At 44.8% G+C, this 57,671-nt stretch carries 41 protein-coding genes, 2 pseudogenes and 1 riboswitch (2 of these 44 cut by a window edge); of the genes and pseudogenes, 11 read left to right on the top strand and 32 right to left on the bottom strand.

The annotated features are described in order from the left end of the window. Positions 1–114, bottom strand: the start of a protein-coding gene (locus JGK22_RS08490; protein ID WP_293225006.1) for a D-hexose-6-phosphate mutarotase. Its footprint begins 792 nt before the window's first position; 114 of the gene's 906 nt are visible here — the first part of the coding sequence; the start codon lies at positions 112–114; its stop codon lies beyond the left edge, outside the window. A gap of 236 nt (positions 115–350) precedes the next feature. On the opposite strand from JGK22_RS08490, the gene JGK22_RS08495 reads away from it, so the two are divergent. Then, a complete protein-coding gene (locus JGK22_RS08495; RefSeq protein WP_293181295.1) occupies positions 351–728 on the top strand; it encodes a hypothetical protein in 378 nt (125 codons plus the stop codon). Between the two features lie 268 nt (positions 729–996). On the opposite strand, the gene obgE is transcribed toward JGK22_RS08495, so the two are convergent. From obgE to JGK22_RS08515, 4 genes are all read right to left on the bottom strand, one after another. Beyond that, a complete protein-coding gene (gene obgE, locus JGK22_RS08500) occupies positions 997–2,037 on the bottom strand; it encodes a GTPase ObgE (protein ID WP_293225010.1) in 1,041 nt (346 codons plus the stop codon). Between the two features lie 377 nt (positions 2,038–2,414). Beyond that, the gene (locus tag JGK22_RS08505) at positions 2,415–3,290 is read right to left on the bottom strand and encodes a Mo-dependent nitrogenase C-terminal domain-containing protein (protein ID WP_293204948.1); all 876 of its coding nucleotides are present in this window, start codon (positions 3,288–3,290) and stop codon (positions 2,415–2,417) included. A gap of 652 nt (positions 3,291–3,942) precedes the next feature. Continuing rightward, positions 3,943–5,016: a class I SAM-dependent methyltransferase gene (locus JGK22_RS08510; RefSeq protein WP_293181286.1), complete on the bottom strand. Its 1,074-nt coding sequence runs from the start codon at positions 5,014–5,016 to the stop codon at positions 3,943–3,945. 484 nt (positions 5,017–5,500) lie between these two features. Continuing rightward, the gene (locus tag JGK22_RS08515) at positions 5,501–5,812 is read right to left on the bottom strand and encodes a 30S ribosomal protein PSRP-3 (protein WP_293181450.1); all 312 of its coding nucleotides are present in this window, start codon (positions 5,810–5,812) and stop codon (positions 5,501–5,503) included. 177 nt (positions 5,813–5,989) lie between these two features. Between JGK22_RS08515 and JGK22_RS08520 the strand changes: the two genes are divergently transcribed. Then, complete coding sequence (locus JGK22_RS08520; protein WP_293211253.1) at positions 5,990–6,778, top strand: TIGR01548 family HAD-type hydrolase; 789 nt, start codon at positions 5,990–5,992, stop codon at positions 6,776–6,778. A 469-nt stretch (positions 6,779–7,247) separates the two neighbouring features. On the opposite strand, the gene JGK22_RS08525 is transcribed toward JGK22_RS08520, so the two are convergent. Further along, entirely contained in the window at positions 7,248–8,066 is an 819-nt protein-coding gene (locus JGK22_RS08525; RefSeq protein ID WP_293181280.1) for a tetratricopeptide repeat protein, read from the bottom strand. A 190-nt stretch (positions 8,067–8,256) separates the two neighbouring features. On the opposite strand from JGK22_RS08525, the gene JGK22_RS08530 reads away from it, so the two are divergent. Beyond that, complete coding sequence (locus tag JGK22_RS08530) at positions 8,257–9,006, top strand: cobalt-precorrin-6A reductase (protein ID WP_293181277.1); 750 nt, start codon at positions 8,257–8,259, stop codon at positions 9,004–9,006. A gap of 165 nt (positions 9,007–9,171) precedes the next feature. On the opposite strand, the gene JGK22_RS08535 is transcribed toward JGK22_RS08530, so the two are convergent. Then, on the bottom strand, positions 9,172–10,512 hold the full coding sequence (locus JGK22_RS08535; RefSeq protein WP_293216649.1) for a CapA family protein: 1,341 nt from the start codon (positions 10,510–10,512) through the stop codon (positions 9,172–9,174). A 100-nt stretch (positions 10,513–10,612) separates the two neighbouring features. On the opposite strand from JGK22_RS08535, the gene JGK22_RS08540 reads away from it, so the two are divergent. Both JGK22_RS08540 and JGK22_RS08545 read left to right on the top strand, forming a co-directional pair. Next, the gene (locus JGK22_RS08540; RefSeq protein WP_293216652.1) at positions 10,613–11,593 is read left to right on the top strand and encodes a metallophosphoesterase; all 981 of its coding nucleotides are present in this window, start codon (positions 10,613–10,615) and stop codon (positions 11,591–11,593) included. Between the two features lie 78 nt (positions 11,594–11,671). Continuing rightward, the gene (locus tag JGK22_RS08545) at positions 11,672–12,247 is read left to right on the top strand and encodes a Uma2 family endonuclease (protein ID WP_293216655.1); all 576 of its coding nucleotides are present in this window, start codon (positions 11,672–11,674) and stop codon (positions 12,245–12,247) included. 188 nt (positions 12,248–12,435) lie between these two features. Here JGK22_RS08545 and JGK22_RS08550 read toward each other — a convergent pair whose 3' ends face one another. From JGK22_RS08550 to cynS, 7 genes are all read right to left on the bottom strand, one after another. Next, the gene (locus JGK22_RS08550) at positions 12,436–12,852 is read right to left on the bottom strand and encodes a DUF1636 domain-containing protein (RefSeq protein WP_325314915.1); all 417 of its coding nucleotides are present in this window, start codon (positions 12,850–12,852) and stop codon (positions 12,436–12,438) included. A gap of 21 nt (positions 12,853–12,873) precedes the next feature. Next, positions 12,874–13,038: riboswitch (cobalamin riboswitch) on the bottom strand. A 259-nt stretch (positions 13,039–13,297) separates the two neighbouring features. After that, on the bottom strand, positions 13,298–14,800 hold the full coding sequence (locus tag JGK22_RS08555; RefSeq protein WP_293181264.1) for a hypothetical protein: 1,503 nt from the start codon (positions 14,798–14,800) through the stop codon (positions 13,298–13,300). Next, positions 14,800–15,588 carry a hypothetical protein gene (locus tag JGK22_RS08560; protein WP_293181261.1) on the bottom strand — a complete coding sequence of 263 codons (789 nt, stop codon included), beginning with the start codon at positions 15,586–15,588 and terminating at the stop codon, positions 14,800–14,802. Before JGK22_RS08560 ends, JGK22_RS08555 begins: the two co-directional genes overlap by 1 nt. A gap of 94 nt (positions 15,589–15,682) precedes the next feature. After that, positions 15,683–17,065, bottom strand: coding sequence for an ATP-dependent protease ATP-binding subunit ClpX (gene clpX / locus JGK22_RS08565; protein WP_293181258.1), 1,383 nt, complete (start codon positions 17,063–17,065; stop codon positions 15,683–15,685). Positions 17,066–17,238: 173 nt separating this feature from the next. Next, the gene (locus JGK22_RS08570; protein WP_293181255.1) at positions 17,239–18,471 is read right to left on the bottom strand and encodes a transposase; all 1,233 of its coding nucleotides are present in this window, start codon (positions 18,469–18,471) and stop codon (positions 17,239–17,241) included. A 15-nt stretch (positions 18,472–18,486) separates the two neighbouring features. Further along, on the bottom strand, positions 18,487–18,609 hold the full coding sequence (locus JGK22_RS08575; protein ID WP_293192285.1) for a hypothetical protein: 123 nt from the start codon (positions 18,607–18,609) through the stop codon (positions 18,487–18,489). Between the two features lie 120 nt (positions 18,610–18,729). Further along, entirely contained in the window at positions 18,730–19,173 is a 444-nt protein-coding gene (cynS, locus tag JGK22_RS08580; protein WP_293181252.1) for a cyanase, read from the bottom strand. Positions 19,174–19,205: 32 nt separating this feature from the next. Between cynS and JGK22_RS08585 the strand changes: the two genes are divergently transcribed. Beyond that, positions 19,206–19,418 (top strand): hypothetical protein, encoded by a 213-nt coding sequence (locus JGK22_RS08585; RefSeq protein ID WP_293312694.1) that lies wholly within the window; start codon positions 19,206–19,208, stop codon positions 19,416–19,418. Between the two features lie 380 nt (positions 19,419–19,798). On the opposite strand, the pseudogene JGK22_RS08590 reads toward JGK22_RS08585, so the two are convergent. Beyond that, positions 19,799–20,993 (bottom strand): annotated as a pseudogene (locus JGK22_RS08590) (transposase). Positions 20,994–21,216: 223 nt separating this feature from the next. Here JGK22_RS08590 and JGK22_RS08595 point away from each other — a divergent pair. Next, a complete protein-coding gene (locus JGK22_RS08595) occupies positions 21,217–21,564 on the top strand; it encodes a hypothetical protein (RefSeq protein ID WP_293181249.1) in 348 nt (115 codons plus the stop codon). Between the two features lie 32 nt (positions 21,565–21,596). On the opposite strand, the pseudogene JGK22_RS08600 reads toward JGK22_RS08595, so the two are convergent. Then, positions 21,597–22,810: pseudogene (locus JGK22_RS08600) on the bottom strand (transposase). A 391-nt stretch (positions 22,811–23,201) separates the two neighbouring features. On the opposite strand from JGK22_RS08600, the gene JGK22_RS08605 reads away from it, so the two are divergent. Beyond that, positions 23,202–25,337: an ATP-binding protein gene (locus JGK22_RS08605; protein WP_293192290.1), complete on the top strand. Its 2,136-nt coding sequence runs from the start codon at positions 23,202–23,204 to the stop codon at positions 25,335–25,337. Positions 25,338–25,559: 222 nt separating this feature from the next. Here JGK22_RS08605 and JGK22_RS08610 read toward each other — a convergent pair whose 3' ends face one another. Next, a complete protein-coding gene (locus tag JGK22_RS08610; RefSeq protein ID WP_293181243.1) occupies positions 25,560–26,165 on the bottom strand; it encodes a hypothetical protein in 606 nt (201 codons plus the stop codon). 78 nt (positions 26,166–26,243) lie between these two features. Here JGK22_RS08610 and JGK22_RS08615 point away from each other — a divergent pair, with 78 nt between their 5' ends. Together JGK22_RS08615 and JGK22_RS08620 are read left to right on the top strand one after the other, a co-directional pair. Continuing rightward, entirely contained in the window at positions 26,244–26,567 is a 324-nt protein-coding gene (locus JGK22_RS08615) for a hypothetical protein (protein WP_293181240.1), read from the top strand. An 85-nt stretch (positions 26,568–26,652) separates the two neighbouring features. Next, complete coding sequence (locus JGK22_RS08620; RefSeq protein WP_293312696.1) at positions 26,653–29,286, top strand: PAS domain S-box protein; 2,634 nt, start codon at positions 26,653–26,655, stop codon at positions 29,284–29,286. Positions 29,287–29,427: 141 nt separating this feature from the next. On the opposite strand, the gene JGK22_RS08625 is transcribed toward JGK22_RS08620, so the two are convergent. From JGK22_RS08625 to JGK22_RS08685, 13 genes are all read right to left on the bottom strand, one after another. After that, positions 29,428–29,889, bottom strand: a complete 462-nt coding sequence (locus tag JGK22_RS08625; RefSeq protein WP_293216661.1) for a VOC family protein — start codon at positions 29,887–29,889, stop codon at positions 29,428–29,430. A gap of 338 nt (positions 29,890–30,227) precedes the next feature. Beyond that, the gene (locus JGK22_RS08630) at positions 30,228–30,371 is read right to left on the bottom strand and encodes a hypothetical protein (protein ID WP_293181231.1); all 144 of its coding nucleotides are present in this window, start codon (positions 30,369–30,371) and stop codon (positions 30,228–30,230) included. Between the two features lie 336 nt (positions 30,372–30,707). Further along, entirely contained in the window at positions 30,708–31,193 is a 486-nt protein-coding gene (locus tag JGK22_RS08635) for a glutathione peroxidase (protein WP_293197127.1), read from the bottom strand. Between the two features lie 476 nt (positions 31,194–31,669). Next, positions 31,670–32,563 (bottom strand): DUF2382 domain-containing protein, encoded by an 894-nt coding sequence (locus tag JGK22_RS08640; protein ID WP_293312698.1) that lies wholly within the window; start codon positions 32,561–32,563, stop codon positions 31,670–31,672. A gap of 493 nt (positions 32,564–33,056) precedes the next feature. Further along, positions 33,057–33,911: a DUF2382 domain-containing protein gene (locus JGK22_RS08645; protein WP_293181222.1), complete on the bottom strand. Its 855-nt coding sequence runs from the start codon at positions 33,909–33,911 to the stop codon at positions 33,057–33,059. 338 nt (positions 33,912–34,249) lie between these two features. Beyond that, entirely contained in the window at positions 34,250–34,765 is a 516-nt protein-coding gene (locus JGK22_RS08650; protein WP_293312700.1) for a DUF1499 domain-containing protein, read from the bottom strand. A 68-nt stretch (positions 34,766–34,833) separates the two neighbouring features. Then, on the bottom strand, positions 34,834–36,492 hold the full coding sequence (locus JGK22_RS08655) for an adenylate/guanylate cyclase domain-containing protein (protein WP_293181216.1): 1,659 nt from the start codon (positions 36,490–36,492) through the stop codon (positions 34,834–34,836). Next, positions 36,467–39,154, bottom strand: a complete 2,688-nt coding sequence (locus JGK22_RS08660; protein ID WP_293216673.1) for a response regulator — start codon at positions 39,152–39,154, stop codon at positions 36,467–36,469. The genes JGK22_RS08655 and JGK22_RS08660 overlap by 26 nt, the downstream gene beginning before the upstream one ends. 555 nt (positions 39,155–39,709) lie before the next feature. Further along, on the bottom strand, positions 39,710–42,349 hold the full coding sequence (locus JGK22_RS08665; RefSeq protein ID WP_293181209.1) for a response regulator: 2,640 nt from the start codon (positions 42,347–42,349) through the stop codon (positions 39,710–39,712). A gap of 209 nt (positions 42,350–42,558) precedes the next feature. Further along, complete coding sequence (locus JGK22_RS08670; protein WP_293216679.1) at positions 42,559–45,045, bottom strand: response regulator; 2,487 nt, start codon at positions 45,043–45,045, stop codon at positions 42,559–42,561. Beyond that, positions 45,042–45,437, bottom strand: coding sequence for a response regulator (locus JGK22_RS08675; protein WP_293181203.1), 396 nt, complete (start codon positions 45,435–45,437; stop codon positions 45,042–45,044). The genes JGK22_RS08670 and JGK22_RS08675 overlap by 4 nt, the downstream gene beginning before the upstream one ends. Before the next feature lie 314 nt (positions 45,438–45,751). Beyond that, on the bottom strand, positions 45,752–47,176 hold the full coding sequence (locus JGK22_RS08680; RefSeq protein ID WP_293181200.1) for a response regulator: 1,425 nt from the start codon (positions 47,174–47,176) through the stop codon (positions 45,752–45,754). Positions 47,177–47,185: 9 nt separating this feature from the next. Next, positions 47,186–51,133: a PAS domain S-box protein gene (locus JGK22_RS08685; RefSeq protein ID WP_366025328.1), complete on the bottom strand. Its 3,948-nt coding sequence runs from the start codon at positions 51,131–51,133 to the stop codon at positions 47,186–47,188. A gap of 69 nt (positions 51,134–51,202) precedes the next feature. Between JGK22_RS08685 and JGK22_RS08690 the strand changes: the two genes are divergently transcribed. Continuing rightward, positions 51,203–51,403, top strand: coding sequence for a hypothetical protein (locus tag JGK22_RS08690; protein WP_293192305.1), 201 nt, complete (start codon positions 51,203–51,205; stop codon positions 51,401–51,403). Positions 51,404–51,716: 313 nt separating this feature from the next. Here the strand turns inward: JGK22_RS08690 and JGK22_RS08695 are convergent, their stop codons facing one another. Together JGK22_RS08695 and JGK22_RS08700 are read right to left on the bottom strand one after the other, a co-directional pair. Next, a complete protein-coding gene (locus JGK22_RS08695) occupies positions 51,717–54,482 on the bottom strand; it encodes a family 10 glycosylhydrolase (protein WP_293312702.1) in 2,766 nt (921 codons plus the stop codon). 480 nt (positions 54,483–54,962) lie between these two features. Then, positions 54,963–57,671, bottom strand: partial view of a DEAD/DEAH box helicase gene (locus JGK22_RS08700; protein WP_293197124.1) — the 3' portion only. 33 nt of this gene lie beyond the right edge of the window; 2,709 of the gene's 2,742 nt are visible here — the last part of the coding sequence; its start codon lies off the right edge, out of view — the gene reads right to left on this strand; the stop codon is at positions 54,963–54,965.

Consider the following 57,671-nt stretch of genomic DNA (forward strand, 5'->3'; position numbering starts at 1 on the left):
CAAGGCTTTGGCTTGGCCGTTGTCGATGTGAATCATCGGGAAACCGCCGTTTCCGCTGGCGAAGGTGAGGTGGCCGGCGATGCTGTAGTCTGTGTTTAGTTGGTCAATACTCATGCTGGTGGCGGAGGTTAATTGCTTCCCAATTATCCGATATTATGGTTGCTGCGATTGTTTGTATTGTTGAGTTTGAGTGGAATGTGCGATCGGCTAATGTTGGTTGTATTCTGGTGTTGGGAGGACATTAAGAAGATTTGAGAGTTAACAAGGTTTGTTGAATTTTTATCCTGGTTTCAATTTCACTGTCTGAATTTTGAACGAATACCGCATTTTTGTATCTGGAGCGCCCAACTATGAAACTTAAGTTATCTTTATTTTATAAAACATTTTTAGTGGCTAATTTGCTACTAGGTTCGACAATAGCTTTCAGTACCAATACTCAAGCCCAGACGAGAAATTCTGGTGAAAATTATAGCTCTAAATGCAGTTTTTACGGACAGAATCAAACGCAGGCTCAAACAATAGGCTGTTCGATCAAGCAGAGTCCCAACCAAATTATAATTGACTGGAATGATGGATTAAAAACTATTCTAGTTGCCTCTAATGGTGGTTGGAAATCAATGCCTTCTGAAGCGAAAGCCGAAGTCAGATTTTATTCTGGGACTGGGCGAGTCGCTCACGTTGAAATTTTCTCTGGCCCAGGTAAGGGAATTATTGTTGTCAAGCCATAATCGCCTTCATTTAGTTAAGAAACCCGGTTTCTGGGAATTATGCAAAGATTAAGAAACCGGGTTTCTCAGAAAATTTAGGTTTGGTGGCGAGAGATTTCGGAAGAAACCCGGTTTCTGGGAATTATGCAAAGATTAATCAACTGGTTTCTGATATCAATTGCCAAAAATAATGCAAAATCTCCGATCGGGAATTTTGGTTTTTTTGCTGTTTTTGATTGTGTCAATCTTCACAGATAACGGTTTCAATCCCTATGTCAGGAAATAAGGGCTACAAGACTCCCACTGCTAACAGCGCCTCCGCTTCAACCTCATTCATCTCATCGAGTTTCAGCCAAACTTGGTGCATCAATTCATCCAACCCAACTCGACTCACAGCCGAAATCATCAACACCGGAGCACCGCTGATTTCCTGCAATCGCGCGATCGCATTTCCAATTTCCTCATCCTCAAGATCGATCGCATCTACCTTATTAAAAGCCAAAATCTGCGGCCGATCGGCCAAACCTCGCCCGTAAGCTTTCAATTCTTCTTGAATTGTGACGTAATCGGCGATCGGATCTTCATCAGTAATATCCACCAAATGCAGCAACAACCGAGTCCGTTCAATGTGCCGCAAAAACTCATAACCCAAACCCGCGCCCTCGTGAGCCCCGGCAATTAATCCTGGAATATCAGCAAAAACAGTACCGTCGCCGGTTGGTTTTTTGACTACGCCCAAATTCGGGATTAAAGTTGTAAACGGATAATCTGCAATCTTCGGACGCGCCGCCGACAAAGCAGAAATTAGCGTCGATTTGCCAGCATTCGGCAAACCAATAATTCCAACTTCAGCTAACAGCTTCAATTCCAAGCGCAAAAACTTGTGTTCTCCTTCTTTTCCCGGTAGCGCATAATCTGGAGCGCGGTTAGAATTTGTCAGAAAACACTTATTTCCTAAACCGCCTTTACCACCTTTGGCTACACAAAAAGTCTGTCCGGGCGTCACCAAATCTGCTAAAATTGCCTGAGTTTCCGCATCGTAAACTACTGTACCGCAGGGAACCTCGATCGTGCGATCGGCTCCTGAAGCACCAGTCATATTCTTCGGCGCGCCCTTCTTCCCGTTTTCGCCTTTAAAAATCCGGTTGTACTGGAAATCCAGCAGCGTTTGCAGGCTTTCCACCGCCACCATAAACACAGAACCGCCCCGCCCGCCGGTGCCGCCGCTTGGCCCGCCCGCCGGTATATACTTTTCTCTGCGAAAAGCTACCATACCGTCGCCGCCTTTGCCGGCTGCGACTTGAACATCTGCGCGATCGATAAATTGCATAATTTAATCAATAATTATTGGTCAATAGTCAGTAGTCAGTAGTCATTAGTCAGTAGTCATTAGTTATGATACCAGATCCAAGTAAAATGTTTATCTTTTGGTGTGAATTACACATCCTACTCCCGAGTAGGGAGTAGGATGTGTTTTACTTTTGTATGTAGTGCTGTCCCCGTTCTAGTGCTTATATAATCACGCGAGCAGGGACAGCACTCAAAGAAAAAATGCTTTTTACAAAACAGAAATTCACCATCCTACTCAACTAATTAGGAGTCATTGGTTCATAGCATACAGTCATTAATCGAAAATCTCACAAAATTGACCAATTACCAATTACCAATTCCCCATTCCCCATTCCCAATGCCCAATGCCCAATTCCCCTAACAATATGACGATACATCTTCCTTGCAATCATCTGCCAAATAGCAGAGAGCTCGAAAGCGCATCCCCACCAATTGTTCGTACAGCGGGTTAAGCTTGCACATCGGTGGAATGTGGACGATTTTGCGGCCGAATAATACGACATCTCGCTCAAACGGACACTGCGGTGGAATCATTTTGCAGACAAAACGTGCCACTCTCGGATCGTGAACTTCCCAGCCGTCAAGCCAGTCTTTCACGGGTGTCAGGACATTTTTCTGCTGAGGTTGAGGCCGCCCAGAAAGCGGTGTTGCTGCATAATCAACGGCTGTTTGGCTGCTTGGCCCTTGGGGCTGAGAGTTGCTGTCTTCGATCGTGTGTCGCAGAGATTCGATCGCCTCCACGTTATGACCCAAAGCTGTGCAAAACTTGTAAAGTACCTCGTCTTCGCTCAGAGAGTAAGTACCGTCTGCTAAGGCTACCATGACTGCTGTTCTCAAAAAATTCTCCCCGTTGGCGGTACCTGTCCCGAATACAGCAGCTAGTTCCTCTGCGGTAATCGGTTCAAAACCGGTCTCAAAAGATACCGGATTTAGTTCATCCTGAGTCAGGCTAGCAATCATTTTTTGCTCGTTTTCGTCAAAGTTGCCGTCAGCCCAAGCAATTGTCAGCAATCCCCGCAGCCAAGCGGCAATCTCTCCATCGGTGCAGTTAGATTTTGCGTTACTCATCAGCGTTTCCAGTTGGATGATATACCAGTCTAGTTGTTGGTTTGGAGCGGGATAACTATTCCCCTCTAAATAATTTTTACTGGTTTTTTGCTCGATCGATCTTTTTGTGAAAGGTTTGTGCCCGAAGATTGCTCCAAACGCTTGTAGTGGACGTGTTAAAAGCATATTTGTGTCTCAGGAGCTTCGCCAATTAGCGAGCTAATCTATGGTTTAATCCTCTTCCCCTAAAGCGTCGTCTATCTGGAGGAATAGGTTTTGTTGATTCATTGTTAAGTATAGTTGCACCGATTTTAGATAGCGTATCGAATTTTACGTAATTTCAACGCCAGATCGACCCAATTTATCGCAAGCAATCACAGGTTTGCCAAGATAGGATCTAATCAGCAACCGGGTTTCTCACCCACGGGCGATTTTACTTCGCTATGTTTACATTTTAATATATATATTTGTAAATTTTTGTGTGTCGGCTCCGTAACATTTGACAATAAGTCGGCTTTATGCTGTGAAAATAAAAAGACTTGATGGAACTATCAGCCTATCTCAAAGGTTTTGATTGCTGGGGCAGCTTATAAATCAGTCCAAGACGGAACAATCACAATAAAAAAAGGTACGTAGTTGCGCTTCAGCGCTCTCTTTGGTACGTAGTTGCGCTTCAGCGCTCCGAAGGTATGTAGTTGCGCTTCAGCGCTCCGGGTGGATCTAGGTTTTACAGAAGAAATACCATTAAATCAAGGTACGTTGTTGCAATGAAAGCGCTCTTTCCTAAGATTATAAAGAGCGCTGAAGCGCAACAACGTACCTCAGATCGAAAATAGTATTAGCTGCGACGGCACAAAATCCAGCGCAATTCCATGGGCGGCCGTCCATTTGCCATCGGGAAGACATCTCTACCTGTGGCCCAACTCGGGAACCAAGGCGTTGGCGGCCAGGCTTCTTTTGGCAGGTGGTGGCGTTCGTATTCCCACACCAATTCGTCGGATATTTGGACTAAGGGTAAGCCTTCCATGGCGGCGGCGAGCTCTTGGGGCGTGAATAAAGTAGACCAGGAAAGTTGTGCAACTTGTCGCACGAGGGCGTCTGGCTGGTAGTCGCCGACGGTTAAGAATGTGCTGAAGAGCAACACGCCTCCGGGACAGAGGAAATCGCACATTTTGGCAAGGAAAAGCCGTACTTGATCGATGTCTCGAAAATGTGAGATGACTTCGGCGGCAACTGCAAGTTGGTAGCGGGCTGGTTTCATCCGCATTAAGGGATCGAGCACGTCGCCTTCTGTTACTGTGACGGGAAGGTTTTCGGCCGTGGCGGCTGTTTGCAATTGTTCTGCAAAAGCTGGGGTTAGCTCGATCGCATCTACAGAATAGCCCAATCTCGCCAGCGGTAAGGTATTGCGCCCGGTACCGGCCCCCACGTCTAAGATGCGGATGCGATCGGGATTTCCCAATTTAGCAGCCGTTGCCATCAATTTTGCATCGGGATGGGAACCAAATAGAGGCGGTTCTCTGGTGTCAACCCAGCTTTTATATTGTTCTCCTACTGTTGAAGTAGTGACAATTACTTTGCAAGCTAAACCGGTTTGTGGCGGCTGCACTGATTCGTATTGCAGAATCATCATCGATGCTGTTGAAGTGCGGTAGCCCTGTTCTAATTTAGTCGCTAAAAGCTTTCTGAGTTCCTCTTTACGGTCTTCTGGGAGGGGTCTGTCGAGGGTGCTAAATAGCTTTTCGATTGACTTGAGATAGTGGTTTACCATTCCCGGTACGCAGGGGAAAACTAATTCTCCGCGTGCGGTGACGCGAGTGTTAATTTTGTAGAGGATGGCTTGCTGGAGAATGTCGGGATTGACTACCAGCGGCATTTGTTCGGTTTGGTCGATCGTGCTTTCGGCGCCCATAAGTTCCGGGAAGAAGTCAGTTGACTGTTGACAGTTGACAGTTGACAGTTGACAGTTGCCAGTTGTCAGTTGTTAGTTGTCAGTTGTTAGTAAAAAACAATAGTATCTTGTAGATACGATGTTTTTGCCCTTATCTACTTTGAGCTTTGTTTTGGATAAATCTTAAATCTCTCATCTCAAATCTACCAGGCCCAGAACCCGATTATGTCTGAAAATTCGAGTTAATATAGCGCTTCTTAAGTTAGTGCACTCAAGTGATTACTAATTACCAATTACCCATTACCAATTACCCATTACCCATTACCCATTACCTGACATACCTCACCGCCCTTGAAAAGGGCAATACCTCGATCGGCTGTAGCGCATTTAAAGTGTATTTTTCAGGACGAGGTGGAAAAAGCAAATCCTCTCGCCTTCTCCCCCTCTCTCGTTCTCCTGTTAGCCATCACAGGCAATTTATCTGGGTAGCAACTGAAAGCTAGGCTTAGTTGCTGCCGGTAAAAGTCACTTCAGGGAACTTTGACTGAGCTTCAGTCATCGGGCGCCGTCTGCCTTCTTCTTGCCAGTAGTTGATTACTTCTGTAGCTTGGTTGAGGACTTCGACGCGATCGTTGTCAGCAATCCAGTGTTTGGCTTCGAGTTCGTTTTTGAGTTCTTCCCACGCATCCTTGCGCGGCCAGAAAAAATAAGCTGTCAGCGGGCTAGTTCCTTTACCGACAACTTGGTCAACGGCGAGGGCAACATTCTCTTCTAGCCAGAGAACTTTTAAGATGAACTTGGACAAGCAAACCTCCAGGGTTCCGATCGAACTTATTAAAAATTTCTACAATCGCTAAGCGTAGCACATTCTGTTCAATAATGGCTCATCGGCGATTAAAAGTTTTGTCGAAGGGCTGGGTTTCCCGCTGCTTAGGGGCCCGAAACCAATAAAATTTGTCCACTCACTCGCCCCAGGTACAGGGATAATTAAGTTATGAGCAGATTTATTTTAGTTTTTGACATTGATGGTGTGGTGCGGGATGTGTCCGGTTCCTATCGAAGGGCGATCGCAGATGCGGTAGAACATTTCACGGCTGGTGCTTTTCGCCCGAATTCGATCGATATCGACTCTCTGAAGTCTGAGGGTGTGTGGAATAATGACTGGGAAGCGTCTTTGGAGTTAGTTTGCCGTTATTTTGATGGAATTGGGCGATCGCGAAATCAACTCGATTTCAAATATGACGAATTAGTCGCTTTTTTCCAAAGTCGCTATCGCGGGAATGACGATAAAAATTGGACTGGTTACATTTGTGACGAACCGCTGCTGTTAAATCCAGCTTACCTGGAAAATCTAACAATTGGAGGCGTTGCTTGGGGATTTTTTAGTGGCGCGATGCACGATGAAGCAGCTTATGTTTTGGAAGGGAAACTCGGCTTAAATTCCCCCGTGTTAGTCGCGATGGAAGATGCACCGGGAAAACCAGATCCGACTGGACTTTTCTCGACAATTGAACAGTTGGAAAATCGGCACGGTTTAGAAAGCAATTTGCCCGTGATTTACGCCGGAGATACGGTTGCCGATATTTACACCGTGGTGAAGGCGCGGGAATTGCAACCGAATCGGATTTGGCTGGGTGCAGGAATTTTGCCACCTCACGTTTTGGATGATTCTGCTCGCTGTGAAGCCTATGCTGCGGCGCTGAAAAAAGCTGGTGCTGCGGCGATTTTTAGGAATATCGAGGAGTTGAATGCTGCACGAATTGGAGAATTATACGGCGGTTGAAACCGCGTCGGTACATTGGAGAATTAGACGGCGGTTGAAACCGCGTCTACACAAACAATGTCTGCCTCCGCAGACTTAAGAAAGAGGGCGGTTGAAACCGCGTCTACACCAACGATGTCCGCTCAGACGGCGGTTGAAACCGCGTCTACACAAACGATGTCCGCCTCCGCGGACTCAAGAAAATAACATAATTTTAACCGTTTTATCTTCAACCTGCGGAGGCAGGTTTGGTTTGTGTAGACGCGGTTTCAACCGCCGTTTTATCTTCAACCCGCGTCGGCGGGTTTGGTTTGTGTAGACGCGGTTTCAACCGCCGTTTTATCTTCAACCTGCGTCGGCAGGTTTGGTTTATGTAGACGCGGTTTCAACCGCCGTATAATCTTCAACCCGCGTCGGCGGGTTTGGTTTGTGTAGACGCGGTTTCAACCGCCGTCTAATCAACCGCCGTCTAATGAACCGCCGTCTAATCTTATTTCAAGTTCAAGAATTTGTCTAAAGCGCTAACTACAACTGGCGGCCAGCGGCGGGTTTTTGCCACCCAATCGAGGTCTTTGTAGCGGGAATCGAGACCGACTGCGGCCACCCAATTGCTCTCAGCTTCACCGCGCTGTCCAGCCTCCCAAAGACAGGCGCTGAGGGCTGCTCTCATATCCGCAAATTGGGGATATCTGCGGACAATGTTTTTCATGTTGCGAATTGCTTCTTTGGTTTGCCCGTTTTGATAAAGTGCGAGGGCGTGATTGGCACGAGCAAAGGCGTATTCGGGCGCTAATTCAAAGGCTTTGCTGTAGTCTTTAATTGCTATTTCCCATTTGCCTAAACCTGCTTCGGCGTTACCTCGGTTGTTGTAGGCGGCTGGATCTTTGGGGTCTAATTCTAGCACGTGGTTGTAGTCGGCGATCGCTTCTTCCCAGCGTCCTAAACCTTCTAAGGCTGTGCCGCGATTTAGGTAGGGATCGGGAGCATTCGGAGCTAGTTCGATCGCCTTTTCGTAGTCAGCAATTGCTAATTGTAGTTTGTTTTGGCTGACTCTCGAATTGCCTCGGTTACTCCAAGCGGCGGCTTGTGAGGGAAATTTGTCAATAATTTCTGTCCACAAAGTTTCTGCGGCGGGAAATTTGCCTTCGTTTGTAGCCTCAAAAGCTTTCTGAACAAGTTCTCCTAATTCCTGCTGCTGAGGGGTGAGCTCTGTTGCTTGTAGTTGTGCGGCGGCGGGCGCGATATTTCCCAACCAAACTAACCCGGTTACAATTAATACTGTAAAAAATGTGAAAAGTGAGCGAATCATCTTTGGTGGCAGTTGAAACTTTACTAAGCTGTTGCGTATTTAAATTGAGTATTTGGGACGGGCTAGAAGCCCATCCCACAAGACTTTGATTTGTTTTTGACACAGAACAATTTAAATACAGAACAGCTTAAATATATTATTAACCTAAATTGCGGTCGTTGGTTAAATCTTATCAGTTAAAAGTAATTTTATGAAAAAACGCTTATTAATTTTGGGCGGAACGGGTGATGCTATTGAAGTAGCTGCCAGAGCTGCTCAAATTGCTGATATCGAGGTGATATCTTCGCTTGCAGGGCGGACTAAACAGCCTTTGACCCCAAAAACGGGTACGGTGCGGATTGGGGGGTTTGGTGGGGCGGCTGGGCTGGCTGAGTTTTTGCGTTGTAGCCCGATCGACTTTTTAATTGATGCGACTCATCCGTTTGCAGCGCAGATTTCAGCCAATGCTGCGGTGGCTGCGGCTGAGTGTCATGTCCCTCATTTGATGCTGGTGCGCCCTGCGTGGGAGGCCGTGGAGGGCGATCGCTGGATTGAAGTCGCCAGCCACTCGGAGGCTGCAAGGGCTTTGTCAGGGCATTCTCGGCGGGTGTTTCTCACCATTGGGAGGCAGGAATTGGCGGAGTTTGCGGGTTTGGAGGATGTTTGGTGTTTGATGCGGGCGATCGATCCTCCGGCACCAAATACTCTTGTTCCTCATGGTGAATTATTATTAGCAAGGGGGCCTTTTTCATTGGGAGACGAGCGGCAATTGCTCTTGGAATATCAGATTGATACAATTGTTAGCAAAAACAGCGGTGGTGCAGCGACATATCCAAAAATTATCGCCGCTAGGGAGTTGGGTATTCGTGTTGTAATGGTGCAGCGGACTCCGATTCCTAATGTTGAGCGGGTTGCTGATGTGTCGGGGGCGATTGATTGGCTAATTCAGCAGTTGAAGTGAAAATCACAACTTACGCACTCCGACTAAAGAAACCGGGTTTTTTATAAATTTGCGGGTGACAACGAAATATTGTCGAAAAAAACCCGGTTTCTCGGCTACCGCAATCAAGAAACCAGGTTTTTCTGAATCTGCGGGTAACAACGAAATATTGTCGCGTTATTTTCTTCATTCCGCGGAGGCGGAATTTGTTTGTCTAGGCGCGGTTTCAACCGCCGTCTTATCTTTGTTATTCAATGAGTTAAGATGATTGTTCATTTCTTGTAGATATGCTTTTAAAACTGGATACTGCGAAGTTGCTAGCAGCGCATCTTTTTTCTGAGTGACGGTTGTTTCTAACGGCAAAATGCGATACTTAGATTTATTGTTCAAAGTATAGCGGTGTACCCAAGTCGGAATTGTTTTAATGCTGATAATTTCTGTGGTTTTTTCGGGAAATTTCTTGCGGATATTTATTTGCACAATTACGCCTAAGTCTGTATAATCTTTGGTCTGCCCCGAGATGAAGTTTCCCATTGAATAAATTGCTACGGCCTTTCTGGTTTTCCCATTCTTTCCTTTGAATTTAAATATTTTGTAAGGCTGGACGACGTGGGGATGACTGCCGAGAATGATGTCTGCACCGGCTTTTAAAATGTTTTCAACTAATTGTTTTTGTTGGGTGTTTGGCTGTCGCTGATATTCGTCGCCAAAATGCAGGGAAATTGCGATCGCATCTGCTCCTTTTTTTCGGGCTTTGGCGATGTCTTTGATTATCTGTTTTTCGTCGATTAGCGAAACTAGGTAATCTTTGCCTTTGGGTATGGGGATGCCGTTTGTGCCGTAGCTGTAGGCTAGCATGGCTAGAGAAATATTGTTTTTGGTGACGATTAAAGTCCTATCGCCCGCTGCTTTAGACTTGGCTGTCCCTGTTGATGCAATTTTGCGATCGCCCAAATTTGCGATCGTCCTAATTACCCCTATTTCTCCCCGATCCAAAGCATGATTATTCGCGGTTGTCAAGATATTAAATCCAGCTTTTTTCGCAGCATCCAGTAATTGCACTGGTGCGTTAAATAGCGGATATCCCGTATATCCGCCCGCATCTTCGCCCGCTAAAGGTGTTTCCAGGTTTCCCGTTACCCAATCGCCCTTTGACAGGATACTTTTAACTGGTGCGAAGAAGCTGTCAAAATTGTATGTTTGCTTTTTTGCATCGTAGCCCGAGATTGTTTGAGTAATGTGCATCATGATATCGCCGACAGCAATTAGTTGCGCTTCTTTAATCTCAGACTTGGGTTTAGCCGGTGCAGGTGTTGCAATTGGCGATGGCGTCCCGCCCCGCAAGCTACGGCTTTCTGTACGCTGTGTGTTGGTTTTTGGCGTTTGGATGTCGCAGCTTGCGATCGAAAACACGGCAATTACCGAAAGCAACCGACGAAAAGTCATAACTTTTAAGAGTGATTTATCGGCATCTATGATATCATCATTATGCCTTGCACACCGTTGGCTGGAAACTAAGTTTTTCAACAAAAATATTGGCTAAAAACTCTCAATCTTCCTTAAAAAGCCCGGGTTCTTTGTTCGGATTACGCAATTTATAATGACTCGATTAGTTACACCCAAATAAATGACAAAAAAATATCTCATTATTGCCTTTATTGTTTTCTTCTCAATTACGGGTTTTGGTATTTTGAGTTACGCTCAGAGTTCGAGCGATCGACCTTTTGAATTTGCCTTAATTGGCGATTTGCCTTACAGCGCAGAACAAGAAGCAAAATTTCCGAATTTGATTGCAGATATCAATCGATCGCCCGCAGCCTTTGTCATTCACGACGGCGATATCAAAAGCGGTGGATCTGTCTGCGATGATGCAACTTTTGTCAGCCGCCAGCAGTTATTTAATAAATTTGAAATGCCCTTCATTCTCGCCTATGGTGATAACGAATGGACTGACTGTCACCGTTCAAATAACGCCAGTTACAACAATCCCATAGAAAGACTTGCTAAACTGCGGGAAATCTTCAGCAAAGGCACTCAAAGTTTGGGGAAACGTACCTTAACTCTCACCCGCCAAAGCGAAAATTCGCAGTTTGCTAAATATCGTGAAAATGTCCGCTGGATTTATAACGGGATAACATTTTTGGCGATAAATATGCCGGGAAGCAACAACAATTTTGGCCGGACTCCCGAACAGGATAAAGAATATGCCGATCGCAATTTCGCTAATTTAGCCTGGATTAAAGAATCTTTTGCTTCAGCAAAACGCAGCAACAGCAAAGGAATCATATTAGTTGCACAAGCAAATCCGGGCTTTGAACTCGATCGAACCGACAAAAGAATAACCGGCTACAACGATTTTATCGCAACTCTGGAAACAGAAACCCGCAATTTTCCCGGACAAGTCGTATTCGTGCATGGCGATACTCACTATTTCCGCATCGACAAACCTTTACCTCGTTTTGACGATGAGACTCAACTCCCCAGACTGCTAAACTTTACCAGAGTTGAAACTTTTGGTTCTCCAAACGTGCATTGGTTGCGGGCTTTTTATGACCCCAAAAATCCTAACGTGTTTGAATTTAAACAGCAGATTGTTCCCAAAAATTAGGCAAATTAACACCAGTTGTATCCCAGATAAATATTGTTTCGCTTATACTGAAGATCGCTAGCATGGAGGAATTTATTTATGACGATCGCAACTGAGCGCATTACCCTTGAAGAATTTCTGAAACTGCCAGAAACTAAACCAGCCAGCGAATACATTGAGGGCGAAATCATCCAAAAACCTATGCCTAAAACAAAGCACAGCCTATTACAGTTAAGAAGCTGCAACGAAATTAATCAGGTGACGCAGACTCCCAAGATAGCTTACGCTTTTCCAGAGTTGCGGTGTACGTTTGGCGGGCGATCTATTGTTCCCGATGTTGCGGTACTATTGTGGGAACAGATTCAATTTGATGACAGCGGCGAACCGTTGGATGATGTGCTAATTGCACCCTATTGGGCGATCGAAATTCTATCGCCAGAACAAAGCTCAAACCGCGTAACTAAAAAAATTATTCACTGTCTCGAACATGGCTGTCAGTTGGGATGGCTAGTCGATCCAGGCGATCGATCGATTTTAGCATTTTTACCCAATCAACAACCGCAATTCTGCGAAGGTAGCGATGTCGTTCCCGTACCCGAAATCATTCCCTTGAATATCACCGCCGAACAAGTATTTAGCTGGTTGAGAATGCAAGCATCAACGACAGGTTCGTAGTGAGGACTTTAGTCCTCATCAAAACAGAGGACTCAAGTCCTCACTACGAACCTTTACCTAAGCACACAATCGCATTGCTGATTGACAGTATGAATTGAGTTATACCCAAAAAGTCTATGTTTTACTCAAGGGTAAAAAATGTGAATTCATACTCAAGTTCAGCAACGCCAAATTTTCGCTCCTTATCTCTAATTTCCCAGTGGTGGAATCTTAGCCAACACACCTTTTTTCAGAGCTTGAGGACGCTCAGACCAAGGCAACAAACCATCCGGCTTAGCATAGTATTGACTCGCGCATTCGAGTACAGCCTCGACACTTTCCGGTTCATTTGGAGGCAAATCACCAAACAGATAAGTATACTTTCCAGCAGCAGCAAAAGAGACCGCACAAGAGTGACTGCAAGCACTCATGCACTCAACTTCTTGAATCTCAAACTCATCAGACAACTCCCAATCTTTAGCGAGTTTAGATAAATCTTCCATGAATTGTTGGCCACCACTTTTACCTTCGCGCTTGCCATCTTTCCAAACACTAGCGCAAGCAGTGCAAACCAAAAGACAGTGTTTTGTGCGTACAACCGTGTTTCGTTTAGTTCCATTCATCATCCGTACCTCGCAGATGCGTTCAAAAGTGAGTTAGATATCGGCGGGCATTCTGACTTGAGAGGTAAAGGACTGAAGTCCTTACTACAAACCTCATTACAGTTGCGGGACAGCGCCGGACTTGCACCGAACTTTCCCCGTTTCCTCTGGCGGCTGCTCCCCGCTAGAACCGATCGCGAATTCAAATCCTATCACACTTGCCGCCCTTTCCCAAAAAAGTTATCTTGGTAACAGCAAGTTTTAATATCTAACCACATAAATTAACCCCGTTCGTAGTAAGGACTTTAGTCCTCTGATATTTCTGCGGACTGAAGTCCTCACTACAAACCTTATGAACAAAGCTTTTCCCGACTTTTCCACACAGGGCTATCAAGTAACCCGCGAACTCGGATACAACAGTTTGGGCGGCCGCGTTACCTATTTTTGGGGAACTGGTATTAGCTTTTAGTTACATCCAGATTGCTTGAGCAACGGTACTGCGGATTCGCTTTAAGTTTTCCATACCTATCTCTTTAAGATTTAACAAAGACTCGTCGCTGGCTTCTACCAATTCAGACACCGTGAGGTATCCAGCAGCTTTCAATATATCAATTTTGCGCTCTGTGAGTCCATAAGGATATGCGTGAGATTTTTTTAATTTGCTAATATCTTCATTTAATATTAGCATTTCACCATGCTCAGGTAATTCAGGCAATTGAATTTTAAACAATTTACTTGTTTTGTGTAATTCTAAGGGTTCATTTCTCTCATTTTGCTCATTTAACCACCTAGTATAAATTTCATTAGTGACCCGAGCTCCCGTAGTTTTTTCCAACAATGTGCATAGATTCAAGCTATATCTTGTTCCTCGTCCCCTGGATTTCATTGCCCGTGAAACATCTCGAATTGAAATAAATCCAGTATATTCAAGTAGTTCTAACGGCTTTGATAGACGTTGTGCAATTTCTCTTAAAATAAGTACATTCTGCTTATTTTGCTCACCAGCCTGCTGAAATATTGATTCTGCAATCTCCCTTGCAGGATCGAGCATTGGTGCATATATGCCAAGTTTGGGCTTAAGCTCTTCAATCAAGGGCCAATAGTAATTACTTGCAAGGTCTATCAGTGTCTTGGTTATATGGGCTAAACTAATCTTGTGTTCTCCACAGTTTTCCGACAGACTATTCCATGCAAATATAAATCCCCTCATGTTTCCAAGTACAGCCCGTCCCATAAACCCCGCAACATTTTCTAAACCAAATTGACCAGAGAAAGACTCTTCAGGAAGCTGCTGATAAAACCTTTTTCTAATTATCTCGGCAAAGTTAGTATTATAGTCTTTTAGTTCATCATTCCTTGAAACATCGATCACCGTAGCATCATTATATACATCAAACCTTGTTCCAAAATTAGTAACTCCCGGGTAAATAGCAGCTTTACATGATATTGTACTGCTCGATAAAGTCCGAAATATATCGAAAAATTCATGCAGCGGAGCTTCCCGACCAATGTGAGCCGCGTCATCAAATAAAATAACTATCCTTTTCCCAGATGCACTCGATAAACTAGATAATTCTCTCTGAAGTGATGTGATGTTTGGCAAAGCTTCAAAGTCAAAGAGATTACCTGCTTTAATAACTGTCTTATTTACGGCATCAATTATTAGCTGACATAACATTATTTCATACTTCTTACCGTCACTTCTGAGTAATTCAAGATGACGAAGACTGATGTATATGCCAAATGTAGAGCTTAAATTATTTTCAGGATACATTCTTCTTGATGCTTCTATCATAAGCGCACTTTTTCCACTACCACGCGCCCCTTTTAATAACACTGGGCCATGAGCAATCAAATTTGAAATAAAGCGCTGCTCTTGTTTTGAGAAATAATGCAGTTTCTCAAACTCTTCAGGCGAACAATCTTCTGCGGCTAAGATCAGTGATGAATTTTCAGAAATAGCATTAACCATTAGAAAACTCCCATTTCTTGAATTTCTTTATAAGCGGTGATCGCTACTTGAATATCGAGTTTATTCACTGCATGACTGACTACAGAAACAAATAACCCAAGGGTAGCGATATTACGAACTGTTTTCTCTATCAGTTGTTGAGTTGTGTCTCGATCCAAGGCTGAACTTAAAGGAATCACCAGTTCGTGATGTATTCCTTTTGAAAGTTCAGAGTAGAGACTTGAAAAATCATTTAAAGTTTCATTATAGAATCTTTCAAAAGATTTTGTTCTAAGATTGACTATCCATTCATCCCCGCTGACATCTCTGATTGCATCCAACAGCTTATCAAAGTTAGCAGACCATATTAGTGTCTTATAATAATCTCCAAGCAAAGCTCTAGTAGGGTTTTCCAGTGACTTATCCTCCCAAAGATTATTGACCTTTTTGGCTAAAACATCACCTTGCCAATGTATAGACGACTTATTAGGCTTATCTATTTGATAATGGGAGTGCCTTTGATATTCCCTAAGTAGGAGGACTCTAAAAGGATCGAGCCTCGCAATCAGTGCGGTACATCCCAATTCCAGTATACTTCTACCTAAAAATGGGGCAAATAATGAAATTTGGTTATCACTGAGGGATTCTAGTCTTACTAGCTCTTTAACAACATTATCAATTGACGCGGATAAATGACTTAGCACCTCATCAATTTCACCTCCATCAGGAACGACATTTCCACAGAGTAGTTTGGCTAATGCTGACTGATTAGTTACTGACTCATCGACACCTGATTCATTAGAACTCATTTTATTTTACTGTAACCCGATCGACAGCTCCCAAAATTTTCACACGCAATGCGCACCTTACGGCTTGTAGGGTGCGCACCTTACATACTACAAATTAAGCTGTTTCGTGCTGTTGCCGCCATGCGGGATGCCACAGCAACTCGGCAGTCGATCGCTTCTCGACCATTTCCTTCGTAATCGTACACTGAGCCACATCCTTGCGGGAAGGCAATTCGTACATCACATCGAGCATTAACTCCTCCAAAATGCTGCGGAGAGCTCTCGCGCCGGTTTTGCGTCGGTAGGCCTCCTGGGCGATCGCCCGCAGCGCATCCGGCTCAAATTCCAACTCCACGCTATCCATCTTCAACAGCTTCTGATACTGCTTCACCAGCGCATTCCGGGGCTCAGTCAAAATCTGCATCAAAGCCGCCTCATCCAGCGGCGAAATCACCGTCACCACCGGAATCCGCCCGACAAACTCAGGAATCAAACCAAACTTAACCAAATCATCCGGCTGTACCTGCTGCAAAATATCAGCCGCCCGCTTATCCTTTGCCGGCAAAGTCGAGTTGCTGTCGCTTTCTGTTGGCTGAATAAAGCCCAAAGATTTTTTACCCAAACGCTGTTCTACTATTTTTTCTAAACCGACAAAAGCACCGCCACAAATAAATAGAATCTTGCTCGTGTCAACTTGAATAAAATCTTGGTAAGGATGTTTGCGACCGCCTTGCGGAGGCACATTAACCACCGTTCCTTCCAACATTTTTAGTAGCGCTTGCTGCACTCCTTCTCCCGATACATCCCGCGTGATCGAAGTGTTTTCGCTTTTGCGAGCAATCTTGTCAATTTCATCAATATAAATAATCCCGCGCTGTGCAGATTCCACATCAAAATCTGACATTTGCAACAGCCGCAGCAAAATATTTTCTACATCGTCGCCGACATATCCAGCTTCTGTCAGCGTCGTCGCGTCAGCTACCGCAAAGGGAACTTCGAGCATTTGTGCCAAACTTTGCGCTAACAAGGTTTTGCCGCAACCTGTCGGCCCGACTAGCATGATGTTGGATTTTTGCAGTTCGACATCGCTGTCGGGGGAAGACTTGCCGCTGTCTTTGGCTTGGTCTACGCTCAAGCGCTTGTAATGGTTGTAAACTGCTACAGAAAGGACTTTTTTGGCTGAGTGCTGGCCGATGACGTGGTTGTCTAAATGCTGTTTAATTTCTGTGGGTTTGGGAATTTGAGCTAGAACAATTTTCGATTTGCTCGATCGACTCTGGCGTTTCGATCCTTGTCCCTGAGACTCTCGCACCTCTGACTGGGGAATCTGTTGACCAATTGTTTTGCTAGAGTCAAAGAACTCCTCCTCTAAAATTTCATTGCACAATTCCACGCATTCATCGCAAATGTAGACGCCGGGCCCAGCTATTAACTTGCGGACGTACTCCTGCGACTTACCGCAAAAGGAGCATCTGAGATGGGAGTCATATTTTGACATATTTAGCCTCTTACTTTACGGTTGCGGTTGTTTGTTTTGACTGGGGAAGTTGCAGCGGGCTCGATCGAGTGCTCAGCCCTAGAAAGGTTTCCCGATCTGACACCAAAACCAGTCAAGCTTCGCGGACTCTATTTCTAAGTTAACAGTTAGCAAAAACATGGACAAATATCCTGTCATGCTTTTTTAAATTCATTCGGTGTTATCCGAATCGGGCGAACTGCACACCCACTATCCCTATACACAAGTGCTGTTGGGAATACTTTCCTGAGTATGTTATAAGAACCATTTACGTCAGCATTGATTATTGTTCCGTCTGCTGACTTGTAGAGTCCTCTCTTTATCCTACGTCCACTGAACTTGAGTGCTGAGTCCTTCTTTCCATAAGTTGGGATTGGGTCATTATCTAAGAAACTTGATTTGCTAGTGTAGCTTTCTTCGGTGAGAATTACTTTAATTCCAACTAACTCAGCTTTGTAAGTCAGCATCTCCACAAACTTTGCATGAGGAATAGAAACAAATTGTTGATTGTTTCTTCTTCCCAGACTCGACTCCTGCTTCCATAAATCATTCTTACCGATAACCAGCGTTCCTATTTCATTCGGGAGCAGATAATTAATGATTAAGCGAGAAGCCTTATGCAAGTAACCATCAACTTGATTGTTTCTCTTAGCGGATAATTGCTGAATTCGCTTTGATGTTTGAGCTTTACCTTTGAGCAGAGATTGCAGCTTAGCTTTCTGCTTGTTGTAGTGCTGGTTGAGTGCTTTGAGTGGCTTGCCGTTAATCAATAAAGGATTAAACCCTTTCTGATTTGAAGTTACTGCCGCTAAGTTACTGACTCCAATATCAATTGCTGCAATATGCTGGAAGTTTAACTGGTTAAGCTTTGATGCTATTTCATAGACTACCTCGATGACATACTGACCTGATTGCGGGATGATTCTAATCTGTTGAACATTTTGACATTTAGTGGGAAATTCAATGCTTGTCTTGGAAAGCTTTACTAATCCCTTGACTAATGCAGGCTTGCTAATCGCTCCTTTCTCATAGACAACGCAGAAACGTCCTTTGAGCTTATCTTTGTACTTCGGCAATTTAGGTTTGCCCAAAAACTTGCCTGGATTTTGTTTCCATTCCTTCATAGCCTCAAAAAATGACTTCCAGTTTCGATGCAGACTAATCAGGACTTGATTGCTGACTTTGGCAGGAAGCGCCTTGTAGGATTCATGAGATTTAACTTCATGATAGATTTGGCAATTATCAAGATAAGTATTCTCTAAAACAAAAGACTGCCTCACTAAGTAATTACAATAGTTGTAGAGATTTTTGGAACGCCATGCTAAATCGTCGCACTCCTTAGAGAAACTGTGACTTTTATCAATAATGTGACGCTCTACCAATCTCATTCTTCTTCTCCTTTGCTAGCTGAACTCGACTGCAACTCTAAAATTCACTTCTCGGTTTTCCTTGCCGATCGCCCTCGCTCTGACCAGATTTCCACCATCTGCGAGCAGTATTATAGGAAACTCCTGCTTTCTTGGCATAGTCCGACCGCTTCATACCCCTATATTACCTTAGTCCTTGGGAATAATAAAAAATTCTGACGAAGGCAAGGCCTTCTACATAAGTCCCGAAAGCAAGCCTTCTGCCGAAACCAAACTGGCTTACCATTTTTTGTATTCCAAAAATTTTCCCGACATAATTATTTTCACTCGATCGCCTTTTGGGTCTATTTCTTTCTCGACATCCAAACTAAAGTCGATCGCGCTCATAATCCCGTCACCAAATTTTTCGTGGATCACTGCTTTGAGCGGCATCCCGTACACCTGCATAATTTCATAGAAGCGATAAATCAACGGGTCAACCGGAACTGCTGCATCCAAAGAACCTTTTAACGGAGGTTCGCACAGCACCGCAGCCGTCTCGCCATCCAATCCCAAAGCCGAGACAATTTTTTCGGCTTCATCCAACGATGCGGTAGCTTGACGGTAAAAAACCGCCGCAATCCAAACTTCGTCGCGACCCAAAACTTTTTCCAACTCGGCAAAACTAATTCCCTTAGCTTTTTTAGCAGCCAAAAGCTTTTCTGTAATTTCTGAAGTTGCCATTAAATATTCTCCAACTCACTGCTGTACCAGATATGAAATATCTCTCACATTTTGGTGATTTTGTCAATGGCAACTCGATCGAAAAAACAGAAGCGATCGATCGCAGAGCTTCAGCAAAACCAGGTCTCATCAACCTTGACAAGCGAATTTCGACCTGTGGTACCCGCCACGTGATTTATCCGTGGAATCAATCCCAAATCGAAAATCGAAAATCCTCTCTTCCCCCGAATTTATCTAAAATCTAAAATCGATTGACAACTTATACAAGTTTTGCATAGTAGTATAGAAGATTTGAGATTGGGAATAATTGATGACTACCAGGGTTTAGAGCTGGTCTACAGTTGGATGATTTATTTCAAATTGCCTCGCAACAGATCAATCCCCAAAAACACTCCTAACTGCCCTCTGACAATGATACAGTTGGCAGTATATCCAGTGCAAGTTACACAAACAAAGGCAAACGGCCCAGTTTGGATCGTGCCAGCGTGCCCCCCGCCCAAACACGGATAGAATTCCCCGACAGGAGTCGCCAGTCGCCCCAAATTTTAGAATCAGGTTCCTCTGCTCCCAGATTCATCTGTGGAGTATTGACACTCCCCGGCGTGAACGCACGGGGATTCTTGGATCAATCAGTCAACTTGCTCGTTGATGCCACCACCAACGAGTAGAGGTCGGTCTGTCCCCAAGCGTTAATTCCGGTGTGCCCCACCGTATTTAAAATAATTCCTGATTGCTTTAATCCCTTCGCTAGGATATTCAAAGCTGCATTATGGTCGCGGTCTAACACCGTGCCACACAGGCAAATATGAGTTCTGACGGATAGCGACTTCTGGACACGATTTCCACAACTTGAGCAATCTTGGGAAGTGTACCCAGGTGCTACAGCAACTACTGTTTTACCATACACTTTTCCAAAGTATTGCAAATAATGATCAAGTCTGTGACCACGCTGCATCGCTAATTCCCAACGCAAGTTTATGGTTTTTCACCATATTTCTCACCTGAAGGTCTTCGTAAGCTACGAAATCGCTAGATTTCACCACGTACAACGCCGTCTTAATGGCGAAGTCTTTGCGCTGCCTACTAACTTTCAAGTGTTTTCTACCTAGCTTATTGATTGCTTTCTTTCGATTACCAGAACCTTTCTTTTTCCGTGAAACTCGTTTCTGCAACCGCTTTAAAGCTTTTTCACTTTTACGAAGATGCCGAGGATTTGTCATGGTCTCCCCACTACTATCGGTATAGAAATGGTTTAATCCCACATCTATCCCAATAGCTTTACCAGTCGGAATCACTGATTCTGTCCGCTCTACATTTATACAAAACTGAGTGTAGTAACCATCGGCACGACGAATTACCCTAACTCGTTTGATTTCCTTGGGTGAGTAGAAATGCAAGTCTCGACTACCGAGCAACCTGAATGTTCCCGCAGCAAAACCGTCCGTAAAAGTCAGACATCTTTTATCGGTAGAAAGCTTCCAACCTGATGTCTTATACTCTACGGAACGAGTGTGCTTTTTGAATTGCGGATATCCCTTTTTTCCTGGCTTCTTAGCTTTACAATTAGAGAAGAAACGTTGAATAGCAAAAATGGCACGTTGGGCCATCGCTTGACGCGCCATTGAGTTAAGTTTTCCTGCCCATTCAAACTCTTTCGCCATGATGGCGCATTGTTTGTAGAGGTCAAGTAGTTTGACTCCCTGATTGTCGATCCAATATCTAAGAGCTTTGTTTCGGACAAACTGAGCTGTGCGGATCATCTCGTCGATGACTCGGTATTGCTGTGGGTTGCCTTTCAACCTAAACTCTAGTACAATCATGGAACTATTTTATCATGTTTATAAACTATTGTGAGTATAAATAAACTGATTTATGAATCTTTACACCCGCAATTAAAGCCGTCCTATAAGGACGGGGCTTTAGACCCAATCTTTTGGTAAATCTCTCATTCTTCAATTTTTAAATCTAACATAGACTGACTCTCCATCCTCGCTCCCGCAGCCAAAGCCCCTTTACCGTTCATAACCGACAAGTGACAAAAGTATGGATATTGAGACCAAAGATTACAGCATTGAGTACGATCGCGCTACCCAAACAGTTACCTGCTGCGGCTCGTTTCGCATCAGCCAGATGGAAGAATACGCGCCGATCGTCGATCTGCTCAACGAAGTGACGGACTCCTCGCCTAATATGATTACTCTAGACTTGCGAAAACTAGAATTTTTAAATAGTTCAGGAATTAACATTATATCAAAATTTGTGATCAAAGTGCGCCAGCTAAAAAATATTCAAATCAGCATACAAGGCTCAAAACAGATACCATGGCAGGGAAAATCGCTCAAGAACTTGCAGCGGCTGATGCCTTCCTTACACTTAGAATTGGATTATTGACACTCCCCGGCCGTACCGCGGGATTCTTTAATCTACGATGTAGCTTGCTCGAGCAGGATTTCTCCAACAAGAGTAGAGGCTTCATCTCCTAAAGCGTTGCTTGCATCAAGTGCAAAGGTTCCGGTATGCCCTACCGTACCTAATCCTCGACTCAGGATGATTCTAGCTGCGTTTTCGTCTCTATCCATTACACAACCGCACTTACAGACGTGCGTCCTAGTAGATAGCGTTTTCTTCACAATTACACCGCAAAGGGAGCATTCTTGGCTGGTATATTGCGGACTTACCGCCACCGTTACCCTCTCAAATACTTTGCCAAAGTATTCAAGCCAGACACGAAATTGATACCAAGATGCGTCGTTAATAGACTTAGCCAGACAGTGATTCTTCACCATGTTTTTGATTCTCAAATCTGCCTTCGGCACGGCGAAGCGCCTACGTAAGCTATCAAGTCGTTGGACTGAACTACGCACCGCGCTAACTTTACAGCGTGGTCTTTACGTTGCCTACTTATTTTGAGGTGTCGCTTACCTAGAATCTGTCTAGCCTTGCCTCTATTTTTTGAATTTTTTGCCTTTCTAGAGACACGTCGCCCTGAACGTTTAAGAACTTTTTCACTCCGGAGGAGGAACTTAGGATTTCCAACCATCAATCCGTTAGAGTCGGTGTAGTATTCCTTTAAACCAACGTCTAGACCTATGGTATTTCCGGTTGGTTTTGTATTCTCCGTTCGGTTAAAATCAATACAGAACTGAACGTATATACCATCCGCCCTTTTTACCAATCTCACCCGTTTAATCTGGCTAATTTGATAGAAGTTTAGATCCCGCGTCCCTTTCAGTTTTAACCTTCCAATTCCTTTTTTGTCACTAAAAGTTATGGATTTTCTGTCCGAAGCAAGTTGCCAACCAGATGTCTTGTATTCAACAGAACGACAATCTTTCTGAAATTGTGGAAACCCTTTTTTACCCGTAACTTTCCGTTTACAGTTATCGTAGAATCGGGAGATAGAAGACCATGCTCTCTCTGCGCTAGCTTGTCTAGCCATTGAGTTGAGTTCTGAAGCAAATGGGAATTCTTTAGCCAGTACAGCGCAGTATTTTTGTAGATCGTTCTGACCAACCTTTTGATTATCCATCCAATAGCGTATACAACTATTGCGAATGAATTTGGCAGTACGAATTGCTTCATCTACTGCCGCGAACTGACTGGATTTCCCATATGTTTTGAACTCAAAAACTAGCATTGTCTTACCTCCTATCTTATATTACACTTGCCTATATCAATACCCCGGACTGTTTTTTGAGCAGCGACCCAAAGCCTCATTCTACCGTTAATATTTCACAGATACTGGAACCCAGAACCCGCATTCTACCGTTGGTCATTGAAAACTGTCCGGACTATTGCTATATAAGATTTTCCGCAAGTTCACAAAACTTTGTAAAGCCGTCAAGCTTATGACGGGGCTTTAAACCCAGATTTTCGGTAAATCGCACAAGGTAAAGGTGTTCACCTATCCCGCCTTGGGGAACCAGGATGAGAGCACCTGAAGTTAATGCGAATAAGTCATAGTTAAGTTAGCACCAAACTGTAAAAAACTTCCCTCTCAGACTAAAAATTACCAATTTTCAATTGCTATGCAGGAAGAACCATCGAGAGAACAGCTACTTTTGGACGTTCAGCGACTGAGTGCGGAACTAGAAAACTTGAAACGCGAAAAGTCCGATCTAGAAATCTTGCTGGAGACTACCACCCAACATTCGGATACGATGGAAGCTCACTTGCTCTCTCAAGCTCAGTTGGCCGTGCGCGAAAGCGAACAGCAGTTTCGGGCGATCGCCTCGGCAACTCCCGTTCCGGTATTGGTTTCTCGTCTCTCGGACGGCTTAATTTTGTATGCAAACGCTCAATTGGCTTCTCTGCTAAACATACCCCTAGAAGAATTGATCGGCTGCTGTACCCCAGACTTTTACCTCAACCCCGCCGATCGCCCAAAGGTACTCGAAGCCCTCGCCCAAGACGGATACCTGCAAAACTACGAACTCCACTGCAAAAAATCAGACGGAACCCCTTTCTGGGCAATTCTCTCGGTTCAGTCCCTCCAGTTTAAGAGTCAGCCGACGGCATTGTGCGCCTTGTACGATCTCACTCAGCGCAAGCAAGCAGAAAACATTCTCCAAGAGAGCGAAAAGCGGCTCCGGCGGCAGAGTCTGGCCCTGTTGCAGCTAGGGCGGCAGAGGACTCTCAACAGCGGTGCGCTGACTGTGGGAATTCGCGAAATTACTGAGGCTGCTGCGCGCACTTTGGAGGTGGAAAAAGTCAGCGTCTGGCTTTACAACCACGACAGATTGGGAACTGGCTACCCGATCGATCCTCAGCTAAATTTTACCCACAGAGCGATCGCCCGCAACCAAAAAGAATCTCTCGATACAGAGGCGGCCCCCCGAAACGATAACGAGTCAGTCAATCATTCTCAATTTAAAATCCCCAACCTCAAATTAGTTTGTCTCGACTTGTACGATCGCACTCACGAGCATCATTTGAGCCGCCAGTGCATATCAGCAAGCGATTTAAAATTTTCAATTTTAGATATAGAAAACGACGCGCCGGGCGAAAATCTAGCTGAAGACAATGGTTTAGAACCGGCGCCGCACACTCAAAACTCGATCGAAACAAACTTGTGCCACTTATCATCGATCGCCGAACATTCCGGTGTGCTGCCGAATAAGAGCAAGCCAAATTCATCGATCTTAAATGTAGCAATTAGGCTCGGCGGCCAGATCGTGGGCATCCTCTCTCTAGAACATATCGGCGCGCCCCGCCAGTGGGCTCTGGAAGAGCGCACCTTCGCCGATTCTTTAGCAAATTTAGTCGCGCTGGCGATCGAAGGATTTGAACGCCAGCGAGCTCAGGAAGCACTCTCCAAAGCCAAAGCGCAGCTAGAAATGACCGTCGATCAGCGCACCGCTCAAATCACCGCCACCAATCAACTGCTCCGCAGCGAAATTGCCGATCGTAAAAGAGCCGAAATCGCCTTGCAAGAAGCCTTACACAAAGCAGAAGCAGCTTCCAGAGCTAAAAGCACTTTTTTAGCCAATATGAGCCACGAACTGCGAACGCCGCTCAACGCCATTATCGGTTACAGCGAAATGCTAGAAGAAGAAGCACTGGACTCCGGACTCGATGACTTCATCCCCGATACCCAAAAAATTCGTAACGCCGGCAAACACTTGCTGACTTTAATTAACGATATTCTCGACCTTTCTAAGATAGAAGCCGGTCGGATGGAGGTTTACTTAGAAGAATTTGACCTCGGCAATTTAATAGAAGAAGTTGTTGCAACTTTGCACCCTTTAGTTGAAAAAAATCACAATCAATTAGAAGTTTCTTGCTCTCCAAATTTGGGAGTAATGTATGCAGATTTAACTAAAGTCAGGCAAATTTTGTTTAATTTGCTCTCAAATGCCCTCAAGTTTACCGAAGGTGGAACGGTGCTGCTGGGCGCCACTCGCGAGCCAGCAGGCGATAGCGATTGGGTTTATTTGCAGGTATCTGATACGGGGATTGGAATGTCTGAACAACAGCAGCAGGGTTTGTTTCAACCTTTTATGCAAGGGGATGCTTCGACTACTCGCAAGTACGGAGGCACTGGTTTGGGATTGGCGATTAGCCGCTTGTTTTGCCAGATGATGGGCGGCGATATCACTCTTGAGAGTCAGTTAGGTGTTGGCTCTACTTTTATTGTTCAATTAAAGGTCAAAGTTGATAGTTGACAGTTGACAGTTGACAGTTGACAGTTGTCAGTTGACAGTTGACAGTTGACAGTTGTCAGTTGACAGTTGACAGTTGACAGTTGACAGTTGACAGTTGACAGTTGACAGTTGTCATTGGTCATAAGGAAGAAGAAAGAAGAAAGAAGGAAGGGAGAAGGGAGAAGGGAGAAGGGAGAAGGAAGAAGGCAACGAGCACGCGATGGAGAGCATCTCAGTTTTGCATTATTTATAGTGCGAGCGTCCCCGCTCGCGTGCGTGTATAAGCTTTGCTGTGCGGGGACAGCACGAAAGATAAAAAATGTTTCTTGCAAAACTGAGATGCTCCCCATGCGATGGGGATTTAACAGATTTAACGGATGGGTAAAAGATGCAATAATTCGCCATTACTAACAACCAATAACCAACAACCAATAACCAACAACCAATAACCAACAACCAATAACCAACAACCAATAACCAATAACCAACAACCAATAACCAATAACCAATAACCAACAACCAATAACCAACAACCAATAACCAACAACCAATAACCAATAACCAATAACCAATAACCAATTCCCTGTTAATTGTGATACCGATCGCGATCGACCTCTGTTGCCGATCACACAGTCGCATTTTTTCCCAGCCTAGAATACTTTTATTATCCCAAACTTGTGCCACAACCAGAATATAGCGCCTTCCTGCATTTAAAATCCGCACCTCAACCTGCCACAGGGGGGGGGTGGGGGTATTGCTTATACAAAGGCAATTTGGTAAAAGTAATGCTATCGTCGCTAACCAGTAGAAGGCAAAAGTTAACAGGAAATCAGGAATTATCAAAGGCATAAGAACCCAGAAACACAATTCGGCTTTTTGCCTTCTCCCTTGAACCTTCAAACTGCGGCCTCTACTGCCGAGATAGCAATGCCACCGACAGCAGTGCACAAGTTCTCAAAATTAAAGGAGTGCATCGAGATGATTAAACCTTGCAGTCAACCGCTAAAAATAAATCCTTTCACTTCTTATCGCGATCCCACTACAGGCAAATGGACTGTAGTTCCAGCAGTTCAGAATGTTTGCGAAACAGACTCTAGTTTGAAACCCAAAGCCGAAAGCGAACAGGAAAGTAAAGTAGAAACAAGTGTTTCTGCTGTGCCTGCTATCTCGCTGCCGAAAAAACGCTTTTCCTTCTCCTTGCTTGGGCTTAAAAACCTTGCTAAAAAATCTTCTGTCACTGTCAGTAGCTAGCCATCGCCGGGGCATAATCTAGTTTCTACGGTTACGCCCGGGCGATCGCCAAACATAAAAAAAACAAGCTGTTCCATAGCATAAATTGCCAAAAAGCGATATACTGGCAGCAAACTTTCTCCTCACAATATCCGTGAAGTATTTGCTCGATCGCTTCGTCCACTTTGTATGGACAGACCGACCAATTCGCCAGCGGGGAACAGTCATCGTTGCTATCCCCGTGATTTGTCTGTTTGCTTCGCTGATCGCAATTGCAGGACTCCGGGATAGTGCAATACAGATAAGAAAGCGAGCAGATACTCATAAGGAAATACTTCACGGAACCAACCGCTTGTTAACCACTGTGGTGGATGCGGAAACGGGCATTCGGGGTTACGGGTTGACGAAGCGCCGCGATTTTCTAGCACCATATTTAGAAGCAAAGAAGAGTTTGCCTCCGCTGCTGGCTCAACTCGAAATTGCGGTGGCAGAAAATCAACTGCCAGATCAGGGATTTGCAGAAATTCAAAAAAGTACCGAACAGCAAATAATTTTATTGCAAAACACTCTGAATAAGCTCGATAGTGCGGCAACAAAAGTGCAGTCGCCGGAAATAATTCAGGTGTTAGCTCGAGATAAATTGAAGATGGATAAGCTGCGCGAAAAAATTGATGCGTTTGCTGATGCCAGCCAAGCCTACCAGAAGGCTTTAGAGGAACGAGTACGTGAATTGGTAGATTTAATTAATTTCCTGCAATTTGCTGGTTTGCTTGTCGGCTGTCTGGGTGGAGCAGCTTCCTGGTATTTATTTCATAGTTTAGACCAGGAATTGAGGAAGCGGCAAGCAGGCTTGCAAGAAAGTAAAACTCGCATTCAAGCTGTGGTAGACAATGCGGCTGATGGGATTATTACTTTAGATGAATCGGGCAATATTGAGTCTTTTAATGCGGCAGCAGAACGGATTTTTGGCGAAAAAGCCGATCGCACAATTGGCTCGAACCTGCGCCAACTGATAGCTCAACCGCAGCCAGACAGCAGCGCGGGAGATTATGCGATCGAATATTTTGTCTTAAATCCCGATGCTAAACTGAAGACTTACCAGCAAGAAACTGTCGGAATTCGCAGCGACGGCATCAAGTTTCCGATGGAGTTGGCCATCAGCGAAATGCGTCTGGCAAATCAATGCTTGTTTGTTGCGATTTGCCGCGATGTGGGAGGACGGAAACAAGCTGAGGAGACTCTCCGCAAGCAAGCGCAAATGCTGGATTTTGCGAACGATACGATCGCGGTACTCGACTTGAACGGGGTGATTTCTTATTGGAATTTGGGGGCGAAGTGGCTCTACGGGTGGCGGAATTCGCAAGCAATAGGAAAAAATATTCACGAGCTTTTGCATACAGAATGGAGGCAGCGTTTTGACGAAATTCAAAAAGTGTTTTTCGAGCGGGGATATTGGCAAGGGGAACTGGTGCGTACCAAGGAAGACGGCACAAAAATTACGGTGGCGAGTCGGTGGACTTTGCAGCGCGACGATCGAGATCGACCCCAGGCTATTTTGGAAATTAGCAACGATATTAGCGATCGCAAGCGCTCAGAAAGAGCTTTAGCCGAAAGCGCGCAGCGGTTTCGCGATACTTTTGAACAAGCCGCAGTCGGCATGGCTCAAGCGAGTGTGGATGGCAAGTTGCTGTTAGTTAATCAAAAACTTTGCGAAATTGTCGGCTACAGCCGTCAAGAATTGATGGCTAAAAATTTTCAGGATATTACTTTTGGAGAAGATTTAGGAAACGAACTGGAATTATTGCGCCAATTATTAGCAGAAGAAATTGATAATTACTGTATAGAAAAGCGCTATGTCTGCAAAGACGGAGAGTTAGTGTGGGTCAACTTGACGGTTTCGCTGCTGCAAGAACAAAATGGCACTCAATTGCTGATGGGTGTGGTAGAAGATATTAGGGAACGCAAACAAGCTGAGGAATCGTTGCGGTTGCACGCTGAAGAATTGAGGTGGACTGCGAACTCGCTGGCTCAAACGACAAGTGTGTTGAGAAAGCGGAATCAAGAATTAGACCAGTTTGCTTATGTAGTTTCTCACGATTTGAAAGCGCCGCTTAGGGCGATCGCAAATCTCAGCAGTTGGATAGAAGAAGACCTCAGCGATTCGATGACAGAGGATACTCTGCACCAAATGAACCTGCTGCGCGGCAGAGCTCACCGTATGGAATCATTGATTGAGGGACTGCTGCAATATTCCCGCGTCGGACGCATTCAACTGGCTTCAGAAACTGTAAAAGTTGAGAAGTTATTAGCAGAAATTATTGATTCGTTGGCGCCGCCGTCAGGATTTGATGTAAAAGTTGAACCGGGAATGCCAACTTTTGTGACTGAAAGATTGCCGTTGCAGCAAGTTTTTTCTAATTTAATTAGCAACGCCATTAAACACAATAGAAATGAATCCGGCTACGTAAACATATCGTTTAAGGAGTTAGAGAATTTTTACGAGTTTGCTGTAGCTGATGACGGGCCGGGGATTGCTCCTCAATATCACGATAAAGTTTTTGTGATTTTTCAGACCTTGGAAGCTCGCGATAAAGTTGAAAATACTGGGATTGGTTTGTCGCTAGTGAAGAAGATTGTCGAATCTCAAGGCGGCACTATTTCTCTGGAATCTGCCGAAGGTGAGGGAGCAATTTTTCGGTTTACTTGGCCGAAGCAACCTATTAGCAAAGACGGAAAGTAAGAGAGGGGGAGAGGGGGAGAGGGGGAGAGGGGGAGAGGGGGAGTTTATCAAATCCGGTGACATCGGAATTATAACGGAGTGCGATCGATCCTCTCGCTCGCGCTCTGAGCAATCCGCACCGATCGTCCTGCTGGCAAATATTTAAGCAGGATCGCAGCGGATTTCGATGATAAATCCGTCGGGATCGTAAAAGTAAATGCCGCGTCCTGTAGCGCGCGTGACCGGGCCACTGTCGATCGCAATTTCATTAGACTTTAGCACTTCCAAAGCGCGATCGAACAAATCGCGATCGATGTCAAAGGCCAAGTGGTTAGCGCGAGTAAAAGCCTTTTGGGGATCTGGGTTTGGCGGTTCCAAATCTGGCTGCCAAAATAAGTCAATCACAGTCCCGTCTGGAGTGATGAAATTAGCGACTTTACCAGCAGCCACCATTTCGGTTAAACTTGCGGGAATTTCTGCACCTGTGAGTTCGTGTAAGCCGAGAATTGTACCGTAGAAGTGGCAGGAAGCTTTCATATCGCGCACGTTTAAAGCGATATGGTGAACCCGGCGCAAGTTCCCCGGCGCCAGGGCAATTTTGAGGGTGCTTTCGGTAGTTTGCATGGTTGTCAATTGCTACTATTAAAATTGGAGGCTGTTAAATTTCCTCAGAGTTCGATCGTTCGGACTTCAGTCCTCAGATTTCTATAGAACCCATTTGAGATCTATTTTGCGTAAATCTGAGAAACCGGGTTTCTCTCTATATTTCTCGTCACCCAACCCAAAAACTCGTAGAAACCCGGTTTCTCGACATTAGCGTAAATCTCAGAAACTGGTTTCTGTCTATATTTCTAGTCACCAAACCCAAAAACTCAAAGATGTCAAATGGGTTCTATAAGGACTGAAGTCCTCACTACGAACCCATTTAAAGTTTGATCGTGAGGACTTAATCTCAATTATTGTTACTTTTCTTTAGGGAACGATGCCATACCTACAAATAGCATGGCCAGCCCGCCTCCCAGAATCGCGAACGCCAGTAAACCTACGGCTAAATCTAATCCCGATGTATTTTCCATTAAATTAAAACGTTCTCCAATTAAATCCAATCACCGGTATTTGTTAATTGTTGATTGCTTCTCAACAATGAGGAAGAGAAGAAAAAACAAGCTAACTAACCGTAGGGTGCGTCATACCAATTTAATGTGAACTTGCACATATTCCGATCCCCCTAAATCCCCCTTAAGAAGGGGGACTTTGAGAAGATTCCAGTCCCCCCCTTATTAAGGGGGGTTAGGGGGGATCAGATTCGGGAGCAGCCTCATAAAAAATTGGTATCAGGGAGAAAATTGTTAGTCTGTATTCAAAACATTTAGCCCTGACGCACCCTACAATAACTAAACATCCATCCGTTACATCGGTAAAAAAATCCGTTGCCGAACTGCTTATTTTGCCAATTCTCGATCGATCGCAGCGATCAATTCCGGCGAATCTGGGCCCACGCTGCTGCGGAATCTGGCAACCACTTCACCCTGTTTGCTAACTAAGAATTTTTCAAAATTCCAGGAAACCTCACCTTTGGGATCGACTGCATTCGTAAGCTTAGCGTACAGCGGGTGCTGCTGGCTGCCTTTAGCGCTTACTTTGTCAAATAATTCAAAGCTGACACCGTATTTTGTAGTGCAGAAATTGACGATTTCTGCGTTGCTTCCGGGTTCTTGAGCTCCGAAGTCGTTGCAGGGAAATCCTAAAACGCGGAGTCCGGCGGCGCCGTACTTCTGGCTCAATTCTTCGAGTCCTTTGTATTGAGGTGTATAGCCGCATTTGGAAGCTACGTTAACTATCAAGAGTACCTGGCCAGTGTACTCTCCTAGCTGCTTGTCTGCGCCTGCGATCGTTTTTACATTAATGTCGGAGATGGTGCTGGGCATTTTCAAATATTTCTAAATTTGACTAGCACAATTTTACCGCAATTTGGTAAGATTTTGTCGATTTGCCGATCGCTCAAAATTAAAAAATCCAGACCAGGGGGGTTTGCAGAGTTCCGGCGGATATTAGAGTAGAGATATTTGTGAACCCGATGAAATTTTTCAATAGGTACGTAGTTGCGCTTCAGCGCTCTTGCATATATATAGCGGATCAAGCGAAAGATTCGCGGACGTTGTTGGGAAGAAAGCCCTATACGTTTAAGGGTTATGTAAGCTGTCAGTCATACCTCATCTTTTTGAGAAAGGCTATATATAAGACAATACCGTTTGCTTAAGACAATAGGTACGTAGTTGCGCTTGAGCGCTCTTTATATATAACATTTATAACGAAAGATGAGGTATGACTGTAAATGGAGTTTTTGATGCGACCCCGTTTACTACACGATAAGTATAAGAGGGCTTAAGCCCAACAACGTACCTCACTTATCTGAGTGGCTTTCCGTCATCCATTTTTGGTACGTATCCTCAAGTTGCTTGTCTTCCAAAACTATTTCTAGGCGGACTTTGACACAACCGTGGCGGGGTTGAGAGGCGATCGCATTTAAGATCTTGCTAGCTTTCTGCACAGACGTAAATTCTGCCTTAACTGTCGGTTCCTGGCGATCGCTCTTAATCTCTGCCAAATCTATACCGGTGATGTTTCCCTCGCCCAAATCTATCTCTGCCAAAACCTTCGGATCGTCGCCGACTTGTTCGACAATCAACTTTTCCCACTGGATCGGCACTTGTACCATCCGAGTCTCAATTTCTTTGCGGACTATGACTTCGCCGACTTTGCGCTTGCTGCGATTGATTACCAATCGTTCTTCTAGCAGGCGAATTACTTCTCGATCGACAATATCCAAGTTTTCGTCATCCTCATCGGTCTCTAAATGTTCATTTTGGCGATCGGCATCTGTTAGATTTGACATAACTGTTGAGGGATTAGTTGACTCGCTATTGCTCACTTCATCAAGCTGTTCTGAGGATTTTCCTAAATACTCATACTCTGCCGTTCCCACAATTCCGGGCAGCATATCGACTCGATCGGACTTAATACTTACAAACAGAGTTTTTTGATGATAATCTACTTTTTTGAGCAGCTTAATACTTAATAAAAAAATGCGGGGATTTTCGCGACCTAGCCCTGATACCACAAAGTTTAGCTGACCGTTAGGATCGAAATAGACATCTTTGATTTTGCCTACCAAGTGACCTTGGTTGTCTTTTACTGTAAAACTTTTTAGCTTAGTCCTGACTTTTTCCGGCACCCGGTTGAGACGGGTATTTGATTTGGCTGTGGCTACTTTTTCGGCTGATGCTTGACCGTTCATTTTTAAAACTTTCCTACTTAGGGATTTTTATTATGAATTGGGGCGAATTGTTCAACAGTTGACAGTTGACAGTTGACAGTTGACAGTTGACCGAAGGAAACCGACCTCTACCTAGAAGTCAGAGGATTGGAGTAATGAATAGTCTGATTTTAATTTCTCCCGAAAAAGCTTGGGGCTTTCAACCAATTCTTTCTGGTAAAGGCGGGGAAAGTGCATAAACTTTGGCCAAAACCGGCAAGTTTCGCACTCCACCCGCCGTTATATAGGAATACGCTTGGGTTAAAACTGTTGAGTCCTCGGAGATCCCCCTAAATCCCCCTTAAAAAGGGGGACTTGAAGAATACTCTTTTCCCCCCCTTCTTAAGGGGGAATCGGGCTTAACTGAAGCGTATTGCGTCATCTAGGAATTGCGCGATCGCCAAATTCAAACCTGTGCGGTGAGAGAATTATGTGATTAATGCGTAATTCCTATTCAAGACTTCCTGCGGTTGGTTTAGATAGTTTTATTATCTACAACCGGAGTTCCGTCAGTCTGAATGTCTAATTCTTCACGGCGCAAGGTTTCTTCCCCGTCAACCGTGCTGCGAACAACTTCTTTTCTGACGTTGACTTCTTCGCGCACGTAGGCTTCCTTGTGAATGTCGGCCGTTTCTTCGTAGACTTCGATGCGTGCAACTTCCCCTGATTGGAAGTCAGCCTCGCCGACTGAAACTACTCTACCAGCTTCTACTGGTGTGACTCGCTCGATTACGACTCGTTCTTTTTCAATGGGTACTGAAGCTCTTGCTGTTTCAGTTTCCACCCGCTTACCAACTGCTACTTCCCCTGTTTTGGCGCGGTTTTTGTTGGCAATCAAGCGTTCTTCATAAAGCTTGAGATTTTGGTGGTTCTGTTCGTTGGTTTCGTAGAGGGGGCGATCGATATCGTAGCTGTAGCTGCTGCGATCGTAGCTAGCAGGAGTTGCAGTGCTTGTCGCTGCTGTGCCTGGATTGCGGTAGACGCCTCTTACTTGTTCTTCGCGATCGTAATCTAGGGGTTCCATTTCATTGTAAGCCGGCAGTTGTTCTGCTTGAGCTTTGCTGCGAAGGCCTGTGGCGTAGACGCGATGGGCTCCGTAGTCGAAGCGGGCCGAACCGATCGGCAGCAATACTTTTTTACCAAAAATCCAAATGCCGGTATCAACTACCAGATAGCGAAAACGGCCAGTTTCATCAACCAATGCGTCATAAACAGTGCCTACTTTTTCGTCAGAGTCACCGGCATAAACATCAAATCCTTTGATGTCGTCTCCAGCAAATATTTCTTCCTTATAATTAGGCTCAAAATCTGCAATTCTTTGAAGTGCCATGTGTTTTTTCCTCGTCGCTCTACTTAAATTAATAGTAGAAATTAATGGCTTAACTTCCCTCTCCCTAAAGTCTGAACTGCTCAATTTAGGGCGTTTAATACTATAGGAATACAGCGCGGTGTCGGTGCTAGCGCGCTCAGCTATTCAATACCTGATTGAGTCACAATACGGTTCAGTTAGGGCTAGTGTGATTGCGAGGAACGAAATAAAAATTAGGTACGTAGTTGGGCTTGAGCCCTCTTTCTCTATCAGTCTAAAGAGGGCTAAAGCCCAACAACGTACCTGTAGTTTCAGAATGTTGCAGGAGAGAGGCTTCAGGAAAGCTATAAATTTTAGGTTTAGAGTGGATTTAGTTGATCTCTGATGGTTTCTATGCGTTTGCGGTTGACTCCTAAATCCGACTGTCCCAGACGCGAAGCCGATCGCACGTGAATCACCTTTGCCCCATCATCTACCAAAAATTCCACATCATCCACAAAGCCCATCAAAGCACTGGTGAACTCCGCATACAGGTAATTATCGGTTGCGGTGATAATTTTAGTTTTGGCCGAGGACTCGATCGCCCCTTTGAGCTTAGCCATAGCCTCAGCAGGCGACGAAGTGTAAGCCAAAGGCTCAATTTGGTGCTCGGCATCTTGACTGAAGCTGCTGACGCAGTTGGGGGAAGCAGGACACGCTGCCAGTTTTCCTGATACAATGCCGATATTAGTAGGTCTTTTTCCAGCAAACATGGTTTTTTCTCCGGGAATTAGGATAAAAGTTGCGATCGCCAGTACCGCTACAGCTACCAGCGATATTAAAACAACTAGGACTCTTTTCAATGCTGTCGGCGATTTTGTTTCAACTGTTTGCAAAGGATGAGTCCTCCAGAAAGTGCGATTTAGATCTAATTTTAATATTAATTGAAATTGACATCTCAAACCTAAATAGATTGAGTTTGTTCTTCGAGCAACCAGTAAGTCAGCATTGTTCCTTTACCTTTAACCGTGATAGGCCCCCGTTCTTCAAAAATAAACTGCTCTTTCAAACGCTCGTAAGTCTTCGCCGTCACTTGAATTTTACCCGGCAATCCGTTCGACTCCATCCGCGAAGCAACATTCACAGTATCTCCCCACAAATCATAGCTAAATTTGCTAATCCCAATAATGCCCGCCACCACCGAACCGCTGTGAATTCCGATCCGCAATTGAAAACCTTCTCCAATTTTGAGATTAAACTTTCTCAAAGCTACCTGCATATCCAAAGCTAAAAGTGCGATCGCCTCAGAGTGATCCGGGCGCGCCGTCGGCAAACCCCCAACCACCATGTAAGCATCCCCAATCGTCTTAATCTTTTCCAACCCGTGCAACTCAGACAACCGATCGAACTCCGAGAAAATTCCATTCAAAATTTCTACCAACTGCGTCGGACTTTTGTGAGCCGAAAACTCTGTAAAACCAACCAAATCAGCAAACAATACCGTCACCTCATCAAAATGATCCGCAATCAGCTTTTGCTCTTTTTGCAAGCGCTCAGCAATAGGTTTAGGCAAAATATTCAGCAGCAATTTCTCTGTTTGCTTTTGCTGCAATTTCAGCGCTGCTTCAGCTTGTTTCCGCTGAATCAGCGAACCGAGCTGCGTAGCAACCGCACTCACCAATTCCAGCAAACGCGGCTGAGATTCCAGAACTTTTTCGCGATAAAAAATCAAAATAGCTAACACTTGGTTGTCCGCCAAAATTGGCAAACCAAAAGCCGCTCTCAATCCCACATTTACCGCAATTTCCGATCGCAGAAACACTTGTTCCGGTGCAGTAGAAACATCCTCGATCCATTCGGACTGCTGCGACTGCCAAATCCTCCCTGGGAGTCCCGCACCAGGAGCAAAAGTTAGCTGCCAACTTGTCTGTCTGAATTGGGCAAAACTCAAATCGCTGACGTACCTGCCTCTAGCACATCTTAAAACGCCGTCACTGTTAGGAATCCAAGCTTCGCCCAGATTCCATTCAATAGTTTGACAAATTAAACCTAAAATCACATCTATAGCCGACTCAAAATCGTCAGATTTGCTAATAGCTTGAGTTGCCTCCAGCAGCAATCTTGTTTCCATTTCAACCTGACGGCGATCGGCAATTTCCTGGTGCAACTGGACATTTTGATCGGTCAATTTTTGATTTTTTTCTTGCAGTTGCATTTGCAAAGAACGCACGGTCAGTTGATTGCTCACTCGCGCCAATACTTCTTTAACCTGAAAAGGTTTTGTGATATAATCTGCTCCGCCTACTTCAAAAGCTTTTGCCTTATCTATTCCTTCTTCTAACGCGCTGATAAAAATGATGGGAATTTCGCTAAATTGCGGTTGTACTTTTAGTTTTTGACATAATTCATAACCGTTAATATCCGGCATCATAATATCCAGCAAAATCAAATCTGGGACGCTAGACTGAATTGCATCTATAGCCGAAAAACCATTAGTAACAGGTCTAACTTTATAGCCATTTTTTTGCAAGATTCTAATCAACAAACGCAGATTGTCTGGCGTATCGTCAACTACTAAAATATCTGCTTGATAGTTTTCAGTTTGTTCCGCCTTCATCTCCACGATCAGATTCCTCCGCCTCGGCAACTAAATTGAGAATTTTCTGGTAATCAAAATTACCGAGATGACCCTGGAGGATTTCGGCAAATTCAGGATGAGCATCCCTTATTTCCTCGATTGTTATCCCAATTAAGTCAAAATCAGCACTGCGGATTACCTGCCTCATGTGATCTATCCATTGTGCGGGAAGTATGGGTAAATAAGCAAGCGCATCATTAGACTGGGAGTCAGATAGATTGTGGCGATCGCCCGCTGACATCAAATCCGTTGAGTTAGAGTATAGATACTTCAACCCTAAATGTTTGTGAAGGGTATCAAAGATATCATTTTTGCGGAAGGGTTTGTTAATAAAATCGTCGCAGCCGACGAATAAAGCAAACGATCGCCTCCCTTCAATGGTACTAGCTGTCAAAGCAATAATCTTCGGAATCAGAGGTTCGACACCAGAGACGTTGATTTCCTCCCCCATTGCTTGCTTGGACTGTCTCTGCTGTATCCTGAGTCTAATTTCCATCGTCGCTTCGCAGCCATCCATCACCGGCATTTGCAAATCCATCAAGATTAAGTGCGGCTGCCAGTTTTCCCAGATTTCTACCGCTTCACGGCCGTTGCTAGCCTGTTTCACTGCAAAACCCAAGGGAGAAAGCATTTTAACTAAAAGTTGGCGGTTGTCTTTGCGATCGTCCACAACTAAAATCCGGTAGGATGGCCCATCTGGTTCCACTCCCATCACCAGGCTGCTGATTTCCGGGGTAGGAATCGAAGCGGCATCAACTGCATCAACTTCAATCTCAAATCTAAAAATCGTACCTCGATTTTGCTCGCTTTCCACAGTAATATTGCCGCCCATTAGCCGTACAAATTGGCTGCTGATCGTCAAGCCTAAACCCGTCCCTTTTTGAGCTTTTTGACCGGATTCTGTTTGCACGAAGGCTTGAAAAACCTTGCCCAATTCTTCGGGAGAAATGCCACTTCCTGTATCTTCTACTTCAAATTGCAGAAACAACGAACCAGACAAATCTAAATTATTCTCCGTCAAATTTTCACTCTCAGGCAGACTGTAACTTGTCGAACCATCTAAATTTGTAGGATTTTCACCGGCAATGACAATTTCGCCTTCTGAATCATTTCCTCTTGCTTCTTCTCTATTACTTCTATCTGTTACATCCATGACATCCCCTACATCTGTCCCTGCCGAACTGCCTTGCCTAAGAGACCTCACTCTTACAGATACCCCGCCAACTCTGGTAAATTTCATGGCATTACTGAGGAGATTGATTAGCACTTGGCGCAGTTTTACCTCATCAGTTCGCACGTACTGCGGAACATCTGTATTTCGCTGAAAAACTAACTGCAAACCTTGAGTTTTCGCTCGTAGTTGAAACATATCTTCCATTTCGTCAAGCAAGTCGTAGAGATTGAAGTTTGTCGGAAAAACAATCATCCGGCCCGCTTCGATTTTTGCCAAGTCTAAAGCTTGATTGATTAAAGTCAGCAAGTGTTCGCCGCTGCGGTGAATAACTTTGATATTGTCTCGGTCTTCTGCTGTTAGATTTGGGCTAGATTCGACGATTTGAGTAAAACCGAGTATGGCATTGAGGGGGGTACGCAACTCGTGGCTCATGTTGGCGAGAAACGTACTTTTCGCTCTGTTTGCTGCTTGGGCAGCTAATGCAGCCTGTTGCAGTTGTTCTGTGCGTTCCACAATTTCAGCTTCTAAGGTACGCTGGTAATTTGCTAGGACTCTTTCTGCTTCTTTGCGCTCGCTGATGTCTTGAATAGCTGCGATCGCAAAAACAACATTTCCGCTGCTGTCAAAAATTGGCGTAGCAGTTACCTCTAAAGTAATTATCAAACCGTATTGAGTGATTTCAACATCATCAACTTTGACAGATTCCCCTCTCAGCGCCCGTAAAATCGGAAAATTTTCAGGAAAATATAGGCGATCGCTCTCGCCGTTATAAAATTGATCCATTCCACGCCATGTTTGGGCAGCCCTCGCGAGGACAGTTTGTGAATCAAGCAATTCCTGCGCTGCATGATTCAAATACGCGATCGAGCCATCGGGATTGTAAACAGATACCCCCACCGGCAAAGCTCCTAAAAATTGATTCAGCCGACTTTCACTCGCAGATAATTCCTCGTTGGCTAGCTTCAAGTCTGCGTTTACCACCTCTAACTCCGCATTGACTCTCTTTAACTCCTCGTTGGCTTGTTGTCGCTTGATAGTTTCAATTGTTAATTTTTGGTCTTGCAAATAACTGTGTACTGCTTCTACCACTGTTATTTGTAAATCTTCATCCTGCCAAGGTTTCTGGATGTATCTGTACAACTTAGCATACTTGATGCTGTTGCTCAGAGCTTGTAAATCGGCTTGTCCCGTCAGCATAATTGTCAGGGTATCGGGCGATTGTTCGTGAATTTGTTTGAGCAGCTCGTCCCCTTTAATATCCGGCATGATGTAATCGGAAAGCACCAAAGCTATTTCATGCTCCTCAGCCCGCAAATCTGCTAGCAATTCCAAAGCATCTTCTCCACCTTCTGCCGTTTCAATAATGCACTGATCGCCGATCGCCTTTTTGAGCTCAATCTTTAAGCTTTCCAAAACATCAGGCTCGTCATCTATACAAACAATCACAGGTTTCTTCATAAATTTATTTGCCATTTTTTTTGTTGAATATTTACTTATCCAAGGCAAAAAATAGTTGTTTGGTTTCGCTTTTTTGCCAGTTTCACTACCTTACCACCCCAGTCAATCGATTTTAGATTTTAGATTTTAGATTTTAGATTGACCCCACGGATAAATTCCGGGGAAGAGAGGATTTTAGATTTTCGATTTGGGATTAATTCCACGGATAAATCCGTGGGCTTGTACCATCAAGAAATTCTTGGTCAGCAAGTTGATTTGAGATTTACACCACAGATAAATTTGAGAGCTTTTGCATGGTTTGATTTACAGAGAAACTGGTAAGCGATGCAGATGATTTCAAGATTGTTTGTGAATGACTGCAATTCAAGTCTAGTCTAAAATTTTGATATTGCCACCACTAAAGTCGAGCACTTATATCTATTATTTTTAGCCATAAGTCATCCAGATATTTTTTTTTCAAACTTCACGCCTAAAGATTGGGTTTGAAGCCTTTCCTTTTAGGGGGAAATTAAACAAAATGATTCATTGTTCCAATCCTCTTCTATCGACGGAAGAGGTAGCTGTCAACTGTCAACTGTCAACTGTCAACTGATGAACCGTACTATTGAATTTCTCTGCTTCGAGAATTAAGTTGAGAATTTTTTGGTAATCAAAATTCTCTAGATGACCTTGAAGGATGTCGGCAAATTCAGGATGAGCAGCCCTTATTTCCTCGATTGTGATCCCAATTAAGTCAAAATCAGCACTGCGAATTACCTGCCTCATATTATCTATCCATTCTGCGGGAAGGTTGGGCAAAGAAGCACACAAAGTATTAGAAGAATTTGATAGGTTATTGCGATCGCCCATTGAATCAGAGCCTGTCAAGTCAGAATAAATATAACTCACCCCCAAATGTTTGCTCAGCATATCAAATATATCCATTTTGCGGAAAGGTTTTCTGATAAAGTCATCACAACCCATCAACAAAGAAAAAGAGCGTTTATCTTCATGGGTACTAGCTGTTAAAGCAACAATCTTCGGGTTCAGGAATTGAGGATTGGGAATATCCATCTTCCCCTCGCCTTGTTCCTCTTCCTTTCTCCGCTGTATCCTCGATCTAATTTCGATCGTCGCTTCGTAGCCGTCCATCACCGGCATTCGCAAATCCATCAAAATCAAGTGCGGCTGCCAATTTTCCCACATTTCTACCGCTTCACGGCCGTTGCTAGCCTCTTCGACTCCGAAACCCAAGCCAGAAAGCATTTTGACTAACAGTTTGCGGTTGTCTGTGCGATCGTCCACAACTAAAATTCGATAGTATTGCTGATCTGGTTCCAGTCCAATCACCTCACGGATGTTTTTTGGAACAGTAATTGCAGCGGAATCAACTGCACTAACTTCAATCTCAAATCTAAAAATAGTACCCCGTTCTAGCTGGCTTTCTACAGTTAGATCGCCACCCATTAACCGTACAAATTCGTTGCTAATTGTCAATCCCAAACCAGTACCTTGTTGAGCTTTTTGACCAGATGCTGTCTGCACAAATGCTTGAAAAAGATTGCCCATTTCTTCTGGGGCAATACCAACTCCCGTATCTTCTATTTCAAACTCCAAAAACAGAGAATTAGAAATATTTAAATTATCCGTTTTTGCCAATACTTTACTTTCAGACTGACGGGAAATTATAGAAATTTCTGGATAATTGCTTGCTTCTAAATCTGAATCTGTCGAATTTTTCAAGGGACTGACAATTTCCCCTTCCTCGCTTATTTTGGCTATATTTGCGATCGAATTCGCTGCTGAAATACCTTCTAACTTCCGGCGCACTCTTACTGACACCCCGCCGATTTGAGTGAATTTCATCGCATTACTCAGAAGATTGATTAGCACCTGGCGTAGCTTCACTTCATCGGTTCGCACGTACTGCGGAATGTCAGCATCGCGCTGGAAAATCAACTGCAAATCTTGATTTTTTGCTCGCAGGTCAAACATTTCTTGCAATTCGTCAAGCAAGCAGTAAAGGTCAAAGTTAGTCGGAAAAAGTGTCATCCGCCCCGCTTCGATTTTTGCCAAATCTAAAGCTTGATTAATTAAAGTCAGCAAGTGTTCGCCGCTGCGATAAATAATTCTGAGATTTTCTCTGTCGTCTACTGTCAAATTCGGGCTGGGTTCGACGATTTGAGTAAAGCCGAGTATGGCATTGAGAGGTGTACGCAACTCGTGACTCATGTTGGCAAGGAAGGTACTTTTCGCTCTGTTTGCTGCTTCGGCGGCGAAGGCAGCTTTTTGCAATTGTTCTGTGCGTTCTACAATTTCAGCTTCTAAGGTACGCTGGTAATTTGATAGGAAATTTTCTAATTCTTTGCGCTGGCTGATGTCTTGAATAACTGCGATCGCAAAAACAATATTTCCGTTGCTGTCAAAAATAGGTTTGGCACTTATTTCTAGAGTGATTGTCAGCCCGTATTGAAGGATTTCAACTTCATTCACCTTGACATATTCCCCTCTCAGCGCCCGCAAGATCGGAAAATTTTCAGGGAAATACAGCCGATCGTTTTCGGCGTCATAAAATTGAGAACTTGCAACTAATTGTTCAACACTGTTGCCTAGCATACTGTCTGCCAACCCAGTATCTGCATCCAGCAACTGCTCGGTGGTATGATTGATATAGGCGATCGAGCCGTCGGGATTGTAAACAGATACCCCCACAGGCAAAGCTGCTAAAAATTGATTCAATCGGCTTTCGCTTGCCGACAATTCCTGGTTGGCTATCTGCAACTGCTTGTTTGCTTCTCGCCCCTTAATAACTTCATCAGCCAACTTTTGGTCTTGCAAATAGCTGTGAACTGCTTCGACTACTGTTAACTTCAAATCTTCCTTTTGCCAAGGTTTGGGGATGTAGCGGTACAGCTTGGCATACTTGATAGCGTGACTGATTGCCTCCAAATCTGCTTGACCGGTCAGCATAATTTTCAGCGTATTGGGCGATCGTTCATGAATTATTTGGAGCAGTTCGTCTCCTTTGATATCCGGCATGATATAATCAGAAACAACTAAAGCTATTTCGTGTTCGTCAGCCTGTAAATCTGTTAATAACTCTAAAGCATCTTCTCCTCCTTGGGCTGTTTCAATAATACACCGATCGCCGATCGCCTTTTTTAGTTCAATCTTTAAACTGTTCAAAACATCAGCTTCGTCATCAATACAAACAATCACAGGTTTTTTCATGATTTTGCTTCCCGGAGTTTTTTTTGCTTCTCTCTTTGCTGCTACAATTTTGGTAAAAAATCAGATTTCAACCGATTTTTTTACCAACTTTTTTGGGTAACGGTAGAATGATTCATTGCTTCAATCCTCTTCTATCGACAGCTATGGGTAGCTGTCAACTGTCAACTGTCAACTGTCAACTGTCAACTGTCACCTCTACTATGCTATTTTTATGCCTCGGCAATTAAAGTGAGAATTTTTTGGTAGTCAAAATTATTGAGATGATCCTGGAGGATTTCGGTAAATTCAGGATGATCGTACCTTAATTCCTCGATCGTCCTCGCAATTAAGTCAAAATCAGCGCTACGGATTACCTGCCTCATGTTTTCTATCCATTCTGCGGGAAGTGCGGGCAAATAAGCAAGCGCAGCATTAGAGGGAGCGTCAGATTGATTGTGGCGATCGCCCGTTGGGATAAAATCAGTTGAGTAAGAGTAGAGGTACCTCACTCCCAAATGTTTGTGGAGCGTATCAAATATATCAGTTTTGCGGAAAGGTTTGCTAATAAAATCGTCGCAGCCTATAGATAAAGCAGACGATCGTTTTTCTTCAATAGTGCTAGCTGTCAAAGCAACAATCTTCGGAATCACAGAGCCCTTTTCTTGTCGCTCTTGCTGCTGTATTCTGTTCCTAATTTCTTTAGTAGCTTCATAGCCGTCCATCACTGGCATTCGCAGATCCATCAAAATTAAATGCGGCTGCCAATTTTCCCACATTTCTATTGCTTCGCAGCCATCGCTAGCCTCTCGCACTCCAAAACCCAAGGGAGAAAGAATTTTGACTAAAAGTTGGCGGTTGTCTTCGCGATCGTCTACAATTAAAATTCGATACCAGGGTTGATTTGGTTCCAACCCAGTAACTTCGCGGTTAATTTCTGGGGCGGGAATATCAGCAAAATTAACCACACCGACTGGAATCTCAAATTTAAAACTTGTGCCGCGTTCTAATTCACTTTCTACGACGATTTCTCCTCCCATCAGCCGGACAAATTGACGGGTAATCGTCAATCCCAAACCCGTACCTTTCTGAGTTCTTTGACCCGAAGATGTTTGCACAAATGCCTTGAAAATATTCCCCAATTCTTCCGAAGCAATGCCAACGCCTGTATCTTCTATTTCAAACTGAAGGAAAATTACCCGATCGTCAGTTAAATCATCAGGCTCATCTCTGGGCACAACAGTTGCCACATCACTTCTATCGGTGGCAAACTCTCTAATACTTTTTGTAGTATCAATGCAAGCTGTTGGACTGTTCAATAAGTCAACTATTCTCGATTTTTCTAATTGTGAAACCCTTAAAACGATTGAACCTTGTTCCGTAAACTTAATTGCATTGCTGAGAATATTTATCAGCACTTGCCGCAGTTTGACATCATCGGTTCGCACATACTGGGCAACGTCATTTTCTCGCTGAAAAAGCAACTGAACCTCTTGATTCTTTGCCCGCATTTGAAACATATCTTGTAAATCGTCAAGCAAGCGGTATAAGTCGAAGTCTTTAGGGTCAAGTATCATCCGCCCCGCTTCAATTTTTGACAAGTCTAAAACTTCATTGATCAGGGCCAGCAAGTGTTCGCCACTGCGACGAATAATACTCAGATTTTCGTGGTTTTCGACAGTAAAATTGGAGCTGCCTTCCATGATTTGTGCAAACCCCAGTATGGAATTGAGAGGAGTCCGCAATTCATGGCTCATATTGGCCAAAAACGTGCTTTTAGCTTTGTTTGCAGCTTCAGCAGCTAAGGCGGCTTGTTGCAGTTGTTCTGTGCGTTCGTCTATTTTGGTTTCTAAGGTGTGCTGGTAATCTGCTAGTATTCTTTCGGCTCGTTTGCGATCGGTAATATCTTGAAAAGCTGCGATCGCATAAACAATATTTCCCCTAGCGTCAAAAATTGGCGTAGTATTGATCTCGATCGCAATTATTTTGCCATCTTGACGGATTTCTACATCGTCAACCTTGACAAATTCTCCTTTGAGTGCGCGCAAAATTGGCAGATTGTCCGGCGGGTAAAGCTCATCAGTATTGGCAACATAAAGTTGATAAGTTGCAGCTAATTGTTCCGCAGTGCTTTCCGGGATAGTGTCTGCACCCAGCAAATCCCGCGCTGCTTGGTTGAAATAGGCGATCGAGCCGTCGGGATTGTAAACAGATACCCCCACGGGCAGAGCTGCTAAAAATTGGTTCAGGCGGCTTTCGCTCGCCGACAGCGCCGCATTTACTTCTTGCCGCTTCAGGATTTCATCTGTTAACTTTTGGTCTTGCAAGTAACTGTGAATTGCTTCTACTACCGTTAATTTTAAATCTTCATTATGCCAAGGTTTAGGGATGTAACGGTACAATTTAGCATACTTTATAGCATTGCTCAGAGCTTCCAGATCAGCTTGCCCAGTCAGCATAATAGTCAGCGTATCGGGCGATCGTTCGTGAATTTTTTTAAGCAGTTCATCCCCTTTAATATCCGGCATAATATAATCGGAAAGCACCAACGCAATCTCGTATTCATCCGCCTGCAAATCTTCCAGTAACTCTAAAGCATCTTCCCCGCCCTCAGCCGTTTCAATAATACACCGATCCCCGATCGCCTTTTTCAGTTCAATCTTTAAACTGTTCAAAACATCCGGTTCGTCATCAATACAAACAATCACAGGTTTTTTCATAATAACTTTGCCAGCCCAGATTTGATCGTATCTATTAACTCTTTACTTTTCCACGGTTTGTACAAACAGCAGTATAAATCGGCTTCTTTTACTGCCCGCTGAAGAGCCTCTTTATCCGCTTGCCCCGTCAACATCACCTTAACGATTTTAGGATATTTTTGGTGAACTCTAATTAACAGTTCATCACCTTTGATTCCCGGCATCAGCCAATCAGAAACAACCACAATCACCTCAGCTTCTGCTGGAAACTCCTCCAGTAAATCTAAAGCTTCATCACCACTTTCAGCTAATTCGTAAAAATAATCATCTTTAAATTCATTCTTGAGCTGCATCTTGAGAGTCTTCAAGATATCGGGTTCATCGTCAACGCAAAGAATTACAGGCTTATTCATCTTTTGCTCTCTGCTATTATTTTAATGGGTTTACCGACATGACTTGCTTCTATGTTATTGATTTCGGGCGAGGATGCACTATCTATGTCCCCTATTTTATTTTAATAGAACTTCACAAAAGAAACCCGGTCAATCGCAATAAATCTTATGTTTGTCAGCGAGACAGCCCCTGTCGCTATCGGGAATCAGCCCCTGCGGATAATACCATTTTGGCATTGGAGGATTGGGGATGTTCGATTGGGTATCACTGATGACAATCGGGGTTTGGTGCTTGCTGACAGTGGCATTCTTTTTTTAACAGGTGTAAGTTTAGTTTAATAGATTGGCAGGGAGACTGTAAAGCTTGTCTGTCCAGGTACCGACTCTACAGCAATTGTACCTTCATGTTTGTCAACAATTTTTCTCACGATGTCCAATCCCAAACCGCTACCTTCCCCCGCAGATTTAGTCGTAAAAAATGGGTGAAAAATTTTGGGAATAACTTCTGGGGGAATACCTTTGCCGTCATCAGTAAATTTGAGGACAAGATTTGTCTCTTGCTGCTTAGTTTCTATCGTCAAAATACCTTTATAATCCATTGCTTGCAGGGCATTGTGAATTAGATTTGTCCAAACTTGATTTAAGTCATCGGGATAGCACATAATTTTCGGTAAATCTCCATAGTTTTTGACTACTTCTATGCCGTGTTTCAGTTGATTTTGATAAAGAGTTAGCACCATTTCAATGCCATCATGCAAGTTCGCCTGCACTTTTTCTTGCTTGCTATCGAAATGAGCGTAGCTTTTTAAGGCAAATACTACTTTTCCAGACTTGGCTGTCGCTCTTTGGATCAGGCTAATACTTTTTTTAAAGCTCGCAAACTGGTAAGCAGTATTGAAAACCACTTCCCAATCCGGCAATTTAAAAAATGGCAACAATTCTTCTATGCGATCGTAAATCTCCATGTCAACTAAACTATCCGCTATTTCTTCAGCATTTTCAATGCCTCCTGCCATCAACTCGTTACGCAACTGCTGCTTAATTTTGCGCTTTTCTCTGCTAGTAAATAGCGTTTCGTGATTTGTAGATCTGTGCAGCAAAGCTAAAAAACAAGCTTGGCTTTCTTCAGAAAGTTGTTGAAAAAATTGAGGCATTTTTTCTAAATTTTCGTCCCAAAAATTAGAAATATTATCAATAGATGAACCTATGATGCCTAGCGGAGTATTGATTTCGTGGGCAATGCCGGCAATCAGTTGTCCCAGTGCAGCCATTTTTTCCGATTGAATCAAATGCTCTTGTGTCGCTTGCAATTGGTAGATAGCAGTTGCTAAATCTTGATTTTTTTCTTGCAAACTTTGTTGCAACGAACAAATTTTTAAATGAGTTTCGATTCGGGCTAAAACTTCTTCAACCTGAAAAGGTTTGGTAATAAAGTCCACTCCCCCAACTGCAAAAGCTTTAACTTTATCCATCACATCGTTAATCGCACTGATGAAAATCACCGGAATGTCTTTTGTTACTTCAGAATCTTTGAGTCGCTGACAAACTTCATAGCCATCCATATCCGGCATCATAATATCCAGCAGAACTATATCTGGGGGCATTTTTTGAGCGGCAGATAGTGCTAGTTTGCCGTTAGGAACTGGGCGAACTTGATAGCCTTGATTGCTCAAAATTTCTGCCAATAGCCGCAGGTTTTGTGGCGTGTCGTCCACTACTAAAATATTAGCTCGATTGGTGTTCTGCAAAGTTGAAGTCATCGGTATTTACTATTGTTCGCTGCGATCGATTGTGGTCAAAATTCTGTCATATTCAAAATTATTAATGCAATCTTGAAGCGCGGCTGCCAGAGAGGGGTTGATAGTGCCGATTTGTGCGATCGAACTGGCGATCGCCTCCATGTCTACACTCAAAATATTTTGCTTGAATTGAACCCTCCAGTCTGGAGAAAGAGAGGCGATCGCCTCTGGTGTCAGCACATCCTGACTAGACTCCCCCGCACCCCCCATACTGACCTCTGTTGGCTCTTCATAAATATAGCGTACTCCTAAATGTTTCCCCATGGCCGCAAAGATATCTTCCTCTCGGAACGGTTTCCGCATAAAATCATCGCAACCCGTCGAAAGAATCACCGCCCGTTCTTCCTCCAAAACACTAGCAGTCAGGGCAACAATCGCCGTTGCTTGCCCGCCAGTTGTAGTTTTAATCTGTTTCGTTGCTTCATACCCGTCCATTACAGGCATTCTCATGTCCATCCAAATCAGATGCGGTTCCCAATCCCTAAAAATATCCACCGCTTCTTGACCGTTATTCGCTTCTCTCAACAGAAATCCCAACGGACTGAGAAGTTTTACTAACAGTTGGCGGTTCAAAGGTTTGTCGTCCACAATTAGCAAGCGGTAAGGTGGCTGATTCGGTTCGAGGGCAACAACTCGACGTAGAGCTTTTTTACTTTCAATATCACTAGCTTCCACCAGATGAACTTGGATATCAAACTGAAATAGCGCACCCTTGCCCACCTCGCTGCTAACAGTAATTTCACCTCCCATCAATTGCACGAACTGGCGGCTGATCGCTAAACCTAAACCCGTCCCTTCTTGAGAATCTTTACCCGTTGTTGTCTGCACAAATGCTTCAAACAACTGATGGATTTCTTCGGTAGCAATGCCTGCACCAGTATCTTGAACTTCAAAATGGAGCGAGTAGCGGCCGGGCATTTCATCAGCGCTGTTTTTGTGTAAATTCCGCTTTCCTCCTTTCACTTGCACCGACACTCCACCTTGTGAAGTAAATTTAATTGCATTGTTGAGCAAATTAATTAATACTTGGCGCAATTTCACTTCATCGGTGGAAATGTAATGGGGAACTTCTGCATCTCGATCGAAGATTAATTGCAAGCCTTTTTCCTCAGCTTTGAGAGCAAACATATCTTCTAAATCATCGAGGATTCGATATAAATCGAAGCTTTTTTCATTAATGGTAGTGCGTCCAGCTTCAATTTTTGACAAGTCTAAAACTTGGTTAATTAACGTCAGCAAATGCTCGCCGCTCCGCAGGATAATCCCGACATCTTCTTGATTTTCGGGAGACAAATTTTTACTGCGGATCATGACTTGAGCAAAGCCGATGACTGCGTTCAGGGGCGATCGCAATTCGTGGCTCATATTGGCGAGAAACGTACTTTTAGCTTTGTTGGCTGCTTCGGCGGCTTCTTTCGCCTGCTCCATTTTGATTTGTGCTTCTTTGCTATCCGTAATATCTTTAATAAAACCTTCGTGATAAAGTAGATTTCCTGCGGGATCGCACACGGCCCGACAATTTTCGGAAATCCAGATGATGCTACCATCTTTGCGGTAAATTTCCGATTCAAAGTTAGACAGTATCCCGTACTCGTCGATCAGCGCTACAAATTCGCTGCGGCGGTTGGGTTTCACGTAAAGCTGGTTCTTGAAATTCGGCTGTGCTGCGATTAATTCTGCGGGCGATTCGTAACCGTAGAGTTCAGCTAAAGCGGGGTTGGCGCTGAGGTATGTCCCGTCAGCAGCAGTTTGAAAAATGCCATTCAAAGCATTTTCATAAATGTTGCGATATTTTTCTTCTGCTTCGCGGAGGGCGGTTTCTGCTTTTTGGCGATCGGTAATATCGCTCGAAATCGAGAGAAAACAAGCTTCTCCCTCAATATCGATGGTTTCAATAGACAGCAGGGCCGTTCTTTCTGTACCGTTTTTTTTGCGAAATCTCAGCTCGTAATTGTGAAGGGCTGTCTGGTTTCTTAACATTTGAATCATGCGATCGCGCTCTCCTAGACTCGCCCAAAAATTTAGATCTACGGCTGTTTTACCAATAATCTGGTCGTGCGTGTAGCCAATCATCTGGCAAAAGCTGTCATTAACTTCTATGTGGCGACCGTCACTGATTCTCGTGATCGTAATTGCATTTGGACTAGAACGAAAAGCTTTAGAAAACTTTTCTTTTGCCTTGGCAAGAGCGGCGGTACGTTCTGCAACTTGGACTGCTAAGTTTTGGTTGTATTCTTTTAACAGTTGCTCCGCTTGTTTGCGTTCCGTAATATCTTGAAAGGCGCACATCCCATAGATAATATGTCCTTGGGCGTCGTAAATAGGAGTTCCCCAAACTTGTAGGGGAACAGTTTTGTCACTGGAGCAGATTTCCATGTCATCGACAGTGACACTTTTGCCCTGCAAAGCATTTAAAATAGGGTCGTGTTCCGCCGGGTAAATTTCCTGGGTTCCAGCTAAATAAACTTTGTAAGCTTGGCGCAAATTTTCGGCATCTGCTGCTATGATTCCTTGACCAAAAAGTTGCTCTCCTATAGGATTAATGTAGTGAGGTTTACCATTTTTTTCGACAATAAAAATGCCTAGCGGTACTGCATCGAGAAATTGTTTGACTCGGTTTTCGCTTTCCGAGAGCGAAGTAAATGAATGCTGCAATTGCTCTGCCATGCTGTTGAAAGCAGCGGCAAGTTCTCCGAGTTCATCTTCGCGATTCAAAGCGAGCTTTGTATCCCATTCATTGCGTGCCAAAGCTTTCGCCGCCGCATTCAATTTTAAAATCGGCCGCACCACCCATTTAGCAGTCAGAATCCCAAGAATGGTCGCCCCAATCAAAGCTGCAACGGACAGCAAAAAAGTGGTGCGGGTATTGGCATTAATTTGCTGCATAAAGTCTGACTCGGGTACAACTACCACAATCAGCCAATCCAACCCTCGATCGTCTTGAAAAGGAGTTACCTGAATAAAATTTCGCTGACCGTCAACATCAAAGGTAAGCTGTTGAGAATTATTGATTTTAGCTAAGCTTTGGTAGAATTTATCTAAATGCTGTGCAGTTTGGCGAATTACCGGATTTTCGCTGGCTGAAGCTTTGATGCGTTTTGCTTCTTTACCTTGTACTGCAAATTCTTTACCCGGCTTTGAAGTGGCAATTAACATCCCCGATCGCTCCATCACAAAAGTTTGTCCCGACTTGCCAATTTTGAGGCTGACGAGAAATTCTTTGATTTTGGAAAACAGCAAATCGCTGCCAGCTACTCCTAACAGCTTACCATCATTGTCGTAGATAGGCAAAGAAGCAGTAATTGCCAGTTCTCTGGTCAAGAAGTCTGTATAAATTGGAGTCCAAACAGGCTTTTTGGCTAGCGCCGCTGCTATGTACCAAGGACGAACTCGCGGGTCGTATTTTTCGGGAGAAATTTCGATTAATTTAACGCGTTTTCCTTGAGGGTCAGCAGTATATCGAGCTAATTTATTGCCAGTCGAGCTGTCAGCAGCAGATATCAGAATCCGATCTTTAGTGCGGATTGCTCCTGAGTGGTCTCCATTTTCTTTGCCTGTATAAATGATGCTGATTGAATCAAAATATTGAATTTGTTCGAGGAAATGAAGTTCGAGTTTTTGTTTGTCTTCTAGGTTCAATTGCCCCAATTTTACGCCTTGAACGTTCAGGTGATTGACAATGTGGGGAATTGACATATAATTTTCAATGCGGTCTTTGATGCGAGCGCTAATTTCTCCCCGCAACTGAGCGGCCACATCGTTAACAGCCCGCTGACCGTTTTGGAACGACAGCCAACCTACAACTCCTACTGTGCCAACAATTTGCACTAAAAAAGGAAGCACGAGCACAGTTTGTAATGGAGCTTTGCCGATAATTTTGGTAGCAAAGCGATTCAGCGGTTTAGGAAACATATTCATCCTAAAAATAATTGAAATTGGTCGTGGAAATTAGTAGATCTTAAAGTCTTGGAGCGATACAGGAGGGAGTTGTCTCAAATCCGGTTCCTGACTCATCATAAAAGTGTTGGCGATCGCCTTTTGAGAGTTTTGAGGACTTCCCTCGTGACTGCACAATTAGAGTTTTTTAACCTGACTTGCGAGTGCGAAGCAATCCTGGGTGTTGGCGATCGCGATCGGATCGCTTGCCTTCCGGTCTTCGGACACGCAATAGAGATGTCCGCGGCATAAGTAGGTGGTTACAAATAAAGATTACATCAGTTGGGCGGGTGAAAGCGCTGCTCTACTAGCTTCTATCATAGAATTTTAACCGACACCAGCCCTGACAAGAGAATCAGGTTTTTTTTGATAACCTACTTACTTGTTGCGGGAAATGCAGATTGGTATAACTGTTATGCAGATATTGTCCGTACTGACAACTGTCCAGGGTATTAATTTAAATTAATCTAGCGTATTTCAAGAGAAAGTTTTTGGAGAACTATCGATGCAGGTGATTGGGTACGATCGCACTATCCGCAGCCACCGGCACCCGAAACACCTGTATTTACCTGCGATTCAACTCCACCCTTTCGCCGTAACGCAACAGCATATCCAAGCTTTCCAAACGATTTTGCCAAGTTTGCACCTGATAGCTATTTTGCCCAGAATGCAAGCGCATGGAAGACTGAAATTGAGCTTCAAAACTCGCCAACAATCTTTTAGCAGTTGTTAAGCTTTCGGCAGAAGGACTTGCAGCCAATCTGCTCAAGGCAACACCCAATTCCTCCGATCGACTTTTGAGAACTTTCAATTCAGATTCCGACACCCGCAACTGATTGTTAGCCAACAAAAAACTCCATTCCTGCTTGAGAGCAGTATAGCGCGAAGCTGCTGCTGCAAAGGGCTGGCGGTAAGGAATTGGTTCGGAAGCAGAAGTCGTTAGCGAAGCCCTCGTAGACGATCGCACTCTGACACCTTGAGTCCGGTTAAAAAAGCTCTGCATCCCGCTGCTGATACTTTCCACCGCAAAAATAGCATAGCCCCCAGTCGGCAAATCGCGCAAAGCTTGAATTTGGTCGATCGCCACAACTTCCGGGAGTGTCAACAACTTAACCGAGGGAGAAATTAAAGCTGAACCGAGCATTTGTTCCTTTGCTAGCGGTTCGGTAATGCGTTGAAGTCGGTTCGTATCCAAAGCATAAGTCATCGGCACAATCAAGTCTACAATCCCCTGACGGGCCCAAACTTCCCAATTTTGCTGAATTTTGTAAATCCGCTGACTTTCGGGGTGGGGAAACACCGCAACTGACAGAATAGTGCGAGGATAATTCGACCGCAAAAGCTGAGATACTTCAGCTACAAAACTATTAATTTGATTGGTTTTAAACTCAACCCACTGCCGCCACAAATTGCCAGAACTCGGCGAAATATTCACCGGATCGGTACCAGTTAACTGTTTAAATTGCTGCCTTGCTGCTGCACCGTAGCCGTAGACAAAACCTGCATTGTCATCTTGAAAAGGATAGCGAATGTAGTCTAATTGCACACCATCTACTTTGTATTTGCTGGTAATTTCGCTGATAATTCTTAGTAAATAATTCCGCGCTTCCGGGTTTGCAGGATCGAGATAAAATTTACCATCGTTAGGGTTTTGCGTGCGTCCTTTATTGTCAATATTTGCCCAATTTGGATAGGCCGAAAGTACCGGGCCTGGATAAGAACCAGGTTTGCCAATTAAAGTATTGTGGCGTTTATTGCCCGTGGCAAAAGTCCAAATCCAAGCGTGCAGTTCTATGCCTCGCTCGTGGGCTAATTTAACCGCAGATTCCAGAGGATCCCAGCCAACTGTGAGGGGGTTTTGTTGCGGTGCAACTTGACTGGGATAAATCGGATATCCGGCATTTAAAGTTTCAAAGAAAACGGTATTGATCCCGGCGGCGGCAAGTCGATCGAACACAGCGGCCAAACCCTGTTCCGATCGCGCTGCGACGATCGTACCGCGATCGAGCCAAACGGCGCGAATTTCCGCCCCAATGCGCTGCCCTTCCTGGGGGTAATTTTGCCAGAGCAACTGGCGCGCTTGCACCCACTGCTGCCTGATCTCAGCGTATTTTTGCTCTTGCAGGAGTTGGTCAAAATTTTGCAAAACCTGACGGGCTTTGGCGATCGCCCCTGTGGTTGCTGCTGGTAAAACCAACGGGCGACTCGCCTGCGGCCCACCGACACTGTTGCTTGACGCCACCAATTGAGGGGGGATAGCAGCATCGAGATTGACGGCGGTATTGCCTGAATTAGCTGCTGTCAGGGCGCTTTCAAACCTGCCGAGGAGGTTGGTGAGTTCTTGGCGCATCAAGTAGGCTTCAATGCTGACGATCGGCTTATTGGAATTTATCTGCACGTCCAAACCCGCCGGCGCCGACTGATCCGAAGGGTCTGTAAAAGTTGCAGGTACGGGATCTGGAAGGGGGGGAGAAGGAGAAAGTCGGCTCAGCGGAGTATTGCGCGGCGAACTGGGGGTATTTCTCGTGACCCTGGAGGGGGGATTTGGCAGCGGTGGTGCGGCTGCTGTTGGCGGCTCGACAGGCCTACCCACAGTTCCTCCCCAGCGGGCGATCGAGGCCCGCAGCCAAGCCGTGTCTATATTTGGGGAACCGTCGCTACCCCAGCGCCAGCCGAGATAGGTAGCGCGATCGGTGGCGATCGCAGCGGAGGAACCGGAACTATCTTTCCAGGTAGCGATGGTTTGACTGTTCGCGTCGGCGGGAATCAAGACGCCGCCTTGAACAGAGGCATTTTTTTGTTCTGGGGGAACCCAGTTGCTTGAACTGGTACAAGCGAGATCGCGGCAGCGGGTGCGCGGTTGCACCGCCCCCCGCTGAGTCAACGGAAAAGCCCAATAGGCCCCGAGGAGCGATCGTAAAGATTGACGTACTAAGGCTGGGGAACTGCGGCCGACTGGGCCCGAAGCAATCAAGCGGCCGCCCTGTTTTGTCCAAGCTTCTAAAACTTTAATTTGTGCCGGAGTCAAAGTTTCAATATTGGGCAAAAACAGCACATTAACGCCTGCTAAATCCGCCAAATTTTTGATGTCTTCGAGATTGATTGGTTTGTAAGCAATGCCGCTTTCCCAGAGGCGCGTGGTAATCTTCACCCAGTCGGGGGAATTCTCGGAACTGCGAACAACTCCCAGAACTACTTCCGCAAAACTGGGAGAGGGAAATAGGATGGAGAGATTGAGTAATGTACTCGCTAGAGTGCCAATGAAGACTCTTTGCAAGAAAGTGAAAAAGCGAATTTTTGGATTTCTATCGGGCTTTTTGATTTGTTGCATTGACACGAGAATTACCCACCACACCACTTAGGAAAATTTCAATAACAATTTCGAGCAATTAACTCGCACAATACAATTTTTTATCAGGTCATGCAACCTAAATCAGGAAAATATGCGATCGCCCGCCTGCAATGGGATCGAATTCGAGCGAACCGATCTCGGGTGCGATCGAACGATCGCCATAAAAAAGGTTGGTAGTGAGGACTTTAGTCCGCATTTATGAAGGACTCGCATTCCGAACGATCGGGAGCATCTCATTTTTGTAAAAAGCATTTTTTCTTTGAGTGCGAGCGTCCCCGCTCGCGTATTGTACAATACGCGAGCGGGGACGCTCGCACTATAATAAATGCAAGACTGAGATGCTCCCGAACGATCGAACCTTAGGAATGAGAATTAAATAACTTACAATTTTTATTGTTCTTGTGGGACGGGCGGGACGCCCATCCCACAAATATGTGTAAATTATTTAATTCGCGATCCTTACTGAGTTGCCGCTTCATTTACCGGGAATCGATCGATCAACTGCATCGCCCGACAAGCATTCTTCCGCAAAGAATCCGACACGTGAGGAACATGAGGAATCTGAGACAAGAAATCCAAAGTCCGGCGCAAAATCCGCACCACATCCCCTTCATCCAAACTCGTGTGACTAATCAGTTCCAGCCATTCCACGCCCAGAGCCCACTGTTCCACCAAAGTCACGATATCCCGTTCCAGCCAAATCGGGATCGCAGCTTCGTGGCGGTACTGTACTTGAAACAATCGGCGGCGCAGCCCTTTTTGCAGATTGTCCAAAGGTGCCAAAACTTCCGGCGACAGCGAGTAATGAGTCCAACTGTCAGGCCGAGAAACTTCTGTAACCAAGGCCGCGCAAGCAGCAGCGAGGTGGTGGGGGTCGAGTTCGTCAAACTCAGCAGACATCAGAGACAAACCCAGCCACAGTTCATTATCACCGCGAATGGCGGCGCAGGCTTGACCCAAGATTGTGGGTACCAACCTGTCGGAGGAGTCATCTCGATTCCCATCTGCCGAAATTACTCTTTCCAAACATCCGAAATTTAGCAAGATGTCAATTAAGTTGAGAAATTGCTCCCAGTAGCGAGCTCGCTGCTTTTCTAAGTCTTGTTCGGCTTTGCGGATTTCTTTTTTCAATTCTTCGCGGCGGCGCTGGCGCTTGAGCAAAGTACCGGGATTGCCCCATTCGAGAACAGGGTGAATTTCTAGTTTATCTTCGAGGGCGACGATTTTCTGCTGTTGCTCGATCGCCTCTGGGCTCGGTTCCGGTGCGGGCAATTCTGGGATCGATTGAGCAATTGCCACAGTTTCTTCACTTCCCAAGCGACACTGGCCGAGTCTCAGGGTCAATTCCGGAGGCGGGTTTAAGCCATCTGCGACACTCAAGCGGGGCAGTTGGGCGTGGAGGGTGGCGACATCGCTAATCGCGACGATATACCAGCGGTTGTCTTTGCCCAAACATACCAAATTAGGTGCTTGGCCCGAACCTGGGATTTTGGCAACCAGTACGGCGGGGACTGGGGTTGTGTGCGATCGTTTGGCTGTCGGGACGTGTTTGCCCTTCAGACTCAGAACCGTCCCTAGCACTGCAAAAGCTACAGCTACCGACATCTCCTTAATTCGCGTTTCTTCTGCTTGCTGCAATAGAGTTTTCAGCAAACGTTTGTCTTCTTTGAGCCTTCCCTGCAATTTTTCGTAATGGGCGAGTTGTTTTTCCAGGGTAGAGACATTACCTCCGGCGGCTAGGGACTCTTCGAGCACCGCTAATTCTGTTTGCAACCGATCTAATTCTGATTGCTGCGGCTGCAAGTACAAGGTAGAAAGGTATTGACCAAAACTGCGTTCTACCAACTCTTGAGCTTCCTCAAGCGTGTGAGTTTGCAGCAAATTCAGCACCATGCCGTAGCTGGGCGTAAACTGACTGGCAAGGGGGTCGGCTTTGGCTGTTGCCAAATAGGAGGCTTCCTTTGCGCCTTCAAAGCGGGTCTGAACTGCGACCACGTGCCCCAGCTCATCCATGCCCCGGCGACCTGCCCGACCGGCCATTTGTAGGAATTCTGAAGCGTTTAGCAGTCGGTGTCCCTTGTCGGTGCGTTTGGACAGGGTGGAAATGACGGTGGTGCGGGCGGGCATATTGATCCCGGCTGCGAGGGTTTCGGTGGCAAATACGACTTTAATCAAACCTCTGCCAAAAAGTTCTTCTACTAAACCTTTCCAGGCGGGCAAAATGCCTGCGTGGTGGGCGGCGATGCCTTTTAAAAGTGCTTCTTTTTGACCGAAACGTTCTGCTTCTGGGTTGCGCTGTAAAAAATCGTCAATAATGCGTTTGAGTTCGGCTGTTTCGGCTGCGTTAACTAGGGAGAAATTGCCTACTTCTGCTACTGCTTGGTCGCACCCGCGACGGCTGAAGATGAAGTAAATTGCTGGTAGCATATCGCGATCGTCCAACCGAGACAAAACATCGGTCAAACTGGGAGTCGGAATGCTACCTCTTTCTGATTTTTGCTGCTTCTTTTTGGGGACTAATCGCGGATTAGCTCTTTTGCCGGTTTCGTCTAGCAGGGGAAATATCCCTTTTTGATTGGCGAAGTGGAATTGTAGCGGCACTGGCCGAAAGTCTGAGTAGACAAGCTCTGTGGGCCCGTGGACTTTGTTAATCCAGTCTGTAAGTTGGTCGCTATTAGCAACGGTTGCTGAGAGGGCGAGGAGTTGAATTTCGCTGGAACAATAGATGATTGATTCTTCCCAGACTGTACCCCGCTGGCGATCGTTCATGTAGTGACACTCGTCGAGCACCACGGTTTCGACTCCGGTGAGGGAAGCACCGACAGCGCCGATCGGCGTACCGTAGAGCATATTCCGAAATATTTCGGTAGTCATCACCAAAATCGGCGCATCTCGATTGAAGGAGATGTCGCCCGTCAGCAAACCTACCATCTCATCTCCAAATTGATTGCGAAAGTCGCGCAGCTTTTGGTTGGAAAGAGCTTTGAGGGGAGTGGTGTAGAAGACGCGCCGCCCTCTTGAGAGTGCTTGATGGATGGCGTATTCGCCGATTAAAGTTTTCCCTGAGCCCGTGGGAGCACACACGACAACGGATTTACCTGCATCGAGGGCGGCGATCGCGTCTCTCTGAAAGTTATCTAGCTCAAATGGAAATATGGTCTTCAGATC

It is taken from the genome of Microcoleus sp. PH2017_08_TRC_O_A (assembly GCF_020738665.1).
In the GTDB taxonomy this organism is placed as follows: domain Bacteria; phylum Cyanobacteriota; class Cyanobacteriia; order Cyanobacteriales; family Microcoleaceae; genus Microcoleus.

Coding starts and splice junctions, on each gene's coding strand:
- JGK22_RS08495 (WP_293181295.1), top strand. CDS start 351: ATGAAACTTAAGTTATCTTTATTTTATAAAACATTTTTAGTGGCTAAT.
- obgE (WP_293225010.1), bottom strand. CDS start 2,037: ATGCAATTTATCGATCGCGCAGATGTTCAAGTCGCAGCCGGCAAAGGC.
- JGK22_RS08505 (WP_293204948.1), bottom strand. CDS start 3,290: ATGCTTTTAACACGTCCACTACAAGCGTTTGGAGCAATCTTCGGGCAC.
- JGK22_RS08510 (WP_293181286.1), bottom strand. CDS start 5,016: ATGGGCGCCGAAAGCACGATCGACCAAACCGAACAAATGCCGCTGGTA.
- JGK22_RS08520 (WP_293211253.1), top strand. CDS start 5,990: ATGAGCAGATTTATTTTAGTTTTTGACATTGATGGTGTGGTGCGGGAT.
- JGK22_RS08525 (WP_293181280.1), bottom strand. CDS start 8,066: ATGATTCGCTCACTTTTCACATTTTTTACAGTATTAATTGTAACCGGG.
- JGK22_RS08530 (WP_293181277.1), top strand. CDS start 8,257: ATGAAAAAACGCTTATTAATTTTGGGCGGAACGGGTGATGCTATTGAA.
- JGK22_RS08540 (WP_293216652.1), top strand. CDS start 10,613: ATGACAAAAAAATATCTCATTATTGCCTTTATTGTTTTCTTCTCAATT.
- JGK22_RS08545 (WP_293216655.1), top strand. CDS start 11,672: ATGACGATCGCAACTGAGCGCATTACCCTTGAAGAATTTCTGAAACTG.
- JGK22_RS08550 (WP_325314915.1), bottom strand. CDS start 12,852: ATGATGAATGGAACTAAACGAAACACGGTTGTACGCACAAAACACTGT.
- JGK22_RS08555 (WP_293181264.1), bottom strand. CDS start 14,800: ATGGTTAATGCTATTTCTGAAAATTCATCACTGATCTTAGCCGCAGAA.
- JGK22_RS08560 (WP_293181261.1), bottom strand. CDS start 15,588: ATGAGTTCTAATGAATCAGGTGTCGATGAGTCAGTAACTAATCAGTCA.
- clpX (WP_293181258.1), bottom strand. CDS start 17,065: ATGTCAAAATATGACTCCCATCTCAGATGCTCCTTTTGCGGTAAGTCG.
- JGK22_RS08570 (WP_293181255.1), bottom strand. CDS start 18,471: ATGAGATTGGTAGAGCGTCACATTATTGATAAAAGTCACAGTTTCTCT.
- JGK22_RS08575 (WP_293192285.1), bottom strand. CDS start 18,609: ATGCCAAGAAAGCAGGAGTTTCCTATAATACTGCTCGCAGATGGTGGA.
- cynS (WP_293181252.1), bottom strand. CDS start 19,173: ATGGCAACTTCAGAAATTACAGAAAAGCTTTTGGCTGCTAAAAAAGCT.
- JGK22_RS08585 (WP_293312694.1), top strand. CDS start 19,206: ATGAAATATCTCTCACATTTTGGTGATTTTGTCAATGGCAACTCGATC.
- JGK22_RS08595 (WP_293181249.1), top strand. CDS start 21,217: ATGGATATTGAGACCAAAGATTACAGCATTGAGTACGATCGCGCTACC.
- JGK22_RS08605 (WP_293192290.1), top strand. CDS start 23,202: ATGCAGGAAGAACCATCGAGAGAACAGCTACTTTTGGACGTTCAGCGA.
- JGK22_RS08610 (WP_293181243.1), bottom strand. CDS start 26,165: ATGCCTTTGATAATTCCTGATTTCCTGTTAACTTTTGCCTTCTACTGG.
- JGK22_RS08615 (WP_293181240.1), top strand. CDS start 26,244: ATGCCACCGACAGCAGTGCACAAGTTCTCAAAATTAAAGGAGTGCATC.
- JGK22_RS08625 (WP_293216661.1), bottom strand. CDS start 29,889: ATGCAAACTACCGAAAGCACCCTCAAAATTGCCCTGGCGCCGGGGAAC.
- JGK22_RS08635 (WP_293197127.1), bottom strand. CDS start 31,193: ATGCCCAGCACCATCTCCGACATTAATGTAAAAACGATCGCAGGCGCA.
- JGK22_RS08640 (WP_293312698.1), bottom strand. CDS start 32,563: ATGAACGGTCAAGCATCAGCCGAAAAAGTAGCCACAGCCAAATCAAAT.
- JGK22_RS08645 (WP_293181222.1), bottom strand. CDS start 33,911: ATGGCACTTCAAAGAATTGCAGATTTTGAGCCTAATTATAAGGAAGAA.
- JGK22_RS08660 (WP_293216673.1), bottom strand. CDS start 39,154: ATGGCAAATAAATTTATGAAGAAACCTGTGATTGTTTGTATAGATGAC.
- JGK22_RS08665 (WP_293181209.1), bottom strand. CDS start 42,349: ATGAAAAAACCTGTGATTGTTTGTATTGATGACGAAGCTGATGTTTTG.
- JGK22_RS08670 (WP_293216679.1), bottom strand. CDS start 45,045: ATGAAAAAACCTGTGATTGTTTGTATTGATGACGAACCGGATGTTTTG.
- JGK22_RS08675 (WP_293181203.1), bottom strand. CDS start 45,437: ATGAATAAGCCTGTAATTCTTTGCGTTGACGATGAACCCGATATCTTG.
- JGK22_RS08680 (WP_293181200.1), bottom strand. CDS start 47,176: ATGACTTCAACTTTGCAGAACACCAATCGAGCTAATATTTTAGTAGTG.
- JGK22_RS08685 (WP_366025328.1), bottom strand. CDS start 51,133: ATGAATATGTTTCCTAAACCGCTGAATCGCTTTGCTACCAAAATTATC.
- JGK22_RS08695 (WP_293312702.1), bottom strand. CDS start 54,482: ATGCAACAAATCAAAAAGCCCGATAGAAATCCAAAAATTCGCTTTTTC.